The 44,990-nt window shown below is 36.9% G+C and carries 31 protein-coding genes; 21 read left to right on the top strand and 10 right to left on the bottom strand.

The features are described 5' to 3' along the window. The first annotated feature begins 210 nt into the window (after positions 1-210). On the top strand, positions 211-2,514 hold the full coding sequence (locus H0U71_03370) for a hypothetical protein (GenBank protein ID MBA2654092.1): 2,304 nt from the start codon (positions 211-213) through the stop codon (positions 2,512-2,514). 67 nt (positions 2,515-2,581) lie between these two features. Next, positions 2,582-3,274, top strand: coding sequence for a hypothetical protein (locus H0U71_03365; protein MBA2654091.1), 693 nt, complete (start codon positions 2,582-2,584; stop codon positions 3,272-3,274). Positions 3,275-3,435: 161 nt separating this feature from the next. On the opposite strand, the gene H0U71_03360 is transcribed toward H0U71_03365, so the two are convergent. Continuing rightward, positions 3,436-4,278, bottom strand: a complete 843-nt coding sequence (locus H0U71_03360; GenBank protein MBA2654090.1) for an alpha/beta fold hydrolase — start codon at positions 4,276-4,278, stop codon at positions 3,436-3,438. Between the two features lie 250 nt (positions 4,279-4,528). Here H0U71_03360 and H0U71_03355 point away from each other — a divergent pair, with 250 nt between their 5' ends. Further along, complete coding sequence (locus tag H0U71_03355; protein ID MBA2654089.1) at positions 4,529-5,746, top strand: MFS transporter; 1,218 nt, start codon at positions 4,529-4,531, stop codon at positions 5,744-5,746. A 73-nt stretch (positions 5,747-5,819) separates the two neighbouring features. Here the strand turns inward: H0U71_03355 and H0U71_03350 are convergent, their stop codons facing one another. Beyond that, entirely contained in the window at positions 5,820-6,986 is a 1,167-nt protein-coding gene (locus H0U71_03350; protein MBA2654088.1) for a cyclic nucleotide-binding domain-containing protein, read from the bottom strand. A gap of 190 nt (positions 6,987-7,176) precedes the next feature. Further along, positions 7,177-7,581, bottom strand: coding sequence for a hypothetical protein (locus tag H0U71_03345; protein ID MBA2654087.1), 405 nt, complete (start codon positions 7,579-7,581; stop codon positions 7,177-7,179). 278 nt (positions 7,582-7,859) lie between these two features. Here H0U71_03345 and H0U71_03340 point away from each other — a divergent pair, with 278 nt between their 5' ends. Then, positions 7,860-9,059: a hypothetical protein gene (locus H0U71_03340; protein ID MBA2654086.1), complete on the top strand. Its 1,200-nt coding sequence runs from the start codon at positions 7,860-7,862 to the stop codon at positions 9,057-9,059. A gap of 89 nt (positions 9,060-9,148) precedes the next feature. Here the strand turns inward: H0U71_03340 and H0U71_03335 are convergent, their stop codons facing one another. The 5 genes from H0U71_03335 to H0U71_03315 form a co-directional block, all read right to left on the bottom strand. Continuing rightward, positions 9,149-9,400: a hypothetical protein gene (locus H0U71_03335; protein MBA2654085.1), complete on the bottom strand. Its 252-nt coding sequence runs from the start codon at positions 9,398-9,400 to the stop codon at positions 9,149-9,151. A 70-nt stretch (positions 9,401-9,470) separates the two neighbouring features. After that, the gene (locus H0U71_03330) at positions 9,471-9,911 is read right to left on the bottom strand and encodes a cyclic nucleotide-binding domain-containing protein (protein MBA2654084.1); all 441 of its coding nucleotides are present in this window, start codon (positions 9,909-9,911) and stop codon (positions 9,471-9,473) included. 3 nt (positions 9,912-9,914) lie between these two features. After that, complete coding sequence (locus H0U71_03325) at positions 9,915-10,745, bottom strand: pyridoxal phosphate-dependent aminotransferase family protein (protein ID MBA2654083.1); 831 nt, start codon at positions 10,743-10,745, stop codon at positions 9,915-9,917. Next, positions 10,745-11,218 carry a pyridoxal phosphate-dependent aminotransferase family protein gene (locus tag H0U71_03320; protein ID MBA2654082.1) on the bottom strand — a complete coding sequence of 158 codons (474 nt, stop codon included), beginning with the start codon at positions 11,216-11,218 and terminating at the stop codon, positions 10,745-10,747. Before H0U71_03320 ends, H0U71_03325 begins: the two co-directional genes overlap by 1 nt. A 129-nt stretch (positions 11,219-11,347) precedes the next feature. After that, positions 11,348-12,799, bottom strand: coding sequence for a hypothetical protein (locus H0U71_03315; protein ID MBA2654081.1), 1,452 nt, complete (start codon positions 12,797-12,799; stop codon positions 11,348-11,350). A 160-nt stretch (positions 12,800-12,959) separates the two neighbouring features. Between H0U71_03315 and H0U71_03310 the strand changes: the two genes are divergently transcribed. The 7 genes from H0U71_03310 to H0U71_03280 all read left to right on the top strand — a co-directional run bounded on the left by H0U71_03310 (position 12,960) and on the right by H0U71_03280 (position 29,565). Continuing rightward, positions 12,960-13,676 (top strand): helix-turn-helix transcriptional regulator, encoded by a 717-nt coding sequence (locus H0U71_03310; protein ID MBA2654080.1) that lies wholly within the window; start codon positions 12,960-12,962, stop codon positions 13,674-13,676. A gap of 310 nt (positions 13,677-13,986) precedes the next feature. Next, positions 13,987-16,473 (top strand): hypothetical protein, encoded by a 2,487-nt coding sequence (locus H0U71_03305; protein ID MBA2654079.1) that lies wholly within the window; start codon positions 13,987-13,989, stop codon positions 16,471-16,473. Positions 16,474-16,477: 4 nt separating this feature from the next. Next, a complete protein-coding gene (locus H0U71_03300) occupies positions 16,478-17,353 on the top strand; it encodes a phosphotransferase (protein ID MBA2654078.1) in 876 nt (291 codons plus the stop codon). Positions 17,354-17,536: 183 nt separating this feature from the next. Further along, positions 17,537-19,204, top strand: a complete 1,668-nt coding sequence (locus H0U71_03295; protein MBA2654077.1) for a hypothetical protein — start codon at positions 17,537-17,539, stop codon at positions 19,202-19,204. Positions 19,205-19,298: 94 nt separating this feature from the next. Next, positions 19,299-26,003: a hypothetical protein gene (locus tag H0U71_03290; protein MBA2654076.1), complete on the top strand. Its 6,705-nt coding sequence runs from the start codon at positions 19,299-19,301 to the stop codon at positions 26,001-26,003. A gap of 589 nt (positions 26,004-26,592) precedes the next feature. Further along, positions 26,593-28,395, top strand: coding sequence for a hypothetical protein (locus H0U71_03285; GenBank protein ID MBA2654075.1), 1,803 nt, complete (start codon positions 26,593-26,595; stop codon positions 28,393-28,395). 222 nt (positions 28,396-28,617) lie between these two features. Next, the gene (locus H0U71_03280) at positions 28,618-29,565 is read left to right on the top strand and encodes a hypothetical protein (GenBank protein ID MBA2654074.1); all 948 of its coding nucleotides are present in this window, start codon (positions 28,618-28,620) and stop codon (positions 29,563-29,565) included. A gap of 109 nt (positions 29,566-29,674) precedes the next feature. Here the strand turns inward: H0U71_03280 and truD are convergent, their stop codons facing one another. Beyond that, on the bottom strand, positions 29,675-30,001 hold the full coding sequence (truD, locus tag H0U71_03275; GenBank protein ID MBA2654073.1) for a tRNA pseudouridine(13) synthase TruD: 327 nt from the start codon (positions 29,999-30,001) through the stop codon (positions 29,675-29,677). A 192-nt stretch (positions 30,002-30,193) separates the two neighbouring features. Here truD and H0U71_03270 point away from each other — a divergent pair, with 192 nt between their 5' ends. The 10 genes from H0U71_03270 to H0U71_03225 all read left to right on the top strand — a co-directional run bounded on the left by H0U71_03270 (position 30,194) and on the right by H0U71_03225 (position 44,582). Continuing rightward, the gene (locus H0U71_03270) at positions 30,194-30,790 is read left to right on the top strand and encodes a class I SAM-dependent methyltransferase (protein MBA2654072.1); all 597 of its coding nucleotides are present in this window, start codon (positions 30,194-30,196) and stop codon (positions 30,788-30,790) included. 817 nt (positions 30,791-31,607) lie between these two features. Continuing rightward, positions 31,608-31,880, top strand: coding sequence for a type II toxin-antitoxin system mRNA interferase toxin, RelE/StbE family (locus tag H0U71_03265; GenBank protein ID MBA2654071.1), 273 nt, complete (start codon positions 31,608-31,610; stop codon positions 31,878-31,880). Positions 31,881-31,891: 11 nt separating this feature from the next. Continuing rightward, a complete protein-coding gene (locus H0U71_03260) occupies positions 31,892-32,158 on the top strand; it encodes a helix-turn-helix transcriptional regulator (GenBank protein MBA2654070.1) in 267 nt (88 codons plus the stop codon). A gap of 121 nt (positions 32,159-32,279) precedes the next feature. Continuing rightward, the gene (locus H0U71_03255; protein MBA2654069.1) at positions 32,280-33,953 is read left to right on the top strand and encodes an acetolactate decarboxylase; all 1,674 of its coding nucleotides are present in this window, start codon (positions 32,280-32,282) and stop codon (positions 33,951-33,953) included. A 1,432-nt stretch (positions 33,954-35,385) separates the two neighbouring features. Then, positions 35,386-36,537, top strand: a complete 1,152-nt coding sequence (locus tag H0U71_03250) for an F-box protein (GenBank protein MBA2654068.1) — start codon at positions 35,386-35,388, stop codon at positions 36,535-36,537. Between the two features lie 57 nt (positions 36,538-36,594). Beyond that, positions 36,595-41,658, top strand: a complete 5,064-nt coding sequence (locus tag H0U71_03245; GenBank protein ID MBA2654067.1) for an AAA family ATPase — start codon at positions 36,595-36,597, stop codon at positions 41,656-41,658. Between the two features lie 234 nt (positions 41,659-41,892). After that, positions 41,893-42,168, top strand: coding sequence for a hypothetical protein (locus tag H0U71_03240; protein MBA2654066.1), 276 nt, complete (start codon positions 41,893-41,895; stop codon positions 42,166-42,168). A gap of 31 nt (positions 42,169-42,199) precedes the next feature. Continuing rightward, positions 42,200-42,406 (top strand): hypothetical protein, encoded by a 207-nt coding sequence (locus H0U71_03235; protein ID MBA2654065.1) that lies wholly within the window; start codon positions 42,200-42,202, stop codon positions 42,404-42,406. 353 nt (positions 42,407-42,759) lie between these two features. Next, positions 42,760-44,064 carry an MFS transporter gene (locus H0U71_03230; GenBank protein MBA2654064.1) on the top strand — a complete coding sequence of 435 codons (1,305 nt, stop codon included), beginning with the start codon at positions 42,760-42,762 and terminating at the stop codon, positions 44,062-44,064. Positions 44,065-44,360: 296 nt separating this feature from the next. Next, the gene (locus H0U71_03225; protein MBA2654063.1) at positions 44,361-44,582 is read left to right on the top strand and encodes a hypothetical protein; all 222 of its coding nucleotides are present in this window, start codon (positions 44,361-44,363) and stop codon (positions 44,580-44,582) included. 104 nt (positions 44,583-44,686) lie between these two features. Here the strand turns inward: H0U71_03225 and H0U71_03220 are convergent, their stop codons facing one another. Further along, entirely contained in the window at positions 44,687-44,914 is a 228-nt protein-coding gene (locus H0U71_03220) for a hypothetical protein (protein MBA2654062.1), read from the bottom strand. Positions 44,915-44,990 lie beyond the last annotated feature (76 nt).

The raw sequence follows: 44,990 nt of genomic DNA, 5'->3' as shown, positions 1-44,990 counted from the left end.
TGGATCCCGCGAATAAATCGCGGGACGACGTGGAGGGATGGGTCCCGGGACGATGGAAAGTAGAGCCAATTTTTTGTCCAGTACAAAGCTCCACGATTTAATGCAATATTCACTTAATTTTCGCTTAATACTTCAGTGTTAAAATCCCTACTTATAAAAAATTTTATGCAATTAGATTATTAAATATATTGAAGTAGTGGAGATTTTAGAGTGATTAATAAGCTTGAGTATTCTGTAATAACTGATCCGAGATACCTACACCAACTGGTAGTCACTAATAACTCCCCAGAGAATATTTCTTTAAAAAAAATTAAATTCACTACGAATGTTAATATTCAACAACCCGGTGGTTTGTTGTCCCAAAATTGGCAATCAGTCAAAAAGATTAACAGGGACAATTTATTTTATGATTATGAGCTGACATTGTCTGAGTCGATACAAATTAGCCCGGGACAGACGAGTTTATTGACCTATGCTCCAGATACTGATTTAGGTACGCTCAAAGTAGGTATGCCGCCACGCGATATTTGTGTTGAGATTAACAATGAACCTCTTGCCATACTTCCAATTTCTCTCAATGGAATCTCACAACAGAATCCTCATCCTGAATTCACTTCGAGAAACTATCATGCAGATTGGGGGCAGTATGCTAATAAAAAAACGGCTGATGATGAACCCTACGGTGATATTAATTCTCTGAATTACGCTTTTATTGGCTTTAATGAACAAGGAGATGTTTTTGCATTAGATTCCTGGGGTGACAGCCTAGACCTTCCAAAAATAGATCTAGCAAGACGGCGCACTCATTATCTGGATTTCAATATAGCATTTGGTGGCTGGACTAATGCCGGTAAACGCATGGATACAGTTTTCAGTGATATGGCAAACAATCCTGAGACACGTAGAAAATTTGTAAAGAATGCTGTTGATGCCGTCGAGGTGTTAGGCGCAAATGGAATTGATATTGATTGGGAATATCCAGCGAGTAAAGATGCCGCTAACTTTGTTAGTCTAATGACTGAGCTACGAGCAGAATTTAATCGACGCCATTTGATTAATGCAAAGTTAACAATTGCGGCACCTGCAGGTAAGCATAACATTACCGTCTTTTCACCTGCTCAATGGCAAGAAATTGCCCTTCAAGTGAATGAAATTTCGATCATGACTTATGATTATTTTGGTGCATTTTCAGAATTTAGTGATTTTCATGCTGCTGTTAACCTGAGCCCGCAGAGCCCTCATTACAAACAAGAGGGGGAGAATGCGTATTTCTGTATCACTAAAACATTAGCACTTTATCAACAACAAGGGATAGATCCTAAAAAATTAGTATTAGGTATTCCTAATTACTGCCGCAGTGTGATTGTTAATGAACTTGGTCCCTATCAAGGATTATACCAACCGGTTCAAGGTGCTCCCATGGGCGAATTTGGGCAAGAAGGCGGTATTTTTTCTTGGAATGAAATACTAAAGAAATTACGTCATCAACCTTCTGAGCTTGATAAGCTTAATGCAACAGATTGGCAGTTCTATGACTCCCAGCATCCTCTCTGTAAAGAGGCAGACATGTGCTTATTAGTGGGCAAACTGCCTGATAATCGTTATGTCGTGTTAAATTTTTTGGATCCTAATGGTGCTTATCGTCGCGCCATGTACGCCCGATCTTTTGCAGGGACCATGGTATGGGCTAATTATTCCGAAGCGGATGAACATGCTGATAGCTTTATGAATGCAATTTCATACGGTCTTGAAAATAGACCTTATCATTTCGAAACTCAGGTAAATTTGAATACTCGTTATGAAGGTGCAGGGCAACATACTTCACAAAGAAAGACTGAGTTAATTACCAAAATTAATACCCATATTGAAGAACTAGAGTCTGACCAAAAACGAAATCATATCATTTTCAATGTCTTAAAATTTGTAGCAAATTTCTTGCCTGTGAAAGTTGAACTATTGTTACTCAAACCTCTGTTAGTCGCAGGCCTGAGGAAATTTTTGAATGTAGATGGGGAGAAAAAAAATATCGAGAAAATGAGTGTTTTAGGTGAGGTGGCGAAGAGTCATACTGCACGTCAGGTAGAAGCCATCATCAGTGAAAATTTCACCACGTTAAACCAGCATCGCAATCCATTCAAAAGACTTTTAACAGCTATTTTGCCAAGGAGTTTTATTGCCACAACAAAATGGTTGCAAACCGACAGCTTTAAAATGGTTACCAAACTCATGAAGGTGCTTCCCATTATAGAAGAGAAGACTACTGTAGCTAATTTGGGCAATGTACAAAGGTCCCAGCCCTCATGTCAAAATACCAATAGTAAGACAACCCCTCAAATGATTATTGACTCCCAGTGCGGAACAAAAGATGATTACACTTCGATATGGCAGCTTGATTACGAAGAACCTGTAAATAGTACTCAAGCGAAAGCGAGCTTCTTTAGCGGATCTACTAGAACTTTGCTTGATAGAGATCCATCACTATCCACAGGAAACAGTAATTCGATAAAAATGTAATACATTTTAAGCACAATAATTCAGATCATCACATGGCCTTGATGATATATTTTTGAAGGGAGATTCAATGAAGTCCGATACCGTTATAGAAGTGATTTTCACATCTCAATTTGAAGCTTTATTGGAACTCTCTGAAGAGTGCGATACTGAATTATTTAAATATGCGACACAAGAGACAATCATCGATGACCCTGCTTTAATTACTGCTATCAGTGGAGGTATGGGTTGTAATGCCTTGGCCTACGTTATAGCAAGTATGTTATGTGTAAAGTTGGAAAATATTACACATCTAACTAATCTTAAATATCTTGCTGAGGTTTTCCTGACTAACGGCGCTAATCCTAATTTGCGAGTGAAGAACAAGCCAAATGCAGCTTATTTCTTCCTTCAGTTTTTATTCAAATATATAGCGCATCAGGCAGATGCAGAGGTGGTGCTTCAAGGTAAAATTAGCGCTGATTTACTAGATCCTTATAAATCCTTTGCAATTCTTCTCCTAGAAAAGGGTGCTGAATTTGATCTTAATGCAATTGAGAAGAATTTAGCTCCAACTTTTGTGTTGCGCCGATCTATAGAGATTTTAGAAATTTTTTTTAATACTATTCAAAAGCCTATGCAAACTCCTGCGCCATTATCAAACTCAATTATTCCTATAGATATAAATAATAATAATAATTTTCCCCAGTCTGCAGATATAATTGACGTTGATATGGATGAGACAATGGGATATGACGTTCCATCAAGTTCCTTAACTCAATAATGATTGATTCTATTGTCCTCTTTTAAATCGTTGGGTTTCCTTGATTTCACTTCGTTACATCAAGGCTACAATATGCAATAGCTTAAAGGTCGAAGATTTTATTTTTTTGCAATAACGCGCGATTGTGTATAGTTTGATAATGGAAAGTGAAATCAGGTGGTTTAGGGATTGCCTATAAATTTTTTAGTGATAGCAATATATTCATCATGTGCATCTATTGCCAGCGAATGACCACAATTTTCGAAAATCTTTAGGGTGGCAGATTTTATTTTTTCGGCGATAACGCGCGATTGTGTCGGTCTACAAACCCAATCCTCTTCTCCTGATAATACGAGCGTGGGGCAGGCCACTTTATAGAGTTGTTCTCTAAAATCGAACTCTCTGAGAAAGCGACTAAACCCCAAATTTAATGACGTATATGAATAGCTGATGTCATTTTTGGGTATTTCGAGGGCGCCCGGATTTTTTGTGTAAAGGTTTTCCATAACTTTAAAAAATTCGGCGACATGCTCTTCATTTCTAAAGGTGCCATTCCAAAGATATTCACTTATTGCAATTTGTTCCCGGGTGCCATTGCTCAGTAAATATTCCTTTGCTTCGCTGATAAATTCGTGGCTGGGTGCGGTAGCGATTAAAATTAATTTGAGCACATTTTTCGGATAACGAATTGTATAGCCTTGTGCAACCATGCCACCATAAGAAGTACCTAATAGAATGATTTGTTCTATGCCCAAATATTTTCGGAGCGCTTCTATATCTTCAATATTATTTTCTAACGTGTATTCAGCTGGATCAGTTTGCTTGCTTCTACCACTTCCTCGGTGATCAATGAATATAAGCTGCGCTACCTCTTGTAATTCGAGTGAATGGTATTTGTAACGCGTATGGTCGCTTCCTGGGCCGCCATGTAACATGAACATAATTGGGCGCGGCTTCTGCGCGGGAGGGAATTCCATACCGGCCACATCAAAATAAATTTCTGTGCCCCTAATAGCTGCTTTCATTTTGGATTCCTTTATATACTCAAAGTATTAGCATCAATTAAATCCATTCTCTAAATTGTAATAATAAATCCTTATCAATTTAGACGAATCCACGGAGTAAAATTTAACTTTACCTCATAATATAACCCAAAGCGTCGTTCCGCAACTCGTAGAATGACACAGGGTTAGGTGGAGCGGCGGTTCATGTAGGTAATTTTGTTACGCATGAAGGATTGATGTAAAATAGCTATCAAAGATAGAAGGACTCTGGATGATACCTTTAGTTAAACCCTCTCGCGCAAGCTTATATGCCTTAAGTTTTTTAGTATTTTTAATTTCGGATGTGCAAGGGGGAGTAGGGCCTTTCATCACGGTTTATATCACCTCTGCTTTGAATTGGGATGCAGAAAAAATAGGTTTAGTGTTAGGGATGTATAATATTTCATCCCTGGTAAGTCAAATTCCGGGCGGTTTACTGATCGATTCCGCGAAATATAAACAATGGCTCATCGGTATTGCTACCATTATCATCGCGATGGGTTGTTTGCTCATTGTAAATAGTAGTACCTTGCTGCCTATCCTAATAGCTCAATCCTTCATTGGCATTGCCACGAGTATCATACCTCCTGCAATTACAGCAATCACACTCGGTCTCGTTGGACAGCAGCTTTTTCCTGAACGCCTCGCTATTAATGCAACTTTTAATCATGCGGGAAATGTGTTTAATGCATTTATTACCGGTTTGATGGTTTTTTGGTTAGGCGTGTCATGGGTTCTCTATGTGGATGTCTTTTTTAGTCTGATAAGCTTAATTCCATTAATGTTGATTAAAAAAAGTGAAATAAATAATGCGATTGCCCGCGAGTTACCCCAAGATATTTCTGATAAAAATTATAAACCTCTGCCCATTGCGCAGCTGATGACAAGTTTTCCGATTATAATATTCGGGATTTCGCTCATTCTATTTACTTTTTCAAATTCTGCTCAATTACCCTTGCTGGTGCAAAAAATTGCTGCCCATTCTTCAAAGCACACTTCTTTTTATATGTCGAGTAGTATAATTATTGCGCAGCTAGTGATGATAGTTGTTGCCTTTATGCTTTCTTTTATTATTAATAAAATAGGTCGCAAGCCCTTATTTATGAGTGTCTATTTTATATTAGTAGTGCGTGCAATTCTTTATACGCTAACGACTAAACCTTATCTTCTGATAGCAAACCAACTACTCGATGGAGTGGCAGCAGGTATATTTAGTATTGTATCAATTGTCATTATTTCGGATTTAGCAAAAAATTCTGGACGATTTAACTTTATGCAGGGATTAATGATATTTTGTATCAGCATAGGTGCTGCGTTAAGTAATCTTGTTGCGGGCTATGTTGCAAAACTAATGAGTATTGATGTGGCCTTTATCTTATTAGCAGGAATAGCTGCTATAGGGTTATTATTTTTTGGATGCTTAATGCCAGAAACTAAGAATAAAACGTAACTACTCGCCCCTAGAAGCAGACGTCCTAGCCAACGAATCACTTTGGGTGCGTCTAGAAAAATACTAGCTGCTCTTAAGCTAACACGCTTTCCAATCCAAAAAAGAATAAAGCCCACCAGCCAACGAGAATATGTGAAATAATAGGTCCTAAAAGGCTGCCTTGTTTGATGTATAGCCATCCCCAAAATAGGCTAGGAAAGAACACCAGGAGGGCTAATTTATTGGAGAGGTGAATATGCATAGCTGAAAAAACGCCACTGGCAATGAGATTCGCCATTAATTTTCTGTGTTTATCTTGCAGAAAAATTTGTAGCGATCCTTGCAATATTCCTCGCGCTATGAATTCTTGAAAGATGACGAAGATGGCATACACTAACATCGCCAAGATCAACCACAAATAAAAAGAAGGTGACCCTGCCTTGGTGTACGGCACTGCCGATTCTAAATCTATCAATGGAATATTTTTTTTCAAAATAATGTGCGTGATAAATAATTTTAACCCAGTAATCGATATCAAAAGAATTGAAGTATAGAGCAGAGTTTCAGTGATAATTTTGCCCGCTTTATCTAACGATAACCCATAATTTTTTATAGGGTAGGGCAGACTTCTAATCATAAAACTTAAGGTGATAGTAAAAATGGCAATAATAGTGGTGCTGGCAAACATGCTGGTATAAGGATTGCGTTGTAATGCTTCGGAAATTTTAAGTGACAAATTGTAAAATGAAATTAACAAAAGAACATAGGTAATTAGCCTGCCCATGGCGACTAACTTCTTATTATTCTCTAATTCTTTACGCAATGTCTCTATGACAATCTGATTATTACTCCTAATATAGGAGCTCAGTCTGCGTGCTAAGGTATGGTAAAATTTTGGGGAAGCAATTTGCTCAAGCTTTTTGTTGGATATTTCTATCACGGCGCAGTTATTGTCGAGGGCTTTGACATTCGCAGAGCGGGGCTGTTCATCTAAGAAGGCAATCTCGCCAACGGTATCCCCTGGATGAAGTATTACAAAATTAGCCGGTATAAGATTTCCTTCCTCACCTGTGTCACTATAAACTAAAAAACGCCCCTTCATTATTAGATAGATAGAGTCTGCCTTGCTGTTCTCCTTGATTAATAAATTATCTCTCTCTATCTGTTTGCAAACTGAGATTTTTTCGAGTTCCGCGAGTTTTTCCTCTGAAAAATCTGAAAAAATGTCTGCCTGCTTAAGAAAGGCCGTAACCGATTCCATTCGTTTTCCTAGTTAGTTATCAGACAAACCCATGCAAAAGCTCCCCTAGGGATTATCTCGTTGTGAGCCCGCTCTCTACTTAGAAACAGCAGAGAGCATCACAATAATAAGATTATGTGCTGAAGACCGCTTTTGCAACCATTGGTTTTAGTTTTTAGCTAACTCCTTTTGGGTTTTGGCTGCTAATGACTTACGTTGGGCTTGAAAGAACCCCTGGATTGACTACTTTCACAGCAGGAAAGCCTTGTGATTGTAATTCTTTATTGATCAAACCAATTGCACTAGGATCGCTCAAGCAAGCATTTAAAGTCGGATATTTTTTAGGGACATAATTACTGGGAAGTGGTTGTAGTGTTCGACCCTGGCAAACATTAAACATCAAAGCAAACGCTTTGGGTTTGGTAGTTTGTTCAGAAATTCCTAAAGCCGTAAGCATACACATAATCTTAGAAGGTGTTGGGAAAAAACCGAGGGGCTTTTGGCACCCTACTTTAGCCATTTGCAATCTATCCTGATCCTGAGTGGCACCTTGATTTTCTGGGTAGGCGCTCGTTGTAATAGCTAACAATCCAATCGCCAAATATAATTTTTTCATAAAAATCCCTCGCGTTACTCACATTATCCATAGTATAGATAAAAATTCAGCATGTTAGGTGACAGAAAGTAGATACTGCTAATAGGATTTTACGTAACCTGGAGAAGCTATAGATTGAAACGTTACCCCGGCTTGAGTAAGATTCCTAATCGTTTATGTCGCTTGATATCCCACAATGGGTGTGGAAAAAAGCAACTCATCTTTACATTGTTAAAAAGGCAAATGTGAGCAAGCTTAGACACAATGAAGCAAGAATATCTATGTTGAGGTAATCATCAATGCATTTGAAGTATCAAAATATTTTTAAAGGTATTCAATATTTAAAATTATATCCGCGTGAAGAACTCTGGCGATTGATTGTAGATGGTAGGCTTCATAAAATTGAAAATGGCTGGAAGAAATATGATCAGCGAGAATATGCCAGTGATGTGCAGAGTACGTTAAATGGACTTGAAATTGCTTTTACGGATTTAGATAAAGATATCACGCCGGCTCTTATACTTTCTCTTCATAAAGCGTGTAAGACTAATCTACAGTTTAATATTCCTGGCCTCATTTTAAATGATGAGCCTGGGGTCTTTCGTGATGGCACAGGAAGTTTCGGTTTAACAGAAGAGAACACCACAGTTGAAGGCCTGGAGGAGTATTTTGATTCGTTTACCCTAGAAAAAGAGTATGGGTTTGATGAAAAGATATATTCGCCGCCAATAAATAATGAGTGTCACAATTTAAGCCCTGAAAAACAATTTCAGCGCAATATGGCTTGGAGAGGTTCCTCTATTGGGACTACTTCAATTATTGAAGGGGTTAATTACCAAACAGCAGTGAATGCTATGAATGTAGAGGAGTATAAAAAGGAGCGAGGTTTCACTACAACCCATGAATTGGCTTTGTATTGGTATAAAAAAATACAGCAAGGTGAAAGAATTACCTATCAACCTCCCGCGCCTTGCATTATTGGGATACAAATTGAGGCACTTAGCACTAGTTATAATGAAAAAATTGCTTCTGCTAGCTGTGATAATGAAAAATTAGCTATTATGGCGTGGCATACTAAACAATTTAATTTCGTGCATCCGTTTTGGGATGCGAATATTAGAACCTTCGTGATTTGTTTGTTAAATCGTATGTTAGTACAACAGGGCTTTCCAGTAGCAACTTATTACAGCCCTCATGTTTTTGATTTTTTTGGTGCTGATCAATTATCTTCAAAATTGATGGAAGCCTTAAAAGTTACTCAATCAATAATAGATGGCCAGAAGGAGATTTTTGGTTTTAAAAATAGTGACATTGAGATCTCACAGCGACATAAATTTCATGACATCACTGAAAATATTACAAGTGCTATTGCAAATGAAAGATCCCGAATAATTCAGCATCTTGATAATAGTCAACCCTCACTTAATTATTCGAAACCCCTATTGCTTCCTTCTGAAGAAAATCAATCTACCATCGTGGCTAATTTTAGTAATCATTAACTAATTAAAACAAAGCAAATATGTACTTTTAATTAGTTAATGATAAAGTTGATCCCTTAATTTTTATTGCAAATGTTTTCACAGTGCCGCTATAAGGTAACACCTAAAATGTAACCAATACCGGCACTTATCACCATGGCAACCGATCCCCACAAAGTGACTCGTACTATGCCAATCATCATAGAGACGCCCGCCACTTTGGAGGCAGCTGCGCCAAGTATGGCTAGGAAGACCACTGTCATAATCGATAACGTAGAAATAATGCCATCATTCGCTCCTAGAACCGCTGCCCGTAACCAACCGATACATTTGATAAGATGAGGTTCTCTACTACTGTCCATAAATCGGGTTTGCTCCTTGAAATGAATACATGGCATCGTATAAAACATCGCTTTGTTGAAGGTTAGCAAATCAGCCTACGGAAAAAAATCCCTGGACAACATTTACATTCGCCTCACGCAAACGTACGCTCAGCAAATAGGCAAGTGATTGATAAAACCGTCCCGCAAAATTCGGCACGGTATCTTCCAAATGCTGCAATTCATCAGCAGTTAAAATGGCTACTTTACAGGCGGTATTACAAACTACAGTACCACTTGCTCCCTGTTTTTCAATCAATGACATCTCGCCAAAAATTTCTCCGGCAAGGAGTTCAGTAAAGGGCACGGATTGGCCGAGGAATTCTTTTTCTACCCTGACATTTCCCTCGAGTAATACAAATAGGGCTTGTTTCTGTTCGCCTTCTTTAAGCAAAATGGTTTCGGCTTCAAAATCTACTACTTGCATCTTTTGATGCAAACTATCTTGATCAGCGCTAGTTAAAAATTTAAAACTGTTAATTAGATTTTCCATTAATTACTCCTTAATCGAGTTTGCTATATCACGAGCCTCATCTATACAAGCGGCAACAACCTTAGCAGCAGCTCGTGTTTGTTCAGGAGTGTGGGAAGACATTACCTGCATGCGAAATCGAGCACAGCGAGCGCGAACTGCTGGAAATTCAACGAGATTAGCAAGCACGCCACGCTGAAACATCAACCAGCTTGCTATTCTGGCTGTGGCTTCAGAACCGACCGGCACCGGGACTATCGCTGAGGGATTTCCCATGCATTTGATGTCAAGGTTATTAAATTCATCCCGTAAAGCATCGACTGCCGTTAATAAATCATTGCGTAGCTGCTGCCCTAGGTCGCTTTTAACAATTTCAAGCACTTTACTTACCACGGCGCACTGTACGGGTGAAATGGCGTTGGAAAATGTATGTGGCCCAGAATAAAATTTCATAAAATGACGCACGCTCCGCTTATGCATAGCAAGAAATCCGCCATTTGAGGCAAAGGTTTTGGAAAAACTACCCATCACTAAATCAATTTTTCCTAGCATTTTTTGCATTCCGATATGACCCCGCCCATCCGGCCCTAAGCAGCCGAGATCATGCGCAGCATCCACCATCAAGATAGCGTTGAGATTTCTGCAACTTGCTTGGAGTTTAGCAAGATCGGGTGTGTCAGAATCCATTGAAAAAAGCGACTCTGTTACAACTAAGATGCCATTCTTTGTATCCTTTGCACGAATATCTTCTATAGCGGCAATCATAGCGTCTACATCTAAGTGTTTGCATGCAGTCACCTTTCTCGTCGCACTATAGACTCCAGACTGAATACTAGCGTGGGAGAGCTCATCCATTACCACATGGTCGTCGGGCCTACTAAGGCAACAATAGTGCCAAAAGCGGCTCCCCAGCCAGTGGGAAATAATACGACATATTCAGTTTTTAAAAATTCGGCTAATTGTTCTTCCAGGGCCAATGAGTTTACCGTATTGCCTAGTAGTGTGGGGCTTCCAGCACTGTGTACACCATATTCGTTAATTGCTTGAATAGCCGCTTCACGAATCTCGGGTCGATTGTTCATGGCGAGATAATCTTGTGAAGCAAAATTTAATCCTTTCCCCGTTGCCCCATCATCATATTGGATTGTAGTTTCTGGGCCCGCTGCATTAATCAAAGACCGAGAATAAGGTAAGACATGATTTTTCAGTCTTAATTCCACATAATCACCGAGGCTCTGCGTGCGTTCCAGAAGATTACATCCTCGAGGACGAGCGTAATGTAAAAGAGATCCTTTGAGGGCTGCAGGGGAAGGAACTTTATTTGACATGTTACTGCTCCTTGCTTAACGAAATGATGGCGCTGTATTCCATAACACTGTGAATAAGTATAGATTGAATTTACAGAGTTTTTATTTTACTCCCTGATGATTTTCTTCTAATCGCAAGAGTACCCCGCATCAACTCTTGTGTAAGATTGTTGCAAGGGAGGGGCGGGTGTTTGTGTCATAGTTGTCCCCAATTTGAGATGCATGGTTGGCAAAAAAGCTAATGTTTTTATAAGCATATTGGAGTATTTTTTTATCGGTCAAGAGCTCAGCTAATGTTTCTCTCCCGGCGTCTTGATAAAATAAAATCCCCTTATTCTTCGCGGAATAGGTTATGACGGGATCAACTACGGTCATATTAAAAACGCTAGGGTAGGAGTCACTTATTTTAATTGAGGAATGATGAACCTGTATTTGTTTTTCGGTCAAAGGCAAAATCGAACATGTTTCATTATGCTTTTTTCCTTTGGAAGCAATAGCGATCATCATAGAATTCGCAAGTTTAAACACATCCTCTAAGTTGGTGATACCCGTATTATTCCGGTTTGTTAAATCTAACCAGGTTTCCTGGTGATCAAGATAGTAATTATGGGTTTGTAGTTTTGTAATAATTACTTCAACGAGATCTTGCTCTAAAGTGGCGAGTTGCTCAGGTAATAAGCCGCTGTAATCTTGTTGCTGATAAGGTAAATTTAAGCAGGCTAATAGGTGGCGCGTGATGACGTTCGCCTCCTTGATATCACCAAAAAGATTATCAAAGGGCGATTGAATGGAGAGATTTATATTATGTTTACCAAAAATGTGTCGTAATCTCATCTCATAATTTTCTGCTTTCATAAAAATTAGCTGGATGAATTTATCCAGATCACTAAAAGTAATTACGGAGCGAAGAAAAAATTTAATCCCAAATAATGCATAATCGTAATAGGGTAGGTGGAAAATTAATTCTTGATCTTGACCTTGTTTAGAAAAGTTCTTTATCAGCAGGGCTATTTTCTCTTGCTCACTAAATAATACTTCTTCATAAGGCGAGCTCACCTCGGTAATTAAATTGAGTGTTTTAATTTTCAGGCCTGAAGGTAGGTTATGATTTATGAAAGCGAGTTTTTCATCACTATCAGTGACTGCTTCCAAAGCAGAACCAAAGAAACAACCACACGTGACAAAATTTCTAAAACGAGAAAAATTTAATTCTCGAGGGTTACTTGTCCAGAGATACACATATAACCCGATATTATTGGTATCCTGTGCTAAAAGGAGTGGAAGAAAAACCTCGTCACGACGTTTGGTCGTTTGAAGGGTGACTTCTGTCTTTAAATTAGGATCAAGTTGTAACAGTAATTTTTTGGCCAGGATGAGCGGTTTACTGTCTGATTTTTGAGTCTTGCCATAATAAAAGGTCAATTGGCGATTATTAAGGGTAAAACTGTTTGAGGTAGTGGGAGGATCTTGAATAATTTTTTCAGAATTCGTCTGAATAACCAGCAACCCTTTATCAAATAAGCTTCTATTAATGAGTAAATCCTTATAAGTTTCCCATTCAAGCGCGGAGTTATCATCATTAGCAGTGGGCTTTAATTGCATATCAGTTCCAATTTTTAATAAAAAACTGATTTTATTGATGTAAATTAATTATATTAACCGTGCTAACGCCCACCGTTATTAGCGCGGATTCAATTGTAAAAAATTAATAATTATTTATAATGATAGGCTTATTTTTGTTATTCTATAATGAAGGCTTGTAATGACTGCCATTTCCTCTCGTCAATTAATGAGTGCTGGTGTACTTGAACAATCGCCTGGTTTTTTTGGCGTATTAAGTCTCGACTCTAAATTATTAATGATAAATAAGCTGGGTTTAGAATGGGTGGGTTTTAGTGATCCTGATGCCGTAGTAGGGATTTCCTATGAAAATTTACGTTGTAAAGCAGCAGAAGATGCGGAAATGTTTGTATGGCAAGACGAACTGGTTAAAAACAGCCAACACCCCTTGTATTTTATAGGGTGCTATTGTTATGCAGATAATGCATGGAAAACTATTTTTGGTAAAAAATATCTGATCCAAGATGAGATTGGACAGGATTTTGGGATAGTTTCACAATTTGATGATGTGACAAATTACCGCATGATTGATATAAGCCGGTTTATTGTGAATGCGAGTAAGAAATATATAAATAAAAAAAGTGGCCAACAATTTTGTTTTTTATTAACCGATTGTATCCAAGATATAAAATTTTCAACACGCGAGCTAGAGTGCCTTTTCTTTGTGCTGAGAGGTAAAACAAACAAAGGAATTTCGAAACTGCTCGATCTTTCTCCCAGAACTGTTGAAAGTTATATTGAGCAAATCAAGTTTAAAATGGGATGTGCAAATCGAGAAGAGGTGATCGAGAAATCAATATATCAGGGATACATGAATATTTTACCTCCAAGCTTGCTTCAGAAAGACCTCATCGGATGAGTAATTCTCACTGTTCGTCTCTCGCAGCTGTTAATGTAACCTGTTGAAATCAAGAATAAAGAATGTGAGAATGCAGCAAAAAACTAATGACCTTGATTCTACTTCGTGTCATCAAGGCTACAACACCCTCAAAGTAGCCTGGATGTAGCGTAGCGAAATCCAGGGAAATTCAAGCCTCAACTGTTTGTCAAGGGGGGGGGGTGATGCGGTTGCCATGATGTCATTGCTATGAAAATTAGCTATTAAGACTAAATTAAGGTTAATAGCTTATAATTGAGCCACAATTGTTATAAGTAAAAAGGTTATTGGTATGCTGGAAGAAGATGAGTTTGAAAAAGTAGAATCGGGTGAGCACGCAGAACCTATCGTTATCCAGAGGGATTTTGATGATAATGCTCCTATAGTGCGTAATCAATATGACCCTTCCAAGCTAGCGTATCTACATATTCAACGTTTTTTCCAAGATGAAAATTTTCAGTTTATAGATGTGACAAAAAGTGAGCGTCTGGCTGGACAAAATATTTCAGACCAAATAGTTTTTTATACTTTCTATGATAAAACGCACTGTAATTGTCTTCATGTTTTTTATCCTACCAATGATACAGATATCCAGGACATACACTCGGTAGACACTATCAGTTTAAATCATGCGCTTGAAATATATAGTCAGTCCTTTTGGGGTAAATGTGATAAAGCAAAACATAAATTAACTATCCCCTTAGCGACCATGAATAAATGGTTTTATTTTGGTCGTCAACGAAAACACTGGTTAGAGCTTTATATAGAACTTGATTCAAATAAATCTTTTGCCAAACTTACCGATTCGCAGAGACCTTGGATTTCTTATAATACTCAATATATCAGTGAAGCGGTGGAACGGAATTTCAGTATACCACTTGATCTTGAGTACATTGCATATCAACAGAGCCTAATGGATCATGTGAATTGTGGCCCATTCTTTCTAGAAAATAGTAAATTTTCCTGTTATTCAGATTTAGGCCAGGTTCAGCGTGTCTATAAAATTGATGATGCAACTTATCAAGCAAGCGAGAATGCTTACTTGTCATCAGTAGATCAGGCAGGGAATGAACGTCTTATCCCTCATGCAACCACTCATAGTTATAATAAACCCAGCGTAGAACCAAAACTCCACCTTCAATTAAATCTAGCGGGCCCCCTACTCCTTGCAAATTTCGATGATGTTACACTAGCTAGGAATTTTGCCCGGGAATTTAGCTCAGGCACTCTAACCCTGGGAGGAAAAAAATCGGAGCTTATTGGGCCTCAGATGACGGGAAGCTCTATAGAGCAATGTATAAGCAGCTTCACTAAGGATGAAGCTTTGCATAAGTGGATATTATGTAATGCACATATGAATGGTCCGGCAGCAGATATCACTGCTGAGTATGAAAAACTATTTCATAAATATAGCCTTGGCTTTCAGATAGTGCCGGAGACGCTTAGTACGCCCTTAATGGATGTATACTGGAAAAATGGCAGCCTTTATATTAGTTATAAAGCTATCAATAATATTGTCGTAGGTGATATAAATTCAGAGGCCGAACCTCAGACATTTGGAGGGGCTGCAAATCCCGCCATTGTGCAAACTTTTCTTGTCAAAGTGGATAAGGATCAAGATAACAACGTTAGTGCAACTCTCGAGTTTCTAAATTTAACTTGCCTTCATGAACAATTCATTCCTTACTTTGCCGCGATCGCTAAACAAGAAAAGATAAAATATGACCTTGTGGAAGTGGCAAAACCGTCTCTTGATAAACCCATTGAGAATGTAATTGAAATACCTGTGAATGGTTCAGAGCCAGACAACGAAGAAAAGGGTAGTCAGCGAGATTGCGATAGCGATACCTCTGATGATGAAGAAGAAGAAAGAGAATTAGCCGCAACTCCCAATCATCCGATGTTGAACCCTGAGATCTTGGAAGAAATGGCGCAGGAAGTTGAAGCTGAAATAGATCTCAAGCTAATACAACCAAATAATGAAAAAGAAAAACTCCTGATCGGCAAGATTGAACGAATACTAGGTAATCACTTAGTGAATCAGATATACCGGACTAACCCAGTTAAATATGAAGTAATGATAAACCGCACACTGCAACGTCAAACTGAATTACAATCAACATTGGCTAATTTGAAGGGTGTGTCTGACGCGCAAAAGGAGGAATTTGCCAGAGAGCCAATCGATTATGCATCCCAAATCCGTCATCAAGAACACAAAGAACACTTGGAATTATTAACTAACGTTATAACTAATCGGATCAATAGATTAGAGCAGTATCGTGATGCTTATATCAATCATAATACAGAGATTGGGCGATCATCTCGCTTTTCTTTTTTTGGTTATGGCAGGAAAAAAGCCAGAGAGCGGGCTAATGAACATTGTGAAATTTTTACGACGTACTTGATAAAAAGCAAGATCACAGAGTTAGCCAAAAAAATTCCGACAGAAGATGTGGATCTTGAGCAAAGTAGCAAGCTAGTAATATCTTTATTGCAAGATGTGATTTTGACTGCAAAAAATAATATGCTTGAGGTGCATCATAATGGGAGCGGGCTAAGACAGCATTCTTATACCATGTATTTATTAAGTTATATTCAAGAGTTACAACACGATTTAGATCAATTTAAAAATTCTAAGAATTTAGCTGATCTTTCCTGTGAAGAAATGATTGTGGACCAGTCAGCATTAAAAGGTAACTTAACAGGAATGTATAAAGCAACCCAACGTGAAATCGAAACTTCCAAAGTGTCTCGAAACGTGATGAGTGCAGCTCCTTAAGACAATGGATGAATTTGCAAGAAATATTATTAATATTTATGGTGAGCCAGGTCGCAAATGGTTAACTGACTTACCGGAAATTATTAAAATCCTGTCTATAAAATGGCAGCTGAACTATATTTCTCCTGTTGGCAACATGACTTATAATTATGTTGCTAAAGCAATCTCTCAAACTGACACTCCACTCATATTAAAAATAAGCTGCGATCCGGAAATCATTGCTCCAGAAAAAGAGGCTCTGATGTATTTTTATGGTAAGGGCTCAATTAAGCTTATTGACTATAGTGAAGACCATAATGCCATACTCTTGCACCAGGCGGTTCCTGGCGTCACCCTTAAATCATTTTATCCAGCTCGACCTGAATTTGTAATGGATAATTATGTGTCAACAATGCAACAACTTCATCAGAAAGAGTTGTCAAGTAAAAGCAATTTTGGTCACATCAGTGCTTGGCTTGAGGCACTCGATGAGTGCGACTCGACACAAATGCCTAAAAATTTATTAGAAGAAGCAGTTTCTTTGAAAAATAAATTATTAAACTCATTGAATAAGCCGGTGGTTTTGCATGGTGATTTACATCATGACAATATTCTTCAAGATGGTGAAGAATGGTTAGCAATCGATCCAAAAGGAATTATAGGAGATGCAGAATTTGAAATTGCAGCGTTTGATTTTATTACTAAATCGGAACTGCAATCTAATTCCGATATTAAAAAATTATTTGAGCAAAGAGTAAATCAAATTGCAAAAAAATCCAATCTCAATCCCCAACGAATAAAAGATTGGATATTCGTACGCTTGATCCTCTCTGCCGCATGGTCAATTGAAGACAAGTCTAATCCTGACAGGGCTATTAAATTAGCAAGTAATATTCGGTGATGGGGTCAGATATCAAATTATGAAATGATGGGGTCAGATATCAAATTATCACCTTTTGAGAATCACCTGGGGCAACCCATTCGGTAAGCAAAGTTTAATTTTTTCTTAATTTTAAGCTTAATGCTGTTTTACGCAATTTATTATAAAATATACCCCTATTTTTTTGTCCCAGAGAGAAACTTGATGTTCGAAACAGCTTTACAAGAGTTGACCAAAATTACTCAGTGCGAGGGTATTGCAGAAATAAAATCTTTATTGGAGCGCTTAACAAGCGATACCCATGATCAAGATTCATTGGTAGAAAAGCTGAGAAAACTTTTGCAGACTATGTTAATTGAATCGATTTTAAAGCAGCAAAATGCTAATGCCAACAATAGTTCAGCAGACGTTATTCATAATATTTTAATTCTATTAGCAGAGTTTAGACCGATTAATGATGTTGACCCAATAATGCAAGATACTTTTAAAATTAATAATGCTGTTTATATTTCAACTGGGCAAAAATTTAATATTAAAACCTTAATTAAATATCATAAAATGAGAGATTATAAAGGCCACGTTCTTGGTGAAACTGAAGAAGGGACAAAGTGGCTGCTTAATCCTCTTACTAACTCAAGATTTTTATTACGTGATGCGCTGCATATCCAGAGAGTAGTCAAGAAAAAAACTAACACCATGCTAATCATAAAAACTCGTGAAGAAATCCCGAGGCGGTTGGAAGAATTACTAACTTTTGAACAGTTGCAGCTCCTGCCAAAGGCGCTCGCAGATTTTATTGTCAGTCCTGATGGAATAGAGCTAATAACGACTTATGAAGTCACTGTTTGGCAGCTTTATAGCCTAGGTTCTGAGCTGTATGCTCATCTTAATAATTTAAGGCTTTTCTTTCCATTTTATTATTTCAAGGGCTGTTATAATAGCCTACTTCAGTTAGTCCAATTGCCTCCCAATCTGCTTCTAAATATATTAAAAAATCCTCAGGAATTTCGTCAATTTTTGTCTAAATGCCATCTAAGCGTGGAAAATTTTTTGTCTTGTGAGAAATCTTTATGTGAAGAACTATATGCCAACCAAGCAGCCGCTATCAAAATATTTGAAAGACAAGGGTTTCCGCTAGATGATTTTGCCAAGCTTAAAAAACCTAGTAGAGACTTAATTTTAAAAAAATATAAAATTTTTCATTATTTATATAAATATAAAGACCTTTCACTTTACCATCTGCAAAAGCTAGATTCATCGATTATAGAGATGATTGCCACAAAAGATACGGCGGGTGGGTTTATATTGGTTTCTCGTGATGGTGGTGGCTTAAATCAGATTGCTTTTTCTAAATTTCTAAATTTAAATTTAGCTATACAGAAAATTATAGTTCAGATGAGTTATGGTGATGCACAGTTATTGACTACACTTCCCATATCATTTTCTGATATGTTAGATCTTCCGCCAGGGATTGTGATCGAGTTACTGCAAAATATCGCCCAAGTTTGCGACCTAATTAATAACCAATTCATTGAGTTTGGTCAATTAATTCAACTAAAACCTGAAGACCTACATAAAGTATTTGATAAATATTCTATGGCAGGTAAAACAATAATATGTGAATTGCAATTATCCGGAAAGTTAGCTTATTTTTTTCAAAATATGAGTAAACATTTCGAGGAAAAAATAGTTGATCGAGACGAGAAAGTTATGATCTTAGAGAGGTGCCTCATTGAACGGGATGCGAAAATTGCAGCTCTAGAGAAACAGCTCAGTTTGCTTGAAGAGAAGCTTGAATCTTCAAAAGTGCGTGAACCAGAGGACGATAGTGACGCTCATCATAGATCACGGCACACTAATTTCTTCGCCTAGTCATATGGCGCTAACTGTTTACATTAAATTACACTAATTGGTTATACGATCCTTACAATAATGATGTAGCCCTTGAACATACGAGAAAACTAATATGCCACTTAATCCTAGAAAAACACAAGAACTGCTAGAACAATTAACTACTATTAAGGATGAAATCAATGCCCAGATACCGTTTGCAGGAAATCGCTATGAGGGTTTTGATTGTTACCCTGCTAATGAAAACAAACGAGATATAGAAATACAAGTTCATTTGCATAGAATTTTCGTTAGCCAAGCTACCCTTGATCATTATGTGTTAGAAAACTTGAATGAAAAGTATGGAAAATTATTAGACAATAAAAATATAAATCATGAAGAAATGCAAATATTAACCAACGAAGTCGCAGCGGAATGTACTACTATCTACAGAAAAATTGATAGACTCTGCAAGTATAATAAAAATATCACTTTTAGTGAAAAACAGGTGTCAAGCCATCTGCAAGATAATCTCAATAATTACCTATTGGAATTACGCCAAGGACAAGTATTGGCAGTAGATGACCGTAAAATTGCAACATGGCTACAAGATAAGCTTTTAACCGAGCTAGACGTTTTAATAAATGACGTGCAAGTTAACCGAAAACTCACTCCAGAACACAATGAATTATTTCAGTTTTATCTCAGGCGAGATACAGATCATGATAATAATATAAACTCCCTCAAGGATAAGGTTGATTGTCAGGTGCTGTCGCCCACCGAAGACAGAAATCTAATCGAACAGTTTAGGGAAGATGCTGTATACAATATCAAGAAAACGATTGAAAAAATATTACAATGCCCCTTCGGCATGTCACGACGATTTAAAAAAATCGAACAGAGAATTGAGCAGTTCGAAAACATAGTGTCTACCTTCGCTGTTAATCTTAAGTTATCTTTTGCACCTACGCAGGATGGGATAATTACACAAAAAAAATTAGAGCTCCTGGCTATGGCGAATCAATTTAATCGTCTAAATATTGATACCGGTTTTTGTGGGGAGCATACCGGACTTGGTTTAGCGCGAATATTTAAAAGTGGCATTGTCGACGATGATATACTCGTTGAGCAGGTCATGATCACATATCCTGTTAAGAATGGGGAGATAGATAACCACACGTTTATCGCACTAAAGAGAATCAAGAAAGGAAATAATGATCAAGGTGGAAATCTAAATAATATTGCTTCTTGGGACGAGGACGCTATTATTTTTGATCCATGGAATCAGCTCGTCTGTCTGGCTAAAGATTTTAGAACGCTACCAATGGCCTATGCATCTTTTCCTATAGATGGAGAGTGGCAGTCGGTAGAGTTCGATAAAGAAGACTATAAACTAATGTGTAGGTTAACCGACATAGATGTTTTTTATACAATTACTGGGAAGACAACTCTAGAATCTCGTGTGCCCTTATTACTAGAAGAACATGAGCTTATTTTCTTATCTGACCAACAATTTAACAAAACCAAGTTGTTTCTTTACCAAACATTACAGAAATTGAAACCAGATAACTTTAATATTGATATTGAAATTTTTATCACCACGAAAGGCAATAAATTAATCAGTAAAATAGCTGGCTTCGATCATCCAATAATTGCAATTCATAAAGAATTATTAGAAAAGTATTCTCTTGGGGAACATACAATTTATGAAATAGAATTTGCTTTAGCTCAAACTCTATATTGTATTAAAATCTATGGCGTCGGAATTACTGATGATTTATCATCTGACAAACAACACGCCATTGACAAAATGGCAGTGCAAAAATGCCGGAATATTGATGCAGCTATTAGTTTTCTGAGAAAAGCCCACCTTTTTGCTGAAGCGAACAAATTCTTTGATGTAATTGATGGCAGTGAAGCCTCTAGTACTACTCCGGATTACTCTATTCGAATCAAAAATCTATTAACATGGATGGCAAGTGAGAATTATAAGAACGGAGTACCTGGTGAATCCTCAGAGAGATCAGCAGAGTTCATTTATGAGGAAATAAAAGGCATTCAAAAGCCAAGCATTTTTACTGAAAGATTTAATAATTTCCACACGAAAGTTCAAAAAATTGATTTCCTAACAACCTGTTTAATTTATCTTAAAGATGAATTATTCCCCTACGAATTAACTGTAGAACCCAGCAGTAGAGTTAGGGAGTTTTGTAACCTGTTGCACATGATAAAAATTGATTTAAATGATCAAGATCAAGCAAATGCGGTTGATGAACTAATTAATACTGCGGGTCAGCTTCATGTCCCAGCATTTGATTTAATTTATTTAATATGTGCTGGAGGTTGGGATCGTGAAGGATATAGTGTTGCAATTCTTGAAATTTCTTCTTCGCTTCCGGAAACAACTTATAAAAATATTTATTACCTAACAAGAACTCATGAGGGCTGGGAATTATTTTATGGTATTAATAATGGAAATTTGCATCAAATCAATGTAGAGCATTATGTGGAGCTTAAATTGGTTTTAGATAAATACATGGAAAAGCCGTTAGACAAAATCACTCGCCTTGAAACTCGTGAAATTGAAAAAACCATAATGACAACTGCCAAACTGGCACCTTTAGGATTTTTTAAAAATTTTCAGGGTCTTATTAATCAGTTTGTAATGGCAGATAACTTTTTGACCGCACAAGAGTCCGCAGTAAAAATGCAGTTATTTTGGCAACAATATACTTGTCATTTTTCAAAGGAACAATTTATTCAGCGCGCATCGAATCATCTACGTGATTTTCGGAAATCTCATAATGGTCAGTTACCAACGAATGCAGAGCGATATTTTGGTTCCTCTATAGGAACGCGAATTCGTTGGCAGGGGTTTTCTGATAATGGATCATCTCTTGCTCCCTTCCTGGATACGCCTTTACCCCCTTGGGAAAAACACCTTAACTGGGCTGAACAGGATAGTAGACTTGCAACATGGTTATGGCAGTTAGGCGTCGTAATGGACAAACGTTTATGGAAACTGTTCAGCGCTAAAGAGTTGTGGCATCTTCCTGAAGATAAAGAGAAAATAAAAATTAGCGAATTATCAGGAGACTGGGAGAAGTTTGGTTCTCCCTCTGATATCTGTAGCGATATTTTAATGTACTTCAATCAAAGTACTCCACTGGTAACAAATACGTTTTCTCAATATAGGAATTTTGAAGATTCTTTCCAGGATTATTACGATACAAATTGGCCTCTCTTGATCTGTCCAGGGTACCGTGTTGATAATGAAAAAATTAATATTGATAACCCTGCTGTGCATCACTTATTAAAGGTGTTTACTGATATCGCTCTGAGTGGCACTGAAAAAGAAAAAGACGTTGTCAAAAGCTTTTTTTTGGGGCGAAAAGATAACAGAGATTTAGTTCACCTGCAGAAAACGGAAGTAATCACACAAGCGTTATCCATGAGTTCTCATTATATGAAATTTTGTATTGATCAAACTTATCTCAATACTAAATTCAAGCTATTTAGTGCTGATGAAGTGATAAGTTTGATTAAGAATACCAGAGGGTCTAATAATACTAGATTAAGTTTTTATACTTATGAAATTACACCTCAACAATATATGGCAATATTTGAGCTAAATTCTGACATATTAACCTTTGATTGTTTAAGACAACTGATTCCCCTCCTAATTGCACACAAGATTGGGTCTTTGCGCGGGGTAGTTGAGCATTTTGTTGAAGTTAATCAAAATTATAATATATTCAGCCAAGAGGCTCTTTATATTATGAATATATTGCATGAGGCAGGAGAAAAATTCGATTTTGCTAACATTAGAATAATATTGCAATCATTCGTGTGGTCATCTCAATTAAGAAATAGTCTACAATCTAAAATATCGGATATTGAATTACCTACTTTAATATTTATCTATCGATTATTTGATGAGTATATCGCATTCCCATCTCATCGACATCAAACATTGCTATCAAATGCTATCATTAATCAACTTTCATTATCTTCTGGTAATCCTGAAGAACAAATCAGAGTACTTGAAGAAGCTATTTTTAATAAAACCTTCTCAATGCCGATTAGCGATGTAAAATTTAAAAAGGCGCTTATTGACCTGTGGGTTGAAAAAATACTTTTACAGTATGAAAAAGATGATAATTCACAAGGTTATCTAACCGAAATTATTAAAGTTATTGATTCGCTCATTGCGAATGTGGCAAGGTCAGACATTGCCTATATACTAGAACAGCTTACCAATTCGATTGAAGCACAAAACGAAATTTGTGAATATATTGGTGTGATGCTTGAGCCAGAAAAATATTTATTCAGCACAAAAAAGCCTAAGATTATTAATGAACAAGCTATGAATGTTTTAGGGCTAATTTCTAAATATTTTAGCAAGCGCAAAGAAGATCAAAAGTACTTGCTTAATTTCTTATCCTCCCCTCTAAATGAGAAGTCTCTGACTATTTTTGCTGCCCACATAGCGGATCATAATCATGTAGATGAAATTGCTAAATTAATGGCGTTTAAATTCAAGGGTGGTTCTAATAAAGAGAATAAGTTAAGTGCCGCCCAAGCAATTTCAAGGACCATCTATTTTCAATTTTGGGATTGTTCCTTACAAGCACGCGCTGTTATCATAAACTATTTACTTATACCTGCTGACAAAGTTTTAAATCTTGAGGAAGAATCAAAAGCATATGAAGAAGGATTTGCATATGTTGCCGGAATACTATTTCCAAATGCGGGTGATGTAAATTCAGATGAAAATATTGCATACCACTTGGTTAGATCCTATTTAGACACAGCTAGCCCATATGTTAAACCATATTTGCTAGCAGCGATGTTAGTTGCAACCAATGAAGCGAATAATAGTGACAAGCCGGTTGGTGTTGGCAAAAAGTTGGTCACAATGTGTGAATACATGGGGCCGGCATATATTAAATTGGCTCAAGCGTTTGATAATCATCCCGACACACCAGAAGCTATTAAGACTGATGTATCCCACATGAAAAGTAAAGCAAACCCTCCCACACGATGGCACATATGGAGGCGCATTAACGAATTAATGGCGGCCCAAGATTTCAAATTGATTGCTAAGCTCGGACCTTTATTGGGATCTGCCTCTTACAATATTGCACTTGATGTCTTATTAACTAACGGAAGGCGAGCCGTTCTTCTCTTGTTACGTGAAAACGCACATAAGGAGGCTAAAGAAGGTTTTGAGCATTTAGCTGCCGCGTTAAAAATATGTCTGCATGAGAAAATTAAGGCCTCAAGCTCAATAATATTGTCAATGATTTCAGAGGCAGAGGAATTGTCTAAAATTGAAATGGACAAATCATTAAATGAAAAACAGAGTAAAATTGCTGAGAATATTTATCATCATAATGAATTAACGACCATTGTAGCTGATGGTTATAAATTTGAGATTCATCTAGCAAGTTCAAAAATATTACTATGCGAGCAAGGTTATCGCTTCATTGAACGAATTTATGGAGTCGAATTTAATTACCTACCAACAAGTACGAATTTTCAAAGAGCTGTACGTAAAGCCGCAGCTAAAACAATGATGAAAGTTGAATTGATAAATATTCTTAGAGGCTCTTATTTTGATCGCGATAGACATGGAAACCAACAATGTATCAGTATTTCCGAGATGGCAGAGGTTGGTTGCAAAAAGTTACAAATAGGCTTATTTGACTTTGGTGAAATCACTTTGGATGAACCTACTGCTGAAGAACTTTCACAGCTTTCCAAATTCATAGTTGCGCTTCCCCAAGCAGTACGCCAAAGTCTTTCTTTAGAAAAATTATTTATGAAACATATAGACATGGCAAAAAAGACAAACCAATCAACAAAATATCTAATGAGCATACGTAAAGCATTATTAGCATTACATGATTTTCAAAGGAGTCTTTCTCAAAGTGAGCAGATTGAAGTCATGACAGCAGTTGCTGCGAGTGATCAAGTTCATCCTTTGTTAAAGGTTGTATTCGCCACGTCTGTTAATAAACTCAGGTATATCTACAATATCGCTGCGCCAATGATGAGTGTGTACAACATGTTTAGACGGGAAGTGGGTCACAAAAATATTGATAAGCCAAAAGTGACTATAAAAATATCTAATGAGACTGCTGGGAAGAATCTAACAGCAGACATTGAGATTAGTTGCGATGACGAATCGCTTTTGAAGAAGTTATTAGAAAATATGAACTTCATATATGCGGCACAAAAAGAAGCATCGAGACTCATGCTGAGAGAGATCTTGGCACATATTTTTCAAGCTAATTTTGACGATGTCAGAATGCACCGTGAATTTTTATTTCCTGCTGAGATTGTTTTAGATGACGTCTCATGTCAATTAAAAGTCGAACGTGCGGTTGACAGAAAGATTATCAATGAAAAAATTACCCCTGAAGATCTCTCTGTGCTTGTGCGTATTATTAAGGAGATTCCACAAGCAATCCGAAATAATATAAGCCTAGAAACTTTGTTTAGTGCACATATTTCCGGGGATGGTGAGCAAAATCAATCTATCGAGTGGCTTATAGAAATGCAGCAGTATTTGAAAGCCCTGCAATATTTTAAAATGAATTTCTCACCCGAAGTGATTCTCGAAATTATGAATGATATCGTTAAGCGAAATCAAATCCACCCTGATATAAAAGAATCGCTGGTTACTTCTATAAATAGACTTTATTATATTTATAAAATTTATAACTTGCGTAAAAACGTCTCAAACCTATTCCAAACATTTGGCAGATCCGTGGCCTCTGGATTTGAATCTATGGAGAACGATTTCCCTGAATTGCGGAATACAAATTCCTGCTGATACACTTTTGTGATTTGCTTAGTATTGTAAATAATTAAAGCCATTAAGTTGGAGCTAATTTTTATAGCTTCTAAAAAACTTTCTGATATTAGGTAAAGCGTCTTCAATTGTTTTATCATTTGGACAAAGTCCTGAGCAACTACTCTGCATAGTATTTGCCTGTCACATGATTATGCGAAAAAAAAGTAATTTATTTATTTAAATTCTTTTTTTATAATTCACTGGATAATTTTATGCAAAATAAAAAAATACACACACTTGATGTGTCGCTATATTTTATTCAAAGGACCTTAAGTAAATCAACGCTTAATAAATACTAGAAGAAAATAATTTCTATTTGATTGAAATTATATTTTCGAATTTTAATATACTCTGATTTGTAATGGATTTTTTTGCGCGTGAATTACGTGATTTAAGATTGATTTAAGGCTGTTTAGCTACTTCAGCATGCATAATAATGCTAAACTATCAGCCTCATTATCAAGAAGCTCATATTACATCCGCGATTTTGAAAACATTCAATTATACCATTTAGATATGGTTTATCTGTAGCTGTAAAGCCGGTAACAATCAGTCAAAGGGGGTTCTCATGAAATTTATAAAAGTAGTTAAAAAGGCAGTAAGCCACATTGCAGGTGCATTTGTTGGCGGTATTTTAAGCGCTATTACTGGTCCTTTCGCCTTAGCTGCTAAAATTTTTAGAGAATGTAGGGAAGAAGGCAATACAGGAGTGGCTGTAGTAATAACAATTTTGGGTGGTACGCTTTGTTTCGCGGCATCTATATTGTATTTTTTCCGTGGTTTGTATCTTGGGGGAAGATATGGTTTTGATAGAGCGCTTAAAGTGCCAAAACAACTATTTACTTTTGTAGAGCCGGATACTACTGGATACAATCGTTTGGTTAATATAATTAAATCACTACGGGCTCAGCATCCTACGATAGACGACAGTGGATATCTAAATCCGGAAGACCCTCTATATTCTAAGGACCAAATTTCGATCAGTAGAGCAGTTGCAAAAGCCTTAGTAGAAGACTCTGCAAGGATCTTGTGGCATGCAAGTACTGGAAATTTTATACTTGCAACTGCGCACATGCAGAGGGCATTTATTCTCGCTTTAAAACAGGAGGATTTTTCGACTGCTAAACAAATTCTTGATGAAATGTCATCACCAGCCTATGATTCCAGCCAAAACATGCTTTATCCTACTTCGCATCTTGAAACCTCAAGAAGTAATTGCTTAAAGATTATAGAATGCCTCGTAACTATGGATGCCGATAAATCATCGCCTAAACAAGAGTTGTTCCAACAATTAGAACTATTAAACAGCGCTCAGCAGGAGCTTTCAATAATTTTGAAAAATGCGCGCGCAGTTTCCTTGGAGCATATGTGGCACGGTATTTGTGATCCTCGCGCTTTCGATGGACTAAATAGTTTGCGTGATGGCGAATCTCTTTCGAATGCCTTTTCTGAATTGACAAACAATCGTAAACAAAAGGTCGAAGAGTACCTGAACAAAATTAGAAAAGATAAGGAAGAACGACAAGACACACGGCAAAAAACAACTGGTTCTTCCAGTTTAGAGCTTAACAAGGATGATACGTCAGTACTGGAGGCATGGGCCGAGCAGGCATCAGGTGTTCAAAAAAAATCAGAATCCAGCGCTCTATCTATTTTATCTGCCACAATGCTTAACGATACTGATCGACCAGCACCAAGCGATATATCTCTCTCAGTTTCAAACATCAAAATATTAGAGACATTTTTTGCTCGACAAAACGCTAATAAATCAATACCGTCTAATCAAGCCACATTACAACTAAATACTCCTGAGATATATCCGAGTATAGACCAACAGGACCTTGATAATTCGAATTCTCAGAAATGGCCCAAATGGATTCCATCATTACCAAATGTCTCCACCCTATACCCGAATATAACAGCAACGGAACCAAGCAATCAGGTGCAGGATAATAACTTTATATCTAAGTACTCTCCTTTGCCTCTTACCAATTATTCGCAGGCGTCTGCACCACCTGAAGCACAAAGTGAGTCAGAAGAATCAGAAATAATTGAAATTCCCGATAGTTGGTATGCAGAAAATTTTCCTCTCCTGGAAAAAAATGACAATATCAAAAATAGCAAGCCATCATTGACCGCAGTAATAAGCAATCCTTCAAGTTTTTTTAGTGCAAAGAAATCGGAAATGAATGCAAAGCAGTCAACTAACCACCAAAGCCGTTCAAGACCTGTGATTAAAAAAATAGAGCGATTTTTTAGTGATCCCATTCAAGTATTAAGAAATTTAAAAGTTGCTAATGATCCATTAATCGCTGAAGTCCAGATGGAAAGCCAAATAAACGAAATAGAAAAGTCACCGCAACTCATTTAATCCTCTGCGATATCTTGAGCTATTATGTGGCGAGACAAGGGGTCAGATATCAAAATGCAAATATGGTATGTTTCCTATCATATTCTTATACTAATTTTTTTTCAGAGTATTATTTTTTCAACCTACAATTTGCATTTTGATATCTGACCCCTTATTTTCTTTAAGATTTTATTAAGATAATCTAGGTATAGTATTATTTTAGCAATTAAAAATGGGATAGCCATGTTCAAAAAGATAAGAGAATTTTTTTCAAGAAAAGCTAAGGGTTTGCCTAAAGAAACTTTTCCTGAAGAAAAATCACCGAAAGTCCTGCAGAAAGGAAAAATATATTATCATCCTCCCATAGAACGTTCAGCCGGAAACTATAATATCCCCTATGCTGTTTGGGGAAATGTGGAAAACCTTGAAGATGCCCAAATACTTTTTATAGGGTCCTATCATGTTGATGAGGTACATTCTGAGAATGCCAAACTAGTTTATGAATTATTTCAAAAAGGTTTTTTCCCTAATGGTGCGACCGCCCTATGTGAAAATATGCCGTCTCAAGTTTCTTATAGTTCAAATTATAAACTTGCGAATACCCAAGCAGTCCCTATGTTTGAAAATTTCTCAGCATTAAGATTAACTAAACTGAAGATAATGGGTTGGGATTGTGATAATGCCCAGGTCTACAACAATCAATTAAGCAATGCCGCAGATGACTTACGTTCTTGGATTGATATTGGATTGAGAAATGAATCATTAATGCAAACCATTGGAGACGAACATGGAAATCTAGCAAATGGGGCAAAACTAATCGTTGACGCTGGAAGGGGTCATTTTGTAGATTGTATAAATGTGGGCGAGAATGAGAAAAAGAAATTTACTAAAGAATTTCGTCGTTTTATAAAATCAAGCAATTATAAATATGCCTTTTTTATTCCTATGCCTCCCGAAGATTTGGATACAACAAATAAGATTTTTCCAAAATTAGAAAGATATTATGAGTTGATGAAGCCTAAGCCTCAATTTATGACTAATTTAAAAAAACAAGCCAATGTATTCTTTTTTGCTCAAAATGCGACAAAAAAGAATCAGCGGTCAAGATCTAATGCGACTCAACTTACTAAACTCGCCCTGGAAAGAGAAAAGAAACTATTTGAGGAATTTAATATTGTGAATAAGTACTAGATTACCATTGCTATTCCCAATTTGTTCGCATTTAGACACTCAATTACCTAATCTCATTTACACTGACACTCATCTTTGGTTCTTCTGCAGTGTTTAGTTATATAAAATTTCAAAGCGCAGGTAAAATGCTACTTGTCTTTATCAAGTCTTGAAAAAAAAGCTCTGGATCTTGCAAGTAATGTGTTGCTATGTCCTTAGTTTCGCTGGATTGTTTCAATAGTTCATTTAACGCCACATTATATTGTTCGAGAACAATTGCTTTACCAATTAGGTGGGTATTTTTAACTTGGTTTGGCAATCCAAATCGTTGACTTCCAGAGTAATTAATAAAATAGGTGTAATGCTCTGGCTTATTTTTAAGTTGACTTACGAATCCTTCGGATAAATTTCTGATTCTTAAACGAAAACTGTTGCCTAACAGCTTCGCTATTTTCAACGATTCTTGCCCTGACCCAAAAAATTGAATAAGGGGTCAGATATCAAAATGCAAATATGGTATGTTTCCTATCACCTTATTTTAGTAAAATTTATCTTTTAAAGTATTATTGTGCAGCTTACAATTTGCATTTTGATATTTGACCCCTTACTTATTTGACCCCTTACTTAGACCCCTTACCTAGAGATTAATATGAGTAGAAAGAAGGTTTATGAACAGTATGAAAAGATAGTCGACTGGTTTGATACGCATCGAAATAAGGATTTATTTGAGAAGCCTTATTTTGATTTCATTGTTAACACGGTTCCGCCAGGCGGTGAAATTCTTGATCTTGGCTGTGGCACAGGTGAACCCATTGCAAAGTTTTTCATTGAGAAAGGATTTAAAATTACTGGTGTGGACGGTAGTCATAAAATGATCGAGCTCTGCAAGAAACGCTTTCCAAGTCAAACTTGGCTAATTGAAGATATGCAAGAGATTAACTTAGCTAAACAATTTGATGCCATCTTAGCATGGCATAGTTTCTTCCACCTAGATCACGATGCACAACGAAATATGTTTAAGTTGTTTAATAGGCATCTAAAATCAAAAGGCGTATTAGCTTTTACTTCAGGGCCTGAGCATGATGAATGTTGGAGCGACAATGGGGGAGAAGAGCTTTTTCATGCTTCCCTCTCTCCTCAAGAGTATGAAGCATTGTTAAAACAGAACACCTTCGAAGTGTTAATACATAAAGTGAGAGATCCGGAATGTGGGTCCGCAACTATTTGGGTAGCGCAAAAAATCTAGATCATTATTGGCAATGTTTTCCTCGTGACAGAATCTCAATCAGTTTTAAAGATATGGGTTATACTTCGGAAGATATTGGAGGAGAAGAAAATTTTAGTGATTTAAGGATAATGATATCTGATGACTCTAGTGGATATCATGAATATTCTATGCGCCGAGTTTTGCCAACTAGTACTTATGAACACAGATTCAAGTCATGGCTGAAATTAATGAAAATTATGTTTGTATATTAGGGGACTTTGTAAATCACGACACAATAAAAGAAGCAGTAAGTCATCATTGGATTTTTGAAAAAATAAAAACTAAAAAAGGTTGTGACTCCTACTTCACAGGTGACTGTCGTTAGTTAATTCATTACATTTGGACTTACGAGGGACTTACGAGGGACTTACGAGGGACTTACGCTTGAATACAAAAATTCATCATCGCCTGTAAGCCCATTGAAAAATGGCACCCCGAGCAGAATTCGAACCTGCGACCTATCCCTTAGGAGAGTACGACCAGGTTTTCTCAGATGTTTCACTATAAACTTTAATAACCGCCATAAACAAAAAAACTACATGTAATAGTTGGTTAAAAGATTTACCTTTGTTCATACTTTAATACTGAGTTGCATGGTGGCGTATCCATCTTGCGCTTCAGGGTTATGAAATTATTTTGGGAGAAGGTTTCAATGAGAGGTGAAACAAAAATTTATTAAGAAGAAAATCACATGTCATTTAACCTGTGCCCATCAAAGTAGAGTCAGTTCAGATGGCCTTATTTTATCCATGCCAGAATCTTGATTATATTCAATAGTAGATATATACTTTTAGATATGTTGAAGATATATGAAAAGAAATCGCTTCTTAAATCTCTGAAGGCAATTCCTTTGCATATTAAAAAGGAATATGAAATCTGGAAGAGAATGGTTGAGCATCAAGGCATACATGGCTTAAGAATGATCAGAGGCTACCATGATGAAGCTTTGAAATGTGAAGGGAGTGGATTCCGATCCTCCAGGCTCTCATTACAATGGCGTGTTATCTATAAGACTGAGAATGAAGAGCTTAAGGTTTATGTGATAGATATTAATGCTCATAAGTATTAGTGAGGTTTGTTATGAAAATCGATAAAAAAGATTTTGTGAGAGCAAGAGTGCATGCTCATATCACACCTGGGGAAGCGCTAAAAATGCTTCGTGAGTTACAAGGTTTTACCCAGCTTGAGTTGGCTCAAAAAACTGGCATTAGTCAATCGAATATTTCTGCTTTGGAAAGTAACGCTAGGCAGATGGGACGTGAAAGAGCAGTTGTTCTTGCAAGAGCACTAAAAGTTCATCCAGCGGTGATACTTTTTCCTGATTTTGATATTGAGGAGGCTGCTTAGTGTGTGCCTTTCTTACTATATTAATTATTATCAATGTATCTACCTAGAAGAAAGTTAGTAAATACAGGGATTTTGTAACTGATAATTAAAGTTGTGACCCATCCTACAGGGAGTTTTTAGCATGAGCACATTATATCAATATTCACACTTTTTGGCCATAAGCCACGGTTTGTATGATGGAACAATCTCTGTTCAGAATTTAATGCAGTATGGCAATTTTGGGCTAGGCACCTTTCATGCCTTAGAAGGAGAGTTAGTGGTTATCGATGGTCAGTCTTATCATTGTACTCAGGGGGTAAAGACTAGCATTGCAAACGTAGAGGATACATTGCCGTGGGCAGCTGTCGGTAACTTTACAGAAAACATAAAGACCGCAAATCTTCAGTATATTGTAGATTTCAAAACACTTGAAGACACGCTTTTGAAGCTTATGGAAACAACGAATTACCCTTTTCTTTTTCATATTGAAGGCACCTTTGAAAATATTGTTATTGGCAGTGTGCTAAAACAAGAAAAACCATATCCAAAGATAAAAGAGATTATTGATAGTGGTGTGACTGTTGAGACTGGCAAAATAAAAGGACAGCTCGTTGGATTTTATGCACCCGAATTTATGTTTCCCATGAAGGGCAAAGGCTTTCATTTGCACTGTTTAGAAGAAAAGCAACGATTTGGAGGACATGTGCTTGAGCTTACTCTTAAAGAAGGCTCTGTAAAATTTGAATGCGTTACCGAAATTAAACTTGAGCTTCCTCAAAATGAAATATATCAAAAAGCACAATTCAGCCATTACGAGCAGGATGAACATGTGGCGGTATTTAACAATAAACATAACAATGGACTTATAGGGCTCGAGGAATTGATAAAGCTTTATGAAGTTAGATTACCTTATTGCAGAAATCATATAGAAGATGAATCTCAGTTCGATCAAAATCTACCGAAACTCTTAACCCTCTTTAAGCTTTTTAATGAAAATGAAAGCTTACTAGTTGAAGTTAGTGATAAAGCCAAACAAGCACTAGTTAAACTAATAAAACGAACCAGTGAATACATGCTCTCAGTAAAAAGAAATTGTGATTTTGTTATTCGGTATAACAACTGGGGGCTTCAACTCATTAAAAACTATGCGATCAAGGACATCGTCCGTGAACAGATAACTTTGTTAAATCATTTAGGGTTCGCCTATTATTTCCTTAATGAAATAGGCAAAGGGAATGCTTTGTCATTAACTAAAGCACGTGAGTCGCTTGAGAGGGCACTAGACCTCAACCGTGGAAAAGCGCACGACCTGATGGCTTACGCCCATTGTATATTGGGTCAAGTTGAGCTTTTTGAGAAAAATGATAAAAAAGCGTACGAATTATTTTCAAAAGCGTATTCATTTTATCGGCATAAAAAAGATAATGATAGTTTTGAGCTTAAACAGGCACTATTAGATATCCAAAATGACATAGATAACCTAAAGAAAAATCTGACGCAAGAAGAGCGCAATGACAAGTATCAGGCAATGGTTGTTTTAGGGTATATTGCTGATACAAAAGCAATGCATCAGCCGCACGAATTTTCAGAAAAATGTTACCTATTATGTATTGCATTTATCAAAATATATTGGCAACACGATACATTGCAATCAGCAGATTTATATTATAGGTTAGCCAAACTTCACCAGAAAAGCGGTCACCCCAAAAAAGCGCTTGAAAGTTATAAGAATGCATTAAATATATACGTAGAGATTAGCGGTATAGACCATCCTAAAGTTTATGAATTATCTCAAGAGATAGGGGTTATACCTTGAATTAAAGGTTTCTCATTCTTTTTTAATCTGGCGCCCCGAGCCGCATTGATTTAGCCCATCCTGGCCTTCACCCTTCGGGGCATTTGCAGTTGCGTCCAAAAATGCTTTCCTGCATTTTTGTCGAACCTCCTCCGATTCGAATAAACGCTTCGTGGAAAATAAAAAAGCGTCCTTATCTTGGGTGCGAGATATGATCGAAAGTTGTGTATGAGGTATTGAAGTTGGGTGTTATACCCTTCAAAATTGAATTTCGACTAAAAAGTTCAATAAAAGAAGGAATACACGTTATTGAAGGTAGCCGCCTAACACGCGCATACACAACTTTTGACAATATCTCCACTTATCTTTTGGAAGCTTCTTTAGATTGTCACTACTAAGGTGTGCATACCTTAATACCATCTCAAATTAAGCCCAAGTATTTGTTATTTACTTCATTCCAAAATTAGAAACAATATTAAAACAAGGAATAAGTGAAGAAGTGAATCTATTAACAATGCAAGCCCTATAAATGCGGAGCCTTTTCCGAGATATAAAATATACAAATACCATAATAAAAATGGGGTATTCAGCAGTAGGTTTGCGCAAAGAATTATCCAATTTTGTTTTATAGTGTGATATTTATTAATAATAAAGAACATAAGTAGAAAAGGGGGGATTAAGACCAAAAAGACGAGTATTGCACTAGAAACTGAATCCTGGGATATAAAGCAGAGAAATAAAAGAAAACTTATCTGTAAATAAAATATTATCCAGGTTATTTTTTTTACTATTTTTGTATCCGACAAAAAATTAAACGCCATATCATGCCTTATTTTTTTCATACCCATCCTTAGTATGTAGACTAGTGAATATTTTTTGCAATACCAATACAAAGTAATACCTGTCGCTGGACTTTCCATCTTTATTAAATGGTGCTTCCACGGGCTTACACCTCTTCTTCTCCTTCGAAATAAAGCAATTGCCTAGGTACGCTCCATCTTACGAAGATTTCAGCCTTTACCCTGTATTAATATTTGCTATTTTTAATAAAGCGCCTCTTTGAGCTACGTCACGGCCTCAACTTCCAAAAAGATAATAGAGTATAGATGATTTCAATGGCTAGTTGCTCTAAGCTTACTCGGTTGTGAAACTACAGATTTTTAAAAGAGACTCATTGAATTAGTCTTGTCACCTTCTTACCTTATTTTGCACCAATTTAATCAAAAATTAAGCATTTCTCTTCACATTCAGCAAAAAATTCCTTAAGATAGAATGAAAACCCCTGGCAGCCCCACAAAATTATGTTTCCTTGATTTCACTTCGTTTCATCAAGGCTACGCAACTCAAAGTAGTCTTGATGTAATGAAACAAAATCAAGGAAAATAAAGGTTTTTTAAATCGCAATGCTTTGATGCGGTTGCCATCATGAAAAACTATTTATAGGAATAGCTAAATGCAAAAGAAAGAAAAAACTTATAATTTATTCACCGACGCTACTAAAATCGATACCTCTTTAGACGAGTTCCCCGATGAAATTTTAATGATGATTTTCTCTCATCTATCTAATGATGAGAAGCTGCAAGCAAGAATGATTTCTAAAAAAATCAACCGAATTGCTAATGCAAGCCTGAATTTTCCTCAGCTCCCACAAGCAAACCTTATCCAAAGATTAAACAATGTTCACTCTCCTGAAAAACTGCGAGAAATAATTCTGGATGTTAAAGATATAGAAGGCTACTTAGACGACAATGGGGTATTAGTTGAAGCAGCCAATACCACGAGAGAAAGAGTTGCAAAAGAATATTATCAAAAACATAAATATGATTGGAAAAAAATGGCCAATCTTTTCCTCTTACCTGTCTCCTTATTTGGTTATTTCCTCCTAACCTATTTATATTTTATGATTAATCGTAATGGTAATTTTCAAAATAATACGAATTATAACAGGTGTTTTGACCCTAACGCTAACAGCAATAATTTTAGAGACTGCCAAAAATCTCTCGATATTTTTGAAAACATTTCTTTAGCGGAATGGTTAATGCTAGGAATAGTAGTGGGATTTATCACCAAACAAGTAGATAATTTTTTAAACGCTTTCGTCATTAAGAATTACTTAGTTAAAACTGTCCTGCCCGTTTTAATTTCAAGCAACAATGAAATCTTAGGCACTGGGGTGAAGGAAGCTACTACGAATGACAGTGCTGCCTTTTATGGATGGAGAGCCTATAAATCAAGGGATCAAATTTTGTTTAGCATCGGTTTATTGTTGGCAATTATTTTTGGTGTCCGGAAACCATTTAGTTTTGACGTTCTAAGTTGTGCTGAGGGCGTAGAAAAAAATGGTGAGAATATTTTACGACTCAATAAAGATTGTCTTGATAATAATATTTCTAGTATAACTGCAAATATTACCGGATTTGGTATTGCAGAAGGCTTTATACTTGCCTTTACGATGCTTTCAACATTAGCTCTCTGCTGCAAACTTATTGGAAAAACTTATCAGTTTGCTACTGGTGGGCGACAATTGCGGTTTTTTCCAAAAGACGTTCCAACTCCTTCTGAAATTGAACTCGCTACTGATTTTATTGAGCAGCCAACGCCTTGAGCTAGCAAACCTAAACCCTAGATTTGTACTATTATTAACGAAAATGGATTAAAAAAAATGCTATCAACAAACGCTAGAATAGTAGGTCGATATTCGCTTATCGATATACTTTATAGTAGCCCTCACTTCGACATGTACAGGGCCAAACATGTTGAAGACCAATCGCTCGTCACTTTAAAAATGCTGCGGGGGGAGCATCCCTCTCCTTCTGAAATAGCCATTCTTCACCATGAATACCATTTGCTAAAACAACTCAAACATCCAGGAATCATCCAAGCAGAAAAATTTGTAGAAGTAGACAATAGACCCAACTTAATTTTACAACATGTTCCAGGCGAATCGCTTAAAACCTATTTAGGCAATAAGCCACTTGACCTAGATACTTTTTTTAAAATAAGTATTCCTCTCGTAGATCTTATTATGCACTTACATCAACATCAGGTAGTCCATAAAGATATCAAGCCGATGGTTATCTATGTTGATCCTGATACCCTACAGCTGACCTTGGTGGATCTAAGTTTAGCGGCACAGATTGACAAGGAGGGTTATGTTACTCCTTCCACTCGGGTAGAAGGCACATTAGCTTACATTTCGCCGGAACAAACTGGGCGCATTAATAGACCTGTAGATTATCGTACTGATTTCTATTCATTAGGAGTAACATTTTTTGAAATGTTAACGGGGCGTTTACCCTTTCCAACAGATGACCCCTTAGAGCTTGTCCACTGTCATATTGCAAAAAAACCACCTTCAGTGATTTCTGAGAATTCTGATGTTCCGAAAATGGTCAGCAATATAGTGGCTAAACTTTTAGCAAAAATTCCAAAGAAACGTTATATCAGCGCAGGTGGTCTCAAATCAGATTTAATGAAATGTGCTAAAGAATGGAAAAAATCACACACGATTAGCGAATTTACGTTAGGGCAGGATGATGTTCAAGACCAGCTGCAAGTGTCCCAAAAATTATACGGGCGTGAAAATGAAATTGCTCAGTTAATGGATTTAGTAAAAAGCGTCAGTGAAGGCAAAAATGAGGTTGTATTTATCTCTGGCTATTCAGGTATCGGAAAAACTTCCCTGGTCGCACAAGTTAAAAAGAATATTGAGATATGTGAAGGGTTTTTTATCTCCGGAAAATTTGACCAGCTTCTTCGCAGCACGCCTTATAGTGCAGTGGTAGAAGCGTTCGGTGGTTTAATCAAACAAGTCTTATCTGAACCTGAAGCTAGCCTCAAGCACTTTAAGCAAGCTATTTTAGATGTGTTAGGAAGCTTAGGACAACTAATAGTAGATGTTATACCCGAAGTCGCGTTAATAATAGGCCAGCCACCACCTGTTCCTAGTCTCGATCCGGCAGAGACACAAAGCCGATTTAATTTTGCCTTTAGCAACTTTGTGCGAGTTTTTGCTCGGCCCCAACAACCCCTGGTTCTTTTTTTAGATGACTTGCAATGGGTGGATTATGCTTCATTAAAGCTAATTGAAAATCTCATGACAGATCCTGAAACTTCTAATATTTTATTGATTGGAGCTTATCGAAGTAATGAAGTAGGGACTGACCATCCGCTATATTTTACTGAACAGAAATTATTAAAGAATGATATCTCCATTCAAACTATATTCCTGCAGCCTTTGGCTAAGGAAGATGTTCAGCAATTACTTAAAGATACTTTTAAAACAACTGCATCAAAAATTGAAGAATTAGCAGAACTCTTGATTGGCAAAACTCAAGGCAACCCATTTTTTATTAATCAGTTTTTGAAAATGTTATACCGTGAAAAATTACTTGCGTTCTCTTACAAGAAAAAGAAATGGGAATGGGATGTTGGTCAGATAAAATTAGTAGAGGCTACCGATAATGTTGTTGATTTCCTAGTATCAAGGCTCGCAAAATTACCGCCTTCTTTACAAAAAAACTTAAAATTAGCGGCTTGTATTGGTTATGTTTTTGACTTGCATACCTTGGCTAAAATATCAAAACAATCCATGGTGCAGACCACTCAAGTTTTGTGGGAAGCTATACAAGAAGATTTGATCTACCCTAAGAGTGAAGCTACCCTGACATCCAATGAAAGTGCCAGCACAAATGTGGGTGAACTTATTCTTTATCAATTTTCACATGACCGTATTCAGCAATCAATTTACACTCAAGTGCCACTTGAAGAAAGACAACGAATACATCTTCAAATTGGGCGGCTAATACTATCTCAGTACCAGGAAGGTAGTGATCAAGAGCAACTATTTGAAATGATAGGACATTTTAGTCAATGCCTAAACTTAATTAATGATCCCGAAGAAATAGAAAATATAAGTCATTACAGTTTAAGAACAGGTGAGAGGGCCAAGGAATCCACAGCTTATCAAGCCGCTATAGTTTATTTAAAGTGCGGAGCAACTTTACTTGAGAAAATCGGTTGGGAAAAAAAATACGATCAGTTGTTTCATCTGTATAAAGAATTAATCGAATGTGAATATCTTATCAGTGATCCCAAAATGGCTTCCGAGCATTATGAGATGCTTATTAATAAAACTAAAAATAATCTTGATAAAGTCTCGTTGTATCAAATTAAATTTCGACTCTATACCAGCCAAGGCAAGTTAGCTGAAGCGGCTAATGAAGGTCTAGAGGCTTTAAAATTATTTAATATTCGAGTGCCTGTTTACCCAAGTAAGCTTCGGATACTAAAAGAAATCTTAGCCACGCGTTTGAAAATTGGTTTTCGGAATATCGAAACACTTGATGAGCAGCTGGGTAAGGTTAAAGATCCTTACCAAAAAGCTGTTATGGAAAATATATTTTCAATTGGTGCTGCCACAGCACTTTTTAATCAATTACTGTTTTCTGTAATGGTCTGTAAGGAAATTAAAAAAATCCTTGAACATGGTTACACCAGCGATGCACCGCTTGCATTTGGAGCCTACGCCGCGATGATCATGCGACTAAATTGGCATGATCAAGCGCGCCAAGTGACTGCATTAGCAAGTAGAATATTAAACAAATTTCCAGATATTATTGCGAAATCCCGTTATCACTTGTTGGTTGCTAGCCAAATTACTTCTTGGTACTACCCCTTATCACAAGCAATTGAAGATGCTGATGCAAGTTATCAATATGCTTTAGAAGCAGGCGAATTGATCTTTGCCACTTGGGCGACAGTCACACGCCTGCGTATGCTGCACGCCATGGGAACGCCGCTTAGTGTAATGATCAAAGAAACTGAGCGAGTGCTTGAATTTATTTCTCGATTCAAATACGACGAATATGGTTATATTTTTAAACTCTATTGGCAGTTCTTTAAAAGCTTAACAGCTGCCCCTGAAGCGAGTGAAGAGAAGCTATTTGACAATTTAGATCATATAAAAGTGCAAGAAAATAAAATTATACGCGGGAATGCTTATGCATTGATGGCTGGTTATTTCTTTTTCAAAGAAGATTATAGCCGCGCGATTGAAATGGCTCTAGAAGGTAAAAAGTTTGAAGACACCTGTTACTATGTAATCTTCAGAAAAGATATGATGTTATATCATGCACTCAGCATTGCTGAATGCTACGAAACATCTACCCACAAAAAAGAGGACCTAAAATTATTAAAAAAAATGGAAAAACAATTTAAGCATTGGGTCGAACTTTGCTCAGAAAATTACCTAGACAAATATTTGATTATTTCGGCATTGATTGCACAAGTGAAAAACAAAACTCAGAGAGCAGGCGACCTTTTCGAGCAAGCCATCAAAGCAGCGCATGAAAATGGCTTCATCCAAAATGCAGCCATTGCTTGTGAATGTGCTGCAAAATTCTATATTAAACAAAATAATTTACGCTTAGCAAAATCTTATATCATTGATGCGTATTACGGCTATGAACGATGGGGAGCACTTGCGAAATGCAAGCTGCTTGAAAAAAACTTTTCACAGATGTTAATGACACTGAATCAGGCTGCAGTAGGAAGTTCTGGAAAGGCCTCTCTTTCAACAACTTCTACCAAGTCACTTGATACGCTAACGATTTTGAAATCTGCTCAGGCAATTTCGGGTGAAATCATCCTAGAGAATTTATTAATCAAATTGATGCAAATTGTTTTAGAAAATGCAGGTGCTGAACGCTGCTATTTAATAATTGAGCGAGCAGGGCAGTGGTGGATCAGGGCTGAAGGTCATATCGATGAGCGAGGTGTAATCATTGGTGCTCACCCCTTACACAGTTTTGCTACCATCCCCCATAGTTTAATTGATTATGTTCAACGTACTCATGAAAATATCGTGCTAGGTGACGCTCGACTTTCTTTATTTGCACGTGATCCTTACATTAAAGAATATCGACCAAAATCAGTATTGTGCATGTCTATGAAACAAAAAGGTTTAGTCAAAGGACTTTTATATCTGGAGAATAATGCGACGGCGAATGCGTTTACTCCTGAGCGAATTGAAATATTGACATTACTATCTTCCCAGGCGGCCATTTCACTGGATAATGCTGAACTTTATACCATGTCAGAACGATTTGTGCCCCATCCATTCCTCGATCAGCTACAGAAACCTTCTTTAATTGATGTTCAATTGGGAGATCAAACGCAACAAACACTTTCTATTCTTTTTTGTGATATTAGAGGATTCACGTCCATTTCAGAAACATTAACCCCGAGTGAAGTGTTCAAGCTGATTAATGAATTCCTGGGTTGTTTAGAACCGGTGATTAGTAAACAAGGGGGATTCATCGACAAATACATTGGCGATGCCATTATGGCAATTTTTAATAGTGCAGATAGCGCAGTTTCTGCAGCGATCGGTATGATCAAAGCGTTGGGTACCCTGAACCGAAAACGAAAAGAAAAAAACCTCGCTCCTTTAAAAATTGGAATTGGTATTAATACCGGCGAGTTAATGCTCGGAATCATTGGTACCACAAAACGAATGGATAGTTCGGTAATCGGTGACACGGTCAACATCGCCGCACGAATTGAAGAATTAACTAAACACTATAAGGCCTGCATATTAATTAGTGAGGAGACTAGACTTAATCTGATCCATCCCGAAAGCTTCACTTTAAAGTTAGTGGGTGAAACTGAAATTAGAGGTAAACTCAAATCCGTAAAATTGTGGCTAGTGGAAGAAGGGGGATAGCTGAGGACAGTTTAACTCACACTCGAAGATTTTGTTAACGATCGCGCATTTAATAATACGAAACCTTGTTATTTAAAGACCTATCCAAAAAAATTACTATTAGATGAAGATGCCTGCCTAAACTTATTTCAGAAATCAAATTATGTAGCGTTTCTAAAACAAGCCATTATCCTAAAAAAAATAAGGCGCGGGTGGAGAGAATATAGGTTTCTTTCATAAATAACGCGCGGTCCCGTGCATCCTCGGCTAGACATTGGGGGCAAGCTAATTGCCAACATCGAATCGATAGATCAATCTAATGAAATCGCTTTTAAATCAGAGATAATACCTTCTGTTCCTCGATCTAAGTTCTATCAAAATATTAATCACTTTTTTGCAAAATCTGAAAAACTTCTAAAACGTGATCAAGAATTAAATTCAGTTATTTTGAATATTCCTTCACCAGCCAATAATGAGGAGGATGATTTTGATATGAGTGAGAACGACGTCTTATTAGCAAATATGGCCTAACTAAAATCCAATAAGTGACATTAAAGAATAAATGAGAGTAGATCTGTATGTTGATCAACACCGTGATCTTTCTGGGAAACAGTTACGTGATGCTCACACTCTTCTCTATCCCCAAATTGTTAAACAGGTTGAAAATAATATAACTAATAATATAGAAGCGGTAGCGATTCCCATCGACCAAGACCAAACTGTCCAGAGAGATTCTAGTATGAATACCGAAAGTTTCTTTAAAGCTTAAAAATAAGAGAACCCAATTTTTTTCAGAACCTGAACCAGAAAAAGATGACTCTCAATGGCTGTTACTACATGAATCGGATGAAGAAAATCAACATTATGGCTCTATCAATCCGGATTCAGATAAAAAAGAAGGCCGTTTCTGTTGTATTCTTTAAAAAAATAGTTGTAATGCTGGGCAGGTATTCATCATTAAATAATTTTTGAAAGAGGAAAGCTTGGTGTAAGATATTTATCTGACACTGTGGATAAGGGGGGAGCATTTTTTACAGATATTGGCCACCCGCAAATTTTTAATGCCTATTGAAAAATTTGTTATTTTTTAACTCAAAACTAACTGAGAGATTCCTCATGCACATGGAAGATCAATACCCTAAATCAAAAAATGCCACTCCAAATATGGCAAAAAGTTATAGTTCAATAACTCCTTGGATAATCTGGGGTCTGGCAGCTACATTTTTTCTAACAGAATATTTCGCACGTATTGCACCTGGTATAATGGTCCCCGAGTTAATGCAGGCCTTTAAAGTTAATGCTTTGAGCTTAGGGTCCATGACAGCTATCTTTTATACGGCCTATGTTGGTATGCAAATGCCCGTAGGAACATTAGTTGATCGATTTGGGCCCCATCGTTTATTAACAGTAACTGCAGGTATCTGTGCACTGGGTTGTTTTTTGTTTGCAAGTTCGAATTACCTAGCTTTGGCCCAAATCGGACGGTTTTTGATGGGATTTGGTGCGTCCTTTGCCTTCGTTGGTACTTTGAAATTAGCGACTATCTGGTTTCCTCCTATCCGATTTGGTTTCTTATCAGGCTTAACTCAAGCCCTTGGGATGGTTGGAGGAGCGGCTTCAGCCGGGCCACTAGCAGTAGTAGCCCATGCTACGGGTTGGCGCAACACAATGTGGGGAATTGGAATAGTATTATTAGTAGTAGGTGTTTTAATTGGGCTATTTGTACGAGATAAACCCAAAGAAAAGAGGTATCTTAAGACCGGACCTACAGAAAAAAAGATAGGTTTTTGGAAGTCCTTTAAAATTGTTCTTCAAAATCCACAAAGTTGGCTAAATTCATTTTATGCTGCACTTGTCTATGCTCCCACGGCAGCCTTTGCTGAATTATGGGGAACAACTTATTTATCTCGAGTTTATAATATTGACCGTACTATGGCAGCAAATGCTGTGAGTTGTATTTTTCTAGGGTTAGCAATTGGGTGCCCAATAGCGGGGTGGATATCCGATCGTATTCGCCGTCGTATCCCTATCATGCAGGCTGCGGCATTATTTAGTTTGTTATTTATGTCATGTGCGCTATATATTCCAAATCTTTCAGTATCAGCCTTATTTATATTACTTTTTTTATATGGATTAGCAAACTCAGGTTTTGCAGCTTCCTATGCTGTCGCAAGTGAAATAAATCCAAGAGAAGTAGCGGGAACCTCAATGGGTTTTGCAAATATGGCGTCAGTAACAGGTGCTTGTTTTCAACCCCTCATAGGTTGGTTTTTGGTTCTCCAATGGTCTGGTGAAATGTTAAATGGCGCTCCAGTTTACTCAGTAGAAGCATTCCGGCATGCGATGATGGCCTTACCTGTTTGCTTAGGCGTGGGAGTTCTAATTACCTTTTTTATAAAAGAAACTTATTGTCAGTTCGTTAAATAAGGTAGGCAAAATTGCTGTTGAACGTAATATGAAGCTGGGGCAAAGGAAGCGCAATGATATTTAAACTTTTTATTTTAATTGTTTGCACATTTGTATTATCCCTTTCTGGCTGTGGTGTTGAAAAGGATACAATATAAAGTAATAGTCACAGTTACTTATTTAAACCAACAGGGGAATATTGAGTTTCTTTTGAAGACTTCCATTGGGTCAATCAAAAAGTTTGTCCAGATCCTTATTTTAATGGTCATAATCACGCTGATTTTAGTTCAGATAATAGAAAGTTCTGTCATGAAATAATGGTACGTATTTATTACCCCGCCATTGTGCAAAATCAACCACGAGTTTCTTATTACCCTCCCTATATCAAGTCTCAGCAACAAATCTTAAGTCATATACCTAACATATCTAAAGAGCAGATAGAGCAACTAAACAAAATTAAAAGTTATTCGGTAGAAAAAGCCCCTGTCGTTGGCGGAAAAATATTCCCAGTGATTCTATTTAGTCCTGGTTTAAGATGAAATAGAAAATAAACTGTCTTCATTACAACTCCAAGATTTATCCTATGTTTTTGATCAAATTCGCACTCTGCATAATTCAAATTCCATATTTGCTGCCATGGACCTTAATCATATTGGTGCATTCGGCCATTCTTAGGCGGTAAAGTTATAGCTGATGCATCACATGCCCACCCTAACTGGGACTTAATTTTACCTGAATTTTGTCTCACTGTCCCTGGCACTGAGGGTCCGATTAAAACTCCATTTCTCACGCAACTTTTTACCATTGCAATATAGACATCTTGTGTGACCGGCACATAGGTAACAAAAGTGGCCGGACACATCGGTAACATTAATCTACCATAAGTTTATTAACTTTAAGCATTTTTTCATTGAAGATAGCCAAAGGCATAAAAGAGAAATGTAAAA

The sequence above is a fragment of the Gammaproteobacteria bacterium genome, assembly GCA_013697705.1.
Classification (GTDB): domain Bacteria; phylum Pseudomonadota; class Gammaproteobacteria; order UBA6002; family UBA6002; genus UBA6002.
This window is presented reverse-complemented; position numbering and strand designations above follow the sequence as displayed.

What these genes read in the sequence shown, in the direction of transcription:
- H0U71_03365 (MBA2654091.1), top strand. Translation starts at nt 2,582, where the DNA reads ATGAAGTCCGATACCGTTATAGAAGTGATTTTCACATCTCAATTTGAA.
- H0U71_03360 (MBA2654090.1), bottom strand. Translation starts at nt 4,278, where the DNA reads ATGAAAGCAGCTATTAGGGGCACAGAAATTTATTTTGATGTGGCCGGT.
- H0U71_03355 (MBA2654089.1), top strand. Translation starts at nt 4,529, where the DNA reads ATGATACCTTTAGTTAAACCCTCTCGCGCAAGCTTATATGCCTTAAGT.
- H0U71_03350 (MBA2654088.1), bottom strand. Translation starts at nt 6,986, where the DNA reads ATGGAATCGGTTACGGCCTTTCTTAAGCAGGCAGACATTTTTTCAGAT.
- H0U71_03345 (MBA2654087.1), bottom strand. Translation starts at nt 7,581, where the DNA reads ATGAAAAAATTATATTTGGCGATTGGATTGTTAGCTATTACAACGAGC.
- H0U71_03340 (MBA2654086.1), top strand. Translation starts at nt 7,860, where the DNA reads ATGCATTTGAAGTATCAAAATATTTTTAAAGGTATTCAATATTTAAAA.
- H0U71_03335 (MBA2654085.1), bottom strand. Translation starts at nt 9,400, where the DNA reads ATGGACAGTAGTAGAGAACCTCATCTTATCAAATGTATCGGTTGGTTA.
- H0U71_03330 (MBA2654084.1), bottom strand. Translation starts at nt 9,911, where the DNA reads ATGGAAAATCTAATTAACAGTTTTAAATTTTTAACTAGCGCTGATCAA.
- H0U71_03325 (MBA2654083.1), bottom strand. Translation starts at nt 10,745, where the DNA reads ATGGATGAGCTCTCCCACGCTAGTATTCAGTCTGGAGTCTATAGTGCG.
- H0U71_03320 (MBA2654082.1), bottom strand. Translation starts at nt 11,218, where the DNA reads ATGTCAAATAAAGTTCCTTCCCCTGCAGCCCTCAAAGGATCTCTTTTA.
- H0U71_03315 (MBA2654081.1), bottom strand. Translation starts at nt 12,799, where the DNA reads ATGCAATTAAAGCCCACTGCTAATGATGATAACTCCGCGCTTGAATGG.
- H0U71_03310 (MBA2654080.1), top strand. Translation starts at nt 12,960, where the DNA reads ATGACTGCCATTTCCTCTCGTCAATTAATGAGTGCTGGTGTACTTGAA.
- H0U71_03305 (MBA2654079.1), top strand. Translation starts at nt 13,987, where the DNA reads ATGCTGGAAGAAGATGAGTTTGAAAAAGTAGAATCGGGTGAGCACGCA.
- H0U71_03300 (MBA2654078.1), top strand. Translation starts at nt 16,478, where the DNA reads ATGGATGAATTTGCAAGAAATATTATTAATATTTATGGTGAGCCAGGT.
- H0U71_03295 (MBA2654077.1), top strand. Translation starts at nt 17,537, where the DNA reads ATGTTCGAAACAGCTTTACAAGAGTTGACCAAAATTACTCAGTGCGAG.
- H0U71_03290 (MBA2654076.1), top strand. Translation starts at nt 19,299, where the DNA reads ATGCCACTTAATCCTAGAAAAACACAAGAACTGCTAGAACAATTAACT.
- H0U71_03285 (MBA2654075.1), top strand. Translation starts at nt 26,593, where the DNA reads ATGAAATTTATAAAAGTAGTTAAAAAGGCAGTAAGCCACATTGCAGGT.
- H0U71_03280 (MBA2654074.1), top strand. Translation starts at nt 28,618, where the DNA reads ATGTTCAAAAAGATAAGAGAATTTTTTTCAAGAAAAGCTAAGGGTTTG.
- H0U71_03270 (MBA2654072.1), top strand. Translation starts at nt 30,194, where the DNA reads ATGAGTAGAAAGAAGGTTTATGAACAGTATGAAAAGATAGTCGACTGG.
- H0U71_03265 (MBA2654071.1), top strand. Translation starts at nt 31,608, where the DNA reads ATGTTGAAGATATATGAAAAGAAATCGCTTCTTAAATCTCTGAAGGCA.
- H0U71_03260 (MBA2654070.1), top strand. Translation starts at nt 31,892, where the DNA reads ATGAAAATCGATAAAAAAGATTTTGTGAGAGCAAGAGTGCATGCTCAT.
- H0U71_03255 (MBA2654069.1), top strand. Translation starts at nt 32,280, where the DNA reads ATGAGCACATTATATCAATATTCACACTTTTTGGCCATAAGCCACGGT.
- H0U71_03250 (MBA2654068.1), top strand. Translation starts at nt 35,386, where the DNA reads ATGCAAAAGAAAGAAAAAACTTATAATTTATTCACCGACGCTACTAAA.
- H0U71_03245 (MBA2654067.1), top strand. Translation starts at nt 36,595, where the DNA reads ATGCTATCAACAAACGCTAGAATAGTAGGTCGATATTCGCTTATCGAT.
- H0U71_03235 (MBA2654065.1), top strand. Translation starts at nt 42,200, where the DNA reads ATGAGAGTAGATCTGTATGTTGATCAACACCGTGATCTTTCTGGGAAA.
- H0U71_03230 (MBA2654064.1), top strand. Translation starts at nt 42,760, where the DNA reads ATGGAAGATCAATACCCTAAATCAAAAAATGCCACTCCAAATATGGCA.
- H0U71_03225 (MBA2654063.1), top strand. Translation starts at nt 44,361, where the DNA reads ATGGTACGTATTTATTACCCCGCCATTGTGCAAAATCAACCACGAGTT.
- H0U71_03220 (MBA2654062.1), bottom strand. Translation starts at nt 44,914, where the DNA reads ATGTTACCGATGTGTCCGGCCACTTTTGTTACCTATGTGCCGGTCACA.